The sequence below is a fragment of the Roseburia porci genome (assembly GCF_009695765.1).
Taxonomy (GTDB): Bacteria; Bacillota; Clostridia; order Lachnospirales; family Lachnospiraceae; genus Roseburia; species Roseburia porci.
On the sequence record NZ_VUNI01000001.1, the window covers coordinates 1 to 56,432 of the forward strand.

Consider the following 56,432-nt stretch of genomic DNA (forward strand, 5'->3'; position numbering starts at 1 on the left):
AAAGAAAATAATAGCCAAGCTGGGATATACATCCATGCTTGACTATTATCTAATAGTTAGTGAAAACTAAAGAACCGCCCTGGTACGGAACCGTATGCCGGGTGGTGTGGGAGGACGGTAAATAAAATAATTATTTACCTCCTACCCGATTTTTTTCTGTTTTTTTGACTTCGTACAATATGGCATCGGCCTTTGCAAGAAAATCCCAAAGACGGTTTCCACTTTGTGGAACACGGTTGAAACATCCCTGGGAAATGGTCAGATGAGGCTGATTACTCGGTGGTGTTTCGGGGAGAAGGAGCGTATGGACGGCTTCTCGAAGATCATTCATAATATCCCGGATCTCATCATTGGTTTTGTTAAAATAAATGATTACAAATTCGTCTCCGCCATAACGGGCTGCAAAAACATCCTGAAATTCAAAAACGGTGCGTTGCAGCAGCTCGGAGAGCGCGCTCAGATAGCGGTCTCCTTCTAAATGACCATAAGTATCATTGATTGTTTTGAAATTATCAATATCCAGAATCTCAACGCCGATGGTCTGGCTGTTTTTGAAGGCTTTTGAGAAGGTTTCTTCCGCGTAGTCATTTAAGTAAGCACGATTTGGAAGTCCCGTCAGGGTATCATGCTGGGATTTAGACAGAAGCTTTTGATTGATATGAAGCAGCTCGTAATGCTGTTTCTGGATCAACTGATTTTCATGATGAATCTGTTCCGCACGGAGAGTTTCTTTACACATCTGGGCATTCTGGTTTTTATAAAGCTGGAAAAGCTGAAGCGAATACTGGGTTAAAGAAGATTCATCATTGCTGTTACGTGCACATTCGATTCGTTCTTCCAATAAAAAACGGAACAAATAGAAGGTGGCCTGTACTGCTTCCGCCTGTGCAATGAAAGCATCCAGAAGAAACATGAGGTCATCGGGCGTGTCCAGTTTTTTGGCAAGCTGGATGTACGCAAGGATATCATCGGAGTAGGCGGTGTAGTTACTGATCTTCTGCAAGGCGGATGTTGCGATGGCCATCTGACGTCTGCTTTCATCTGTATGACCCATTTCAAATTCAAGTGTAGCAAAATAAGTATGGATGACAAAAGTGTCATAAGGAAAATGTTGTTCGTTTAACTGCATCAGATAAGAACGAATAGTGTCAGCGCAATCCATGGCATCCTGTATTTTACCGGATGATAGCAGACAGTATCCTTTATTACACATTGTACATGTAAGTACTTCAATTACATCACTGGCAGGGGTATCGTTGTCTCGAAGCGTGAACTTAATTGCCTCATCGTAATAGAACAGAGCACGTTCATTATTGTTTGTTCTGTGGAAAATGTCTGCCAGATTCGCAGCAGCAATTCCATGTACATAATCCAGTTGATACTGATTACAGATATCGATACTGGATAAAAGATAGTCTACAGCTTTGGAGGAATCTCCCATAGCTTCTGTATATACACCAAGGATATTGTAGGAGCGTGCCACAAACATGTACTCATGCGCTTTCTGCTGATATTTGATTCCATCCAGTGCACAGCGTACTGCCTCAATATGATTATCATCTGCTGCATAATAATGCATCAGGGAATAGTAAGAGAGTGCAAAAAGATAATCGGACTGCTCTTCCGATGCATAAGTCATGAGCTGTTCACAATAGGGCTTGTATTTATGTATTTTTGGTGTGTCAATCAGATAAAATTTATCCTGAATATTTTGAATGCATGCCTGCATTTCCAGCGAAAAATTATCCGGTGTTGTGTAACCGATGACTGGATTGATCATATGTTGCCTCTTTCCAAATGTTATCTCTCGAAAAATATAATATGCTCTATTATACACGAAAACCGAAAATACGCACGTTTTTTTAGCTAAAAAACCGGGAATTTATGGAAGTTTAAGAAATTTCGGCTTTCTATTTGTGAAAACAGTGTAATATTGAAAGCCGGAAGCCTTTAATATATCAGGAACTTTTGCAAAATCATAGGCGACATGTTCCGGTTTATGGGCATCTGCACCGATCGTAATGATTTCTCCACCGAGTTCGCGATACCGTTTTATGATTTCCTCGGTTGGGTTTGGATGTCCTAATCCATATTTAAAACCGGCTGTGTTAATCTCAATGCCTTTTCCTCTGGCAATCAGCTGGCGGAGGATTTCGTCAATGACATCAGCAAACTTTTTATAGCTGTAGTTTTTATTTTTGTTTGGACCGTAGCGTACAACATAGTCAATATGGCCGTATACATCAAAATCCTGATAACATGCGATATTTTCAAGTATGGATTCGAAATATTCAAGATAGCCGTCTTCCTCACGGCGTCCTTCATAAAAACGCGGATAGTAAGGATCTGTGCCATGAACGACATGGGAGGAACCGATAACAAAATCGAAGGGATAGCTTTTGGCAACCTGTGCATTCATGGATGCAACGTGTGGCTGCAGCCCCATTTCGATTCCCCAGTTGATATGGAAACGTCCGGCATATTTATCGCGGAGCGCATATATGGTGTCGTGGTATGCTGGATAGTCCAGTAAAAAAGCATCCGGTTCGTCCGGATAATCCAGATCAAGATGATCCGTAAAACAGATGCCGTCAAGCCCTCTGGAAATTGAGGCAAGAATCATATCTTCCGGCTCGGCATCGCTGTCTCCGGAGAAACGGCAGTGCATATGTGTATCCCAAAGCATAAAAAATCCTCCTGTACTTTCTTTTTACCTATATCATAATGCATATCAAATGGATATGGAAACGGGAAATGCATTTTTGTATAATTCGTACACAAATGTACGTCTGAAAAAACATATAGTGAAAAAATTAACAAAGCCAAAATAAAACACTTGAACTTTCGGAAAGAATTGGGTAAAATAGAGAAAGCTTGGGAATGCTAATTCTCAAAAGATAATTTTTATAATTCTAGGAGGAATTAAAACATGGCAGTAAGAGTAGCAATCAATGGATTCGGCCGTATCGGTCGTCTTGCTTTCAGACAGATGTTCGGAGCAGAAGGATATGAGGTAGTAGCAATCAACGATTTAACAAGCCCTAAAATGTTAGCACACTTGTTAAAATATGATTCTTCTCAGGGTAAATATGAGCACGCTGACGAAGTATCTGCAAGCGATGATTCTATCACAGTATGCGGTAAAGAAATCAAAATTTACGCTTTCCCAGATGCAAACAATTGCCCATGGGGTGAATTAAAAGTTGACGTTGTATTAGAGTGTTCTGGATTCTATACAAGCAAAGAGAAAGCTCAGGCTCACATCAATGCTGGAGCTCGTAAAGTTGTTATCTCTGCACCAGCAGGAAATGACTTACCTACAATCGTTTACAATACAAACCATGAGACATTAAAAGCTTCTGATACAATCATTTCAGCAGCTTCTTGTACAACAAACTGCTTAGCACCAATGGCTGATGCATTAAACAAATATGCACCAATCCAGTCTGGTATCATGTCTACAATCCATGCTTACACAGGAGATCAGATGACTCTTGATGGACCACAGAGAAAAGGTGATTTAAGAAGATCTCGTGCAGCAGCAGTTAACATCGTTCCAAACAGCACTGGAGCAGCTAAAGCAATCGGTTTAGTTATCCCAGAGTTAAACGGAAAATTAATCGGATCTGCACAGCGTGTACCAGTTCCAACAGGTTCTACAACAATCTTAACAGCAGTTGTTAAGAAAGCTGATTTAACAGCAGACGGAATCAACGCAGCTATGAAAGCAGCAGCTAACGAGTCATTCGGATACAATGAGGACTTAATCGTTTCTTCTGATATCGTTGGAATGAGATTCGGTTCTTTATTCGATTCTACTCAGACAATGGTTTCACATATCGCTGATGATCTGTACGAAGTTCAGGTTGTTTCTTGGTATGATAACGAGAACAGCTACACATCTCAGATGGTTCGTACAATCAAATACTTCTCTGAATTAGCATAGTCATTTCAGACTCAACAAGGGTCCGGTCTATCAATGGACCGGGCCTTTTTTTCACATAGGATTACCTATGTGCTTCTAAAAACAATAAGGGAGGACATATCTATGTCATTAAACAAGAAATCTGTTGATGATATCAACGTAAAAGGCCTTCGCGTACTTTGCAGATGCGATTTTAACGTACCTTTAAAAGATGGTAAAATTACAGACGAGAACCGTCTCGTTGCAGCTTTACCTACAATCAAAAAATTAATTGCAGACGGTGGTAAAGTAATCCTTTGCTCACATCTTGGTAAACCAAAGGGAGAGCCAAAGCCAGAATTATCTTTAGCTCCAGTAGCAAAAAGATTATCTGAGTTATTAGGACAGGAAGTTAAATTCGCAGCTGATCCTGAAGTGGTTGGACCAAACGCAAAAGCAGCAGTTGCAGCTATGAAAGACGGAGACGTAATCTTACTTGAGAATACACGTTACAGAGCTGAGGAGACAAAGAATGGTGAAGCATTCTCCAAAGAATTAGCTTCTCTTTGCGATGTATTTGTAAACGATGCATTCGGTACAGCTCACAGAGCTCACTGCTCAAACGTAGGTGTTGCACAGTTAGTTGACACAGCAGTTGTTGGATACTTAATGCAGAAAGAGATTGACTTCCTTGGTAATGCAGTTGAGAATCCAGTAAGACCTTTCGTAGCAATTCTTGGTGGTGCTAAAGTTGCTGACAAATTAAACGTTATCAACAACCTGATCGAGAAATGTGATACCCTGATCATCGGTGGTGGTATGGCATTTACATTCGTAAAAGCACAGGGATACGAAATCGGTAAATCATTAGTTGATGATGAGAAACTTGATTACTGCAAAGAAATGATCGCAAAAGCAGAGAAACTTGGAAAGAAACTGTTACTGCCAGTTGATGCTGTTTGTGTTAAGGAGTTCCCAAACCCAATCGACGCTAAAGTTGATACAATCGTTTGTGACATTGATGCAATTCCAGCTGATACAATGGGATGTGATATCGGACCAAAATCTGCAGCACTTTTTGCTGATGCAGTAAAAGCTGCTAAGACAGTTGTTTGGAACGGACCTATGGGTGTATTTGAGAACCCAACTCTTGCTGAGGGTACATTAAAAGTTGCTCAGGCTTTAGCTGATACAGATGCTACAACAATCATCGGTGGTGGTGATTCCGCAGCAGCTGTTAACCAGATGGGATTCGGCGATAAGATGAGCCATATCTCTACAGGTGGTGGAGCTTCCCTTGAGTTCCTTGAAGGTAAAGAATTACCAGGCGTAGCAGCAGCTAACGATAAATAAAATTTATAAGATTAAGAGGAAAAAATCATGGCAAGAAGAAAAATTGTAGCCGGAAACTGGAAAATGAACATGACTCCAAGTCAGGCTGTTAAATTAGTAGAAGAGTTAAAACCATTAGTTGCATCTGACAGTGTAGATGTTGTTTACTGTGTACCAGCAATCGACATCGTTCCTGTTGTAGAAGCATGCAAGGGCACAAACGTACAGGTTGGTGCAGAGAACATGTACTTCGAAGAGAAAGGTGCTTACACAGGTGAGATTTCTGCAGAGATGTTAGTTGACGCAGGAGTTAAATATGTTGTAATCGGACATTCTGAGAGACGTGATTACTTCAAAGAAGATGACGAGTTATTAAACAAGAAAGTTAAGAAAGCTTTTGAAGCTGGTCTTACACCAATTCTTTGCTGTGGAGAATCATTAGAGCAGAGAGAAATGGGCATTACTCTTGATTGGATCCGTATGCAGATCAAATCTGATCTTGCTGGTGTTACAGCTGAGCAGGTTGCTTCCATGGTTATCGCTTATGAGCCAATCTGGGCTATCGGAACTGGTAAAACAGCTACATCTGATCAGGCAGAGGAAGTTTGCGGCGCAATCCGTGCATGCATCAAAGAAGTATACGATGAAGCTACAGCAGAAGCAGTTCGTATCCAGTACGGCGGATCTGTAAATGCAGGAAATGCAGCTGAGTTATTTGCAAAACCTGACATCGACGGAGGATTAGTTGGTGGAGCTTCTCTGAAAGCTGATTTCGGAAAGATCGTAAACTACTAATAGTTCCATCTGATTTTTATAAGCAGAATACGAAAAGGAGGGGTGTGCGCAACGCATACTTCTCCTTTTTTCATCAAAAGGATATATTGCCATTTTGCAGTAAATAATGTATGATTAGGAAGGCAAAATGGAATGATAGATTCCGGATAGCAAAAGAATATAAGAATAGAAGAGAGGAATTTGGAATGAGCAAAAAACCTGTAGTATTAATGGTTCTTGATGGTTATGGATTAAGCGATAAGACAGAGGGTAATGCAATCGCTTTAGCCAATACCCCGGTTATGGATAAATTAATGAAAGAATGTCCATTTGTTCAGGGCGCTGCATCTGGTCTTGCAGTTGGTCTTCCGGACGGACAGATGGGTAACTCTGAGGTAGGACATATGAATATCGGTGCAGGCCGTATTATTTATCAGGATCTTACCAGAATTACAAAAGCAATCAACGATGGAGATTTCTTTAAGAATGAGGTGCTTCTTCAGGCAATGGACAATTGCAAGAAGAATGATTCAGCTCTTCATTTATGGGGACTTCTTTCGGATGGTGGTGTACACAGCCATATTGAGCATCTCTATGGACTTCTTGAGATGGCAAAGAAGAATGGTCTTCAGAAAGTATATGTACATGCTTTCTTAGATGGTCGTGATACTCCTCCGGCTTCTGGAAAGAGTTATATCGAGCAGTTACAGAATAAGATGGATGAGATTGGTGTAGGTAAGATCGCTTCTTTATCCGGACGTTATTATGCAATGGATCGTGATAACAACTGGGATCGTGTTGAGAAAGCTTACGATGCATTGACAGCAGGAGAAGGCGTACAGGCTGAGAATGCTGTGAAAGCAATGGAAGATTCTTATGCGAAGGATGTTACAGACGAGTTTGTTCTTCCAACAGTAATCACAGAGAATGGTGCTCCGGTTGCTACCGTAAAAGCGAATGATTCCGTCATCTTCTTTAACTTCCGCCCAGACCGTGCACGTGAGATGACGAGAGCATTCTGTGACGATAAATTTACAGGATTCGAGAGAAAAACAGGATTTCTTCCACTTACTTTTGTATGTTTCAAAGATTATGACGAGACAATTCCAAATAAGCTTGTTGCATTCCAGAAAGAGGATATCAAGAATACATTTGGTGAGTATATTGCAAAATGTGGCAAAAAACAGCTTCGTCTTGCTGAGACAGAGAAATATGCACATGTTACATTTTTCTTTAATGGTGGAGTTGAGGAGCCAAATGTGGATGAGGCCCGCTTGCTTGTAAACTCTCCAAAAGATGTTGCAACTTATGATCTGAAGCCGGAAATGAGTGCTCCTGAAGTTGGAATGGATTTAGTAGAGGCAATCAAATCTGATAAATATGATGTGATCGTAATCAACTTTGCCAACCCGGATATGGTTGGTCATACTGGGGTAATCCCTGCAGCTGTAAAAGCAGTTGAGCGTGTGGACAGCCTTGTAGGTGATGCAGTGAATGCTGTAAAAGAAGTTGGTGGTGTACTGTTCATTTGTGCAGATCATGGTAATGCAGAGAAGATGATCGATTACGAAACAGGTAAACCTCATACTGCTCATACAACAAATCCGGTTCCATTTATCCTTGTAAATGCGGATCCTTCCATGAAGCTTCGCGAGGGTGGATGTCTTGCAGATATTGCGCCTACACTGCTTGAGCTTATGGGATTAGAGCAGCCTGCTGAAATGACAGGTAAGTCTCTGATCGTAAAATAAGATACGATATCAGATTGTGAAAATAAACAAAACAGACTTTGAAGTTTTAAACAAAAACAGAGGCTTCAAAGTCTGTTTTTTGTTTAGATTAAGATTTTATGGTGTTGTGATTAGCAGTGATAAAGCGGATTATAAGAATAACTAATAAAAGAGAAAAAGTATACAAAAATACTTATAAAACACTCTGGATTTTCTAACATGCACAGAGGCTCCAAATCCCCCAAACGCATTGACTTTGCAAAACGCGCTGTATTATAATTTGCTTGGATAATTAAACTATGCCAAACAAAGAAAGCATAAGATGGAGGACAAAGATGAGTATTCAGGAATTTAAACCATTTAAAGAGGGTAAAGTCAGAGAAGTATATGAGAATGGAGACAGTTTGATCATTGTTGCAACAGATCGTATTTCTGCATTCGACAACATCTTAAAGAACAAGATTACTGACAAGGGTGCAATTCTTACACAGATGTCTAGATTCTGGTTTGATTTTACAAAGGATGTAGTGCCAAACCACATGCTTTCTGTTGATGTAAAAGATATGCCTGAATTTTTCCAGCAGGAAAGATTCGACGGAAACAGTATGATGTGCAAGAAGCTTGAGATGCTTCCAATCGAGTGCATCGTGCGTGGATATATTACCGGAAGCGGCTGGGCAAGTTATAAAGAGAACGGAACAGTATGCGGAATCAAACTTCCAGAAGGACTGGTTGAGTCAGATAAGCTTCCTGAGCCGATTTATACACCAAGTACAAAAGCTGATCTTGGAGATCATGATGAGAATATTTCATTTGAGCAGAGTGTTGAGGTACTTGAGAAAATCTATCCTGGAAAAGGAAAAGATTATGCAACACAGATCAAGGATTGTACGATTGCTCTTTACAAGAAATGTGCAGAATATGCATTAAGCAAAGGAATTATCATTGCAGATACCAAATTTGAGTTCGGTCTGGATGAGTATGGCAAGGTTGTTCTGGGCGATGAGATGCTTACACCGGACAGCTCAAGATTCTGGCCATTAGAAGGATACAAACCAGGTCAGGGACAGCCTTCTTTCGATAAACAGTATGTAAGAGACTGGCTGAAAGCAAATCCGGACAATGATTTCTTACTTCCAGATGAAATCGTAGAGAAAACAGTTGATAAATATAAAGAAGCATATCAGCTTTTAACAGGTACTCCTTTTACCAGATAAAAAAGACAGGGAGCAGACAAGGGATGAACGATATGAATTTAGAAAAGTCCTCCCCATGGGATGGACTTCATGAGGAATGCGGCGTATTCGGAATGTATGATTTCGATGGAAATGACGTAGCATCTACCATATATTATGGTTTATTTGCATTACAGCACAGAGGACAGGAAAGCTGTGGTATTGCAGTCAGTGAAACAAGCGGACCAAAAGGAAAGATCACAACCTATAAAGGAATGGGGCTTGTAAATGAGGTCTTTACACCGGATACTTTAGAGACATTAAAAGGAAATCTCGGAGTTGGTCATGTGCGTTATTCGACAGCTGGAGCATCTACCAGAGAAAATGCTCAGCCACTTGTACTGAATTATGTAAAGGGAACACTTGCCCTTGCGCATAACGGTAATCTGATTAATGCAAACGAATTAAGAAGAGACTTAGAGTATACAGGTGCAATCTTCCAGACAACAATTGATTCAGAGGTCATTGCATATCACATTGCAAGAGAACGTCTGAATTCCCATTCAGCAGAAGAGGCAGTAAGACGTGCATGTCAGAAGCTGAAAGGTGCCTATGCACTGGTCGTAGCAAGCCCGAGAAAACTGATCGGAGCCAGAGATCCGTTTGGATTTAAGCCTCTTTGCATTGGAAAACGTGATAATTCTTACATTATCACATCAGAAACATGCGCACTGGATACGATTGGTGCAGAGTTTGTACGTGATGTCAGACCAGGTGAAGTTGTTACGATCACAAAAGACGGAGGGATCGAATCCGATACTTCCATGTGCCTTCCGGAAGAAAAAGAAGCAAGATGTGTTTTTGAATACATTTATTTTGCAAGACCGGACAGCCATATTGACGGACTGAGCGTATATGCAAGCCGAATCAAGGCAGGAAGATTCCTGGCACAGGACAGCCCGGTGGAAGCAGATCTGGTTACCGGTGTACCGGAATCCGGTAATGCAGCAGCACTTGGATATTCCATGGAATCCGGAATCCCTTATGGAACCGCTTTTGTTAAGAATGGTTATGTGGGAAGAACCTTTATCAAACCAAAACAAAGCAGCCGTGAATCCAGTGTTCAGGTAAAATTGAACGTGTTGAAAGAGGCAGTTGCTGGCAAACGTGTGATCATGATCGATGATTCAATCGTGCGTGGTACAACATCAGACCGTATCGTCCGGATGTTAAGAGAGGCAGGGGCAACAGAAGTTCATGTACGTATCAGCTCTCCACCATTTTTATGGCCATGCTATTTCGGAACCGATATTCCAGAAAGAGAGCAGTTGATCGCATATAACAGATCGATCGATGAGATCTGCGAGATTATTGGAGCAGATTCACTTGGATATCTGGATATTGACCGTCTGTCCCAGATGGTTGACGGACGCCCGATCTGCAAAGGATGCTTTAACGGTGTATATCCGATGGAGCCGCCAAAAGAGGACATCCGTGGAGACTATTTTGACAAAGAGATTAATCTTTCCAGAAAATTAGAGCGTATGTAAAAGAGGATTAAGAGGAGAATATTTTATGAGTACAGATAGATATACAAGTCCGTTATCTGAGCGTTATGCAAGCAAAGAGATGCAGTATATTTTTTCACAGGATATGAAGTTTACAACCTGGAGAAAATTATGGATCGCACTTGCTGAGACAGAGATGGAGCTTGGATTAAGTGAAGATGGCAAACCGGTTATTACACAGGAACAGATTGACGAGTTGAAAGCACATGTGAATGACATTAATTATGATGTTGCAAAAGAGCGTGAAAAGCTGGTACGTCATGATGTTATGAGTCATGTATATGCATATGGAAAACAGTGTCCGAAAGCAGCCGGAATCATCCATCTTGGAGCAACTTCCTGCTACGTAGGAGATAACACCGATATTATCATTATGAATGAGGCATTAAAACTTGTTCATAAGAAGCTGATCAGCGTAATTAACGAACTTGCCAACTTCGCTGAGAAATACAAAGATCTTCCAACTCTTGCATTTACACATTTCCAGCCAGCACAGCCGACAACCGTTGGTAAACGTGCCACTCTCTGGACACAGGAATTTATGATGGATCTTGAAGATCTTGAATATGTTCAGAAATCCCTGAAATTACTTGGTTCAAAAGGAACAACCGGAACACAGGCAAGCTTTTTGGAACTTTTTGATGGTGACAATGAAGTAATCGACAAAATTGATCCAATGATCGCAAAGAAAATGGGATTTGATTCCTGCTATCCGGTTTCCGGACAGACTTATTCCAGAAAAGTAGATACACGTGTGGCAAACATTCTTGCCGGAATTGCGGCTTCTGCACATAAGATGTCAAACGATATTCGTTTATTACAGCATCTGAAAGAAGTGGAAGAACCATTTGAGAAGAATCAGATCGGATCTTCTGCAATGGCTTACAAGAGAAATCCAATGAGAAGTGAGCGTATCGCATCTCTGTCCAGATATGTTATGGTAGATGCATTAAATCCAGCAATCACTTCTGCAACACAGTGGTTTGAAAGAACGCTGGATGATTCTGCAAATAAACGTCTTTCTATCCCGGAAGGATTCCTTGCAATCGATGGAATTCTGGATCTGTGCCTGAATGTTGTTGATGGACTTGTTGTATATCCAAAAGTAATTGAGAAACATTTCATGAGCGAGATCCCATTTATGGCAACTGAGAACATTATGATGGATGCTGTAAAACGTGGTGGCAACAGACAGGAACTTCATGAGAAGATTCGTCAGCTTTCTATGGAAGCAGGAAAAAATGTCAAGGTAGAAGGAAAAGAGAACAATCTGATCGATCTGATCGCAGCAGATCCTTCTTTTGGACTTACCAAAGAAGAACTCCAGGCAACTTTAGAGCCATCCAGATACGTGGGACGTGCTCCACGTCAGGTTGAGGTATTCTTAAGAGATGTTGTAAAACCTGTTCTGGATGCACATAAAGATGAGATGGGTGTGAAAGCCGAGATTAATGTATAAAAAAGAACTGATTACAGAAATCGTTTCGTGTGAATAAAAAAAGCCTCTCTGGTTACAATGAAACTGAGTGCTTTGTGTAATACAAAGCAAAGATTCATGGAACAGGGAGGCTTTTTTATGTCATTGATGATTCAGATTGTTGACATTCACGGAAGAGAAATACTTGATTCGAGGGGAAATCCGACAATCGAGGTGGAAGTAACGGCACAGACAGAGACGACAGGAAAGAAAATAACAGCAATAGAATCAGTTCCATCTGGGGCCAGCACAGGAAAGTTTGAGGCCGTGGAGCTTAGGGATGGTAATCCGAGATATTTTGGACTTGGAGTATTAAATGTGGTGGATCATATTAATAATCGGATCCGTAAGGAACTTCTTGGGATGAATGTTCTGGATCAGGTAAAGATTGACCGCAGAATTATCGAACTGGATGGTACGGATAATAAAGAGAATCTTGGAGCAAATGCGACACTCGGGGTTTCACTTGCCTGCGCATCCTGTGCGGCAAAGGCTCTGGATATGCCGTTATTCCGTTATTTGGGAGGAACCAATGCAAAGCGTCTGCCAAGACCGATGATGAATGTGATAAACGGAGGCGTACACGCGGCAAATCTGCTTGATTTTCAGGAGTTTATGATTGTCCCGGTCAGTGCTTCCACATTTTCTGAGGCTCTGCGAATGGGAGCGGAAGTGTACCATTATCTGAAACTGCTTTTGCATGAGGATGGAATGCTTACAGCGGTTGGAGATGAAGGCGGTTTTGCACCGGATCTTCACACGGCGGATGAAGTATTCCGATATTTAACAAAAGCAGTGGAAAAGGCAGGGTATAAGCCGGGAGAAGATATTGCATTTGCGATGGATGCTGCAGCAAGCGAGCTGTATGATGAAGAACGGGATGTTTATATTTTCCCGGGAGAAGAAGTGATACGAAGTGCGGATGAGATGATCAGTCTGTATGAACATTTAATTGATGAGTATCCGCTTATCTCAATCGAAGATGGATTAAACGAGGAAGCGTGGGAAGGATGGCAGAAACTGAAGCAACGGATTGGAGACAGGGTAATGCTTGTTGGCGATGATCTGTTTGTGACAAACAGTAAACGGATCCGCTGCGGAATAGAACTGGATGCAGCGAATGCGGTGCTGGTAAAGGTCAATCAGATCGGAACCCTGACGGAGGCAATGGATGCGATTGAGCTCTGCCACAGAGCCGGTTATCAGTCGATCATATCGCACAGATCAGGAGAGACAGAAGGCAGTTTTATCTCAGATCTTGCAGTGGCAGTAAATTCGGGATATATAAAGAGCGGAGCGCCATGCAGAGGCGAACGAACTGCAAAATATAATGAACTTCTTCGGATTGAAGAGCAGCTTACACTTGCAAAATTTGAAAAACGATAGTTTGATGCAGGCAGTGCTGAGTGTGAAGTATAAAAAATAGTTGAAATACACCTTCTGGTATGATATACTTTGATAAGTTACGAGTATTGGAAAGCAGGAGGTGTAGATCGTGAGTATCTTACATACGATTTTAACTATAGTTTTTATTATAATCAGTATTGCAATTACAGTTGTTATCTTAATGCAGGAAGGTAAGTCAGCAGGACTTGGAGCAATCAGTGGTGCCGCTGACACATACTGGGGCAAGAACAAAGGACGTTCCATGGAAGGTGTTCTTGTAAAGGTTACAAGAGTTGGCGTAATCCTTTTCCTCGTACTTGCTGCGGTGTTAGATTTAGGAATCTGGTAGAATACTTAAGAGGCTGTCGTTGATATACGATGGCTTCTTTTTTTGAGGAAAACACATGAGAAAAGAAGAAAAAGATTTATTTGAACAGAGAAAACGAATGGTATATGAATTCATCTGTGACGACATGTACGTACCGATGAAGATTAAAGAAATCGCAATTGTACTTGGCGTATCCAGGGCTGAACGGGAAGAACTTGTCAAAGTACTGGATGCACTTATCGCAGATGGCAAGATCGCAATCTCCAAGCGCGGTAAGTATGCAAAAGCAGAAGCAAAGATTATAACCGGTGTGTTTACTGCGCATCCCAAAGGGTTTGGCTTTGTAACGGTTGATGGAGAAGAGGAAGATATCTTTATTCCAGCGGATCAGGTACATGGTGCAATGCATATGGACACTGTACAGATCACGATTGCACCAAAGACCAGTGGAAAACGAAAAGAAGGCTCCGTGGTAAAAATCCTTGAAAGAGGAATGAACCATGTTGTCTGCACATATGAAGCAAGTAAGAATTTTGGATTTGCAGTTCCGGATAATCCGAAATTCGGTAAGGATATTTTTATTCCGATTGAACGCTCCAAGGGTGCTGTTGCAGGACATAAAGTTGTAGTGGAAATCACAAATTACGGTGGAAAAGATAAGAAACCAGAGGGAAAAGTGGTGGAGATCCTGGGTCATATCAATGATCCGGGAACAGATATTCTTTCCATCGTCCGGGCTTATGATATGCCTGTGGAATTCTCTGAAAAGATCATGAACCAGGTGGAACGGGTGTCAAACGAAGTATCAGATGCGGATATGGCAGGCAGAATGGACATCCGTGACTGGCAGATGGTGACGATTGACGGAGAGGATGCGAAAGATCTTGATGATGCGGTTTCCCTGACGATGGATGGAGAGAATTATAAGCTTGGTGTTCATATTGCGGATGTATCCAACTACGTACAGGAACACAGTGCACTGGATGTAGAAGCCTTAAAACGTGGAACCTCTGTATATCTGGTGGATCGTGTAATCCCAATGCTGCCACATAAGCTTTCCAATGGAATCTGCTCTCTGAATCAGGGAGAAAACCGTCTTGCGCTCAGCTGCATTATGACGATTAATCCAAAAGGAGAAGTGATTGACCACAAGATTGCGGAAACAGTAATCCGGGTAGACCGCAGAATGAGCTATACTGTGGTGAAAAAGATCCTCGAAGAACAGGATCCGGAACTGAGAAAAGAATATGAGCCACTTGTTCCAATGTTTGAAAGGATGCGTGATCTCGCGGCAATTTTGCGGAAAAAACGCATGAAACGGGGCTCTATCGATTTTGATTTCCCAGAGACAAAGGTGATACTGGATGACAAAGGAAAGCCCGTTGAAATCAAACCGTATGACCGCAATGTGGCAACCAAGATCATTGAAGATTTTATGCTGATCGCGAATGAGACGGTTGCACAGGACTTTTTCTGGCAGGAGATTCCTTTCGTATATCGTACACATGATAATCCGGATAGTGAGAAAATCCATAAACTTGGAACCTTCATTAATAACTTTGGGTATTCCATTCATATTGGACAGGATGAAATCCATCCGAAAGAACTTCAGAAATTACTGCTGAAGATCGAAGGAACACCGGAAGAGGCGTTAATCAGCCGACTGACATTGCGTTCAATGAAACAGGCAAAATATACAACGACCAATACCGGACATTTTGGACTGGCTACAAATTATTACTGCCATTTTACTTCGCCAATCCGAAGATATCCGGATCTTCAGATCCACAGGATCATCAAAGAGACACTGCGAGGACGGATGAACGGAAAACGGATCGACCATTATGAAAAACTGCTTCCGGAGGTTGCAAAACATTCCAGTGAAATGGAGCGCCGGGCAGACGAGGCAGAACGGGAAACAATCAAACTGAAAAAGGTTGAATTTATGGAAGATCATATTGGAGAACAGTTTGAAGGTGTGATTTCCGGTGTGACAGAGTGGGGATTTTTCGTGGAACTTCCAAATACGGTAGAAGGACTGGTGCGCGTCACGGAACTGCACGATGATTTTTATCAGTATTATGAAGATACTTATGAACTGGTTGGTGAAGTGACAAACCGACGTTATAAACTCGGTCAGAAAGTAAAAGTGGAACTTGTGGCAACCGATAAGATCATGAGGACGATCGATTTTATCCTTGCATAATTTATAAACTTTTCACGGTTGGTTTATTGATTTTTTTACGAAAATCATATATTCTATAATTCGGACACGGAAACAGAACGAGACGTTCCGTAAGGGAAAGGAGGATGCCAGTCATGGCAAAGGAAGCAAGAAAGCTGATTGCAAACAACAAAAAAGCGCGTCATGATTATTTTCTCGAAGAGACCTTCGAAGCCGGCATCAGCCTTCACGGAACCGAAGTGAAATCTCTTCGTATGGGAAAATGCAGTATCAAAGAAGCATTTATTCATATAGAGGATGGAGAGGTTATTCTGTATGGAATGCATATCAGTCCGTATGAGAAAGGCAATATATTTAATAAGGATCCTCTCAGACCTAAGAAGCTTTTACTTCATAAGAAAGAGATCCAGAAGCTGGTTGGAAGAATCGCACAAAAGGGATACACACTTGTTCCAGTAGAGGTGTATTTCAAAGGAAGCCTGGTGAAAGTCCAGATCGCTCTTGCAAAAGGTAAGAAGCTATATGACAAGCGTCAGGACATTGCGAAAAAGGATCAGCGCCGCGAAGCAGAGAGGGACTTCAAAGTCCGTAATCTGGGTTAGCGGATGATATCAGACATCTATGGCGGCATTGCCGTCTGGATCATATATATTTGGGCTAGTAAAGGTTTCGACGGGGGAACTGAAGCTGGAGAAGCGAGTCGCATGCAATGCGTGAAATGGCAAAACTAAAATTAAACGCTGAAGATAATTTAGCATACGCTGCCTAATGGCAGCAGTCCACTCTAGAGCACTCACACTTTAGAATCTGGGCTTCGACCATGTGAGAAACGACATGAGCAAAGCTTTGAACTCATGGGCGTATCATGAAGCTACTGAAACCGCAAGGATGTTTGTTTTCGTGTGGCAGAGGGAATGTGAAATAACAAACTACGCTCGTAGAAGGACAGGGGATTTTCTTTCGGACACGGGTTCGATTCCCGTCTAGTCCACGCAAAAAACACCGTATTTACGGTGTTTTTTTATTATCGTGTTGCATTTCGTGTTGCATAAATGCTTCAAATTCTTTTACAGAATCTGGAGTATCCTTCTTATCGAACAAGGTTAGCCAACTTTGATACTTTTTATTTTGCTCTGGATTTTTATTTAGCAAAGATGCATTAAAGTAGTCATCAATTTTTTTATCTACTTCTGATCGTGCTGTTTTAAATTGCTGTACATAGTTACTTTTCATGGTTTTGTCGGTTTTCCATCCGCCACGATCCTGAGCATAATTGTCTGGCACATTCAGCATGGCCATTACAGACGCACTCACGTGCCTTAAATCGTGAAAAGACATATGAGGCAGACCATTCTTCTTAAGAAGGTACGAAAAGCGGTTAGAGATTGCTTTACCGCTTAATGTGACAAGCCTGTCAGTTTCTACATTGTCGATTAGTTCTTTTATATAGTCTGGAATAGTGAGCATTCTGTTTCGCTTTTGATTCTTGGCTATGCTTTTATCGATGTCTTTCCCATTAACATGCACCGTAACTTTGTCTATATATATACAGTTTCCTTTTATGGAACCGGATTTGGTTAATCCTTTTATTTCAGACATCGTAAAACTTAACCACATTGCAAGCAGCACTGGAAGTTCAATCTCTGTACCTTTAACCACATTAAATATGGTTTCCGGCATGGATATGTTATTTACCTTGGTGGATGCCTGCGGAAGTTTTACATTAATTTCAAATGGGTAGAACTCATGTATTACTGTAGATATTAAGCCAAATTCGTTTTTTACTGTTTTCGCTCCAATTGGTTTTCCTTTGCTTTTAGTTGATCTGGAAGGGCGCGAACATTCTTCGTTTATGGCATTTTGCAATACATCATTATTCAAAGAGGATAGTTTTTTGTCCATCAATGATTGAAAACCATATTTCTGAATTGTCCGGTATCCGTCTATGGTGGTTTCTGAAAGCTGCGGATATTTTTTAATATATCTGTCTATAGCTTCGGTCACGGTGATGGTAGCAGTAGACCGGTTTCGCTGTTCTTTTGTTGCTGCATATTCAGCAGCGGCCATTTCGCATCTACGTCGCCCGGATGGAGACGGATCATCATCTGTAAAAGACTTATATTTTCTTTTCCCGTTTGCATCCGTATAATCATAGACCAAGCATCGCCATGATCCAGAAGGCAATTTTTTTGCTTTTGCCATAATGTATCATCCTTTCTACATGTATAAGATCAAAATTGGGTACAAAAATAACAGCCAGCCGGAACGAGTGTTCCGCTTGCGTTTGGCTGCTACGAATGATACAATATGCTTGCTTAGGGCTTTCGTATCATTCGGAAGCATTACCGTCCTGCTTTGGTAGAGTGGGGCGGTTTTTTTCATTCATTTAAATCTGAAATTACTGTATCGTATAAATCTCCTACATATTTTATATTTGCGTCATCCATCTGATCGTAATATTCTTCCAATGTGGATATAAAAGAGTGGAATCTGTTTCTGCGTCCTTTTATGGTTTTAAGGACAGAAGCTTTAACGGATACATCAGTATAATATCGGTCAATCATATCATGGATAGCTGCTTGTTTTTTGGATACTACTTGCGCCTTTAACTTGGCAGGAGATTGACCGGTGTACTTTGGACCTTGAATTGCAACAAGCTCATCTATTTTCTTTTCCATAAGTTCATACCGTTCAAAAAAAGTATCTGGATTTTTTGTGTTATTTACAATATTGACGCAATCTTGAATTATTCGTAAATTCTGCTCTGGATATACCATAGTTCCCTCTTCGACAGCTGATGGAATCTCCGGTTGTTGTTCTTTTGCAAAGGTATCGTAATTGCTATATACTTTCTTCCATTTGTTAAATAGATAAAAGAATAATATACCGAACAAAATAAAAAATATTCCTCCAAATGCTAATGTTGGAATCCCGATTATTAAACATATTATTCCAGCGATAAGAGCGAGGATATAAGAAAATTTATAACTTCCTTTAGAAGATACTTTTTTCTTTTCTACAATATAGCCTTTTTCTGCTGATGATCCAGAAGCATTTCTGCCAGAAGAATCTCCAACTTTTGAAGAATAGGACAATCCGGTTCCGGGAAGTGATGCGCGTACCCTTGTTCCGGTTTGGGAATTCACGGAGAAGCCACCATATTTACTTCCAACGCTTACACCAACACTTTTTTCCCCAATATTTAGTTTTACACCAGGTGCGATTTTAACGCTTTTTCTAAATCTCATTCCCATAGGTATTTCCTCCTTCTATTGTCTTGAAAGTCATTATTTTCTCAGAATATCCAGCCAATCTTGCGATCTGCTTAGAAGTCATGCCCGGATGATCGTATACTAATTCATCGGGGATCAAAAGTTCGGCTGCGAAAGTATTGGCTTCATTTTCGAATTTGTTCGTGTTAAATAAGGTGTGACTATCCATATATAGTGCATTCGCTTTTTTATGTAAAAACAAATGCCCCAATTCATGAGCACACACGAAAGTCTTTTCAGATTTCGGTAGGTTTTCATCAATATATATAATATGGTTTCTTTGAAAATATTGGTAAAACCCGCGAACACCTTCAAGTGGAGCATATACCAATATTGCATTTTTCTGTTCAAGAATTTCGAACGGATTCCGTGTGCCATATTTTTTCACTATGGATTTTACTTGATCGCGAATATTCATTAAATATCACTTATCCTTTTTATACTTTTTAGGTGTGTAAAGCTCTTTGTTCCTTTTCTTGCCCATTTCCATCCCGACCTGCATAGCAGAGATAATTGATTCTACAGCTTCCGGCGTTGCCGGTACGCCATCAAACATTAACCCTTCCTGCCTTAGCAATGCTTCTGTATTTGAGAGTATAGCGCCTATTTCTTTTTCATCACGTTTAGTAAGTGGTTCGGAGTTTTTCCCAGTCATAAGGTATTCGACGCTTACCCCAAAGAAATCAGCAAGTTTTTTCATGTTTTCTGTTTTTGGAGTACTGCGTCCTCTTTTCCAATCACTTAATGTTGACTGAGTTACCCCTGTTTCTTTTGCCACTTTGTAAGCGGACAACCCATGCTTTTGTAATAATTGTTCAAAAATCTCATACATAATTTGTTCACCTTTCACAAATAACAAAAATACATCGAAAAACCGATAAAAATACGTTGACATTATCGGAAATGCGTAGTATAGTATGAGCATGCAAAGGAAAACCGATAAAATCCGATGCATACTACGGAAATGTTGTTTACTTCGTTTGACAAGCAGAGTATATCACATTTCCGTAGTATTAACAATATGGAAGGTGGTGTAATTTTGTACAAAAAATTTGCAGAATTGTTGGATAATACCAACAAAACGGTATATTCGGTGTCGAAAGACACAGGCATTCCGCAATCGACATTAAGTGATTGGAAAAGAGGACGAAGTACCCCGAAAGTGGACAAGCTTAAGATCCTTGCTGATTATTTTGGAGTATCAGTTGAATATTTCTTGGATGACAACAAGCAGCAAAGGAGAAAATGAAGGGAGATGAGAAGAGTATGCCGAAATTAAAAATTCCAGAGTATGAAATGCAGAATCGCCGGACAAAGGCTGTGATCGCTGAAATAACAGAACTTGAAGCCGTAGATACAAAGGCTCTTGCAAAGATCCTTGGATTATCTGCAAGTTCTGTAAATCGGAAGAAAAGGCATCCTGAGCAGTTTACGTTGGCAGAAATTCGAGCACTGGTAAAACGCTTTAAACTGACAGCTGAACAGCAAGCAAAGTTAATAGGAGTGAGCGAATTATGAAGAAATGGAAAGAGCGAACCAGTAAGGTGATGAACCTTTTAACCGGTATTGAAGCCGGAGTGCTGTTGGTAAGTGGACTTGCCGCCTGTGGTAACTGGATCTACTTAATCCCATTTGTGACAGCGGTAGTGGCAATACTGTACACAAGGCTCTGGATGCGGAGGTGGAAACTTGAGTGATCTGATGACACACATGACCGTATCTGAGTACCTGCATTACCGTAAGCAGGCAAAAGGCAAGGACAAGCCAAAAGAAAAAGGCGATGGATTCGCTGAGATTTTAGAAAAGGAAATAAAAAAGGAATCGCCTTCCGACCAAAGATGAACGATTCCTTACAAAGCAAATAGATAACTCTATTTGTATGCATTTTACCATGATTTTAAAGAAATGAAAAGGTGAAATTATGAACCATTGCAGAAAATGCGGATGCACTCTGGACCCCGGAGAGGGCAAACTTTGTGATGAGTGCAGAGAAACTATTGAAAAGATGCGAAGCACAGCCGGGCGATTACAGATGATTATCGAGGCAAAAAGCTATACGCAGATAAGTATGGAGGATTATTTGAATGAATATAACAAAAATTGAGATTAAAAACTTGTTCGGAATTAAGGAGTACCGGCAGGGCGGAAATTCCGTGGAACTGACCGGAACAAATGGAGAGGGTAAAACTTCTGTTCTGGATGCTATTAAGTATGCTCTCACAAATAAGAGTACCAGGGATTATATCGTACATAAAGGAGAAACCGAGGGTGAGATCATTGTAGAAACAGATACCGGTCTTTCGATTGATCGTAAGGCACGAATCAATAAGGCTGATTACAAATCCGTAAAGATGAACGGAGTTGAGGTAAACGGTCCAGAAGCGTTTCTACGAGATCTGTTTACACCATTGCAGTTAAACCCTATTGAATTTATGAGCATGGATAAGAAACAGCAGAATGCCATTATCCTCGATATGATTGAATATCCGTGGGATATGAATAAGATACGGGAATGGTTCGGGGAGATTCCGGCATGGGTAAATTATGAACAGAATATTTTATCAGTTCTGAATGATATCCAGTCCGAAAATGGAGAATATTATCAGAACCGCCGGAACATTGACCGGGACATCCGTAATAAAAAGGCATTTGTTGAGGATATTGCAGCATCCTTGCCAAGCGGATATGAGGCTGATAAGTGGAGAAATGCCAACGTTGGAGATATTTACAGAGAAATCGAGCGGATCACACATGAAAACTCTGTTATTGAAAAAGCAAAGCAGATGCTGGACAACCGTAACAATAAAATGCGGAAGTTCCAGGCAGATCTTGAGATTGAGAAAGCTGCCATTGAATCCGAGCTTGGTCAGAGATCTGCACAGATTATTGAAGAAATAACGAGACTTGAGGGGCAGATCGCAACGCTCAGACAGGAGCAGAGCGGACTTGAATCTAAAAAAGCGGACAAGATCCAGATTGCAGAATCGAATTATAAAGCATCGGTTGTAGCTTTTGAAAGTGAATGTGCGGAGTATGAGCCTTACGCTGATAAAGAGTTGCAGGATGTCACAGAATTACAGCAGAAAGCCAAGAGCATTGAAGATATGAAAGCTCACCTAAATGAGTATGATCGTATGGTTAAACTTCAGAATGATATTTCAGATCTGCAGGTGCAGTCACAGGATATGACCGACAAGATCGAGAAAGCACGTGTTCTTCCGGGAGAGATTCTTGCAAACTGCACAATTCCGATTGATGGATTGTCTGTAGAGAATGGCATCCCTCTGATTAACGGATTGCCGGTATCCAATCTTTCCGAGGGCGAAAAACTGGATCTGTGCATTGATGTAGCGGTACAGAAACCGAACGCTTTAAACATCATTTTAATTGATGGTGCTGAGAAACTTGCAACGGATCTGAGGGAAAAGCTGTATGCAAAATGCAAGGAAAAAGGCTTACAGTTCATTGCAACTAGAACCACAGATGAGAATAAATTTACAATCGTTGAATTTTAGGAGGTAGATCATCATGGATAATACAGAACTTATGGCAGTTGAACACAATCAGCTTTCGACAAATGTTTTTTCTGATCCAGAATCATTTCAGAAAATTTTCGATATTGGAAAAATGTTTGCATCATCTTCTCTTGTGCCACAGGCATATCAGGGAAAACCGATGGATTGCACAATCGCCGTTGATATGGCAAATCGTATGGGGGTAAGCCCGATGATGGTTATGCAGAATCTTTATGTTGTACAGGGAAAACCACAGTGGAGTGGACAGGCTTGCACATCAATGATTATGGCGAGCGGAAAATATAAAAATGTTCATCATGTTTATACTGGTGAGCGTGGTACAGATTCCTGGGGATGCTATCTGGAAGCAGACAAGGTAGATACTGGAGAAACGGTAAAAGGAGCGGAAGTTACCATTAAAATGGCGAAAGACGAAGGATGGTATGGAAAGAACGGAAGTAAGTGGAAAACTATGCCTGAACTGATGCTTGCCTATCGTGCATCTGCATTTTTTGCAAGGGTGCATATTCCAAATTCGCTGATGGGGTGTGCAGTTGAGGGTGAAATCGAGGATATTAAAGCACCGTTACAGGCTCCGCCAGATCCATTTGCAGACGCAAAAGTAGCACAGGAAGCAAAGGAGGTGTTCCCTGATGTTGTTAACGAGTGAGAACTATTACAGCCAGGAGGCAAACAGGGATTACCTGTCCGTGAGCCAATATAAAGATTTTATGGGTACATATGGAAAGCCGGGATGTGAGGAATATGCCCTTGCAAAGTTAAATGGCACATGGGCGGAGAATATGGAAGATTCCGATGCACTTATGGTTGGTTCTTATGTCGATGCACACTTTGAGGGCACTCTGGATGTGTTTAAAGCACAGCATCCGTGTATGTTCAAGAAAGATGGTACGCTTATGGCTAAATATCTTCGTGCAAATGAAATGATCCAGCGGTGCGAACGGGATGAGCTTTTTTCACAGTTCATGAGCGGGCAGAAGCAGGTTATCATGACCGCTGATCTGTTTGGTGCAAAGTGGAAAATAAAAATTGACAGCTATCATCCGGACAAATGCATCGTCGATCTGAAAACGTGCCAGTCTGTAAGCAAGGTATTTTATCACCCGGATACCGGTCATCTTAACTTCTTGGATGAGTGGGGGTACTACATTCAAGGTGCAGTATATCAGAAAGTTGTGGAGATCAATACTGGAAAGAAGCTCCCATTTTTTATAGCAGCGGTATCCAAGGAAAAAGAGCCGGAGATCCAGCTTATTGCAGTTGAGCAATCAAAGCTGGATGAGGCATTGGTAAATGTGGAACGGAACACGCCTAAGATTGTTGCTTTAAAAGCGGGCAGATATACACCGATGCGCTGTGAGCAGTGTGACTACTGTAAGCATACAAGAGTATTAAAAAGTCCTATCTGGTCCAGTGCGCTGATCGGGGAGGTATAGGATGAAAGACTCTATCGTTATTGATATGCAGTATGCGGATTATGACCTGATTGATGGTACGCCAAACGTACATAGGCATCATATTTTTGAGGGAGTGGCAAACAGACCTTTATCGGATGCAGATGGTTTGTGGGTGCCATTATCTCAGGAGCACCATGAGGGCAAGTTGAGTGTCCATAACAACAAAGAAATGTGTACGTTGATGCACATTATCGGTCAGCTTGCATACGAAAAGAAATATTATAAGGATCTCTGCGGAATTAAAGATGATCCTGCAAGAGAGCAGTTTAGAAGCAGATATATGAGAAGTTATTTATAGGTTGCAACACCTTCCAGATGGAAAAAGAAGCTATTCATCGAATATACCACAATATATTTTCTTCCTGGTGCTGCAATGCACCGGGGGAAAGGAGTTTTATGAATAACATTGAAATGAAAACATTAACCTCTGTTGAGGTAGCAGATATGGTTGGTAAGGATCATAACAAATTATTGAGAGATATAAGAGAGTATATAGCTCAGTTTGATGCGTCCAAAATTGGACACACCGAATTTTTTACAGAATCTGAATATACAGATAAAGCAAATAGAAAGAAACCATGCTATCTGGTTACAAAGAAAGGCTGTGAATTTATCGCTCATAAGCTTACTGGGGTAAAGGGTACGGAATTCACAGCAAAATATATCAATCGTTTCCACGAACTTGAGGAAACAGTGCAGAAACCACGTACAGCATTGGAGCAGATCGCTTTACTTGCACAGGGAACCATCGAACTGGAGCAGAAAGTTGATACCGTAGAACAGAAAGTATATGCGATTGAGAATGATATGCCATTATTCGGTGCGGAATCAGATGAGCTTTCCGCCCATGTTAAGCGTAAGGGTGTGGAAATGCTTGGTGGTAAACGTTCCGAGGCATATAAGGACAACACAGTGCGTCAGAGAGTGTACCGGGATATCTACAATCAGCTCAGACGTGAGTTTGGCATTTATGACGATGAGGGCAAAATGAAGAGCTACAAGGCCTTGAAACGTAAAGATCTTGCAGATGCACATGAATTTATTGATTGTTATACGCTTCCTGCATATCTTGCGGAGCAGATCGCATGTAGCAACGCCCAGATCGGAATGGAGGATCTGCAGCATGGAGCATAAATTTGTGATCTTAGGACGGTTGGACGGTCTGAATACATATACGGCCGCCAACCGGACGAACTACCGCAAAGGCGGGGCGATGAAGCGGAATAATGAGGAGACTATCATCTGGTCCATACGTCAGCAACTTCGAGGAGTTCACATTGATAAGCCAGTCTTGATCTACTACAGATTTTTCGAGCCAAATCGCAGACGGGATAACGACAATATCCTGTCTTGTGCTTCCAAATTTGTTCAGGACAGCCTTGTTAAAACACATGTGCTTGACGATGACAGCCAGAAGTACATACCGCACTTTTACTTTGACACAGACATTGATCAAAGCAATCCGAGGATAGAGGTTACATTAACCGAGCTGACCGAAGAACAGGCAAAAATGCCGCTCGCAACCTTGCTGAACGACCTCGGGAAGAGGTGATTGTTTGGCAGAGAAAAACAGTTTTGTGCTGTATACCGAATATCTTAAACATGTCCAAAAAATGAGCATGGAACAGCGTGGAGAGTTGTTCACGGCGATATTATGTTATGCCGCCGGTGATCCGCTTCCGGAATTGGATGCGGCGCCAGATATGGCATTTAGCTTTATAAAAGAGCGGATGGATCGGGATACAGAAAAATATGAAGAAACAATAGACCGTAGGAAAGAGGCTGGACGTAAAGGCGGTTTAGCAAAAGCTAGCAATGCTAAGCAAAATTTAGCAAAGGTAAGCAATGCTAAGCAAGAGATAGCAAATTTAGCTGTATATGATACTGATACTGTTAATGTAAATGATATTAATAAAAATACTTTGGCGGATGCCAAAGCGTTGTTTGAACGTTTGTGGAAACTGTATCCGAACAAAAAAGGAAAAGGTCAGGTATCGGATACCCAAAAGAAACGGCTACTCGCAATCGGGGAAGATAAGCTTGTTAAAGCGATTGATCGCTACAGCTTGGAATTGCAGAAGGACGCCGACTGGAGGAAAGCGCAGTACGGTAGCACATTTTTTAACAGTGGCTATGTCGACTATCTAGATGAAAATTATACACCAAGTAAAAAGCCAGCCGTAAAAGCAAAAAAGAATGGGTTCAATAATGTCAATCAGCGTGATTACGATTTTGACGAATTGGAAAAAGTGCTGCTGACTACGAATCCGGAAGGGAGCGAAACACATGAGTAATGCTTTAGCACGAAAAAAGCGGGCATCAATTGGGTTTACGAAAAAAGAGACCGAAGAGATTCGGGAGTTTGATGCAGAGCGGAAACGCTTAAATGATCTGTCCAGATGCGCATATGAGAGCCTTGTGGCAACGAGCTTTTACATACTCCGGATCAGATTTGGATTTGGCAAAACAAGACTGCAGAGATTTAAGACGGACGTTGCGGTAGTGTACCAGGAATACCGTAAGGACCAGATCGATATGCATAAGTTTATCGTACAGGTAGACAGAGACTGTAAGACCGATGCAAACGACAGCGTAAACGGCGTTCCGGTAGCACACAAACTGTATTTAACCGGCACTGGAGGCAAGCAGATCACGAATATGCAGAGGATTGTGGCATTTAAAAAAGCATATGCCCTCTGGTACACAACCCATTTGTATGTGCTGCATACCATTTTTAAGTTTAGCAACAAGCAGATCTCGGAATACCTCGAAGCTGTAACGGATATGCTCGATACGCTGTGCCGGTACAAGCAGTTTTCGGTCACGGTGCCGATGCTGATCGAGACGGTCCTGGAAGAGACAGGAGTGGAGGTGTGCAGATGCATGTAAGATACTACAACCTTACCAATCTGGAGACAGGCGAAGTCCGGCAGCATGTGGAGAGCCGGGAAGTTAAAAAGATCCTGTGCACAGATCTCACCATAAGCCGGTGCGCTGAGTGTGGAATGGTGGTTAATGGCTGGAAAATCGAGTACGAGGACGGAGTTGGAGGACGACGGTTACATCCATTTACGAAAAAAACATACGCAGAGTGGGAGCACTGGTGTGGAGTCCTGAGGAGGCGGGGCAGATGAATAAAGCAAACAGCAAGGCACAGAACGATCACATCCGGAACAGCGCCATTGACAGGATGCGAGGGGCAATATCCAACGGTAAGGGCAGACCGAGTATAGATGCAATCCGGAGATTCCGAACTACACCGGATTACTACTACGGTGGTAAGGTATGCAAGCACAAAGAGGATAAGCCTTGTAACCCAGGATGCCTGCTCTGGGCGGACTGCCAGTACGGAAAGGAGTACAAGTATGGATAAATGGAATACAACCGCACCGGCAGAAGATGGAGCATATCTTTGCACGGTCGAGGGGCAGACGATGCACGGTAAATTTAGATATTTGAACATTTGCAACTATGAAAACGGAGCATGGGACGAAAAGCGTGTGATTGCTTGGATGCCTATGCCGGATATATACACGGAGGGATAGCATGGGAGATATAGTTAAGCATATACCGAAAGAGGATTTGTGCCCGTTTTGCAAAAAACGAAAGGCAACGTTACTGTGCGATATGCCGCACAGCACCATTGTTACACATGCAAGAGGGAACGGATTTAAAAGCTATACCGTGACATGTGACAAGAAAATCTGTACAGAATGCACAACAAGAGTGAATGGGTTTGATTTCTGTCCAGAGTGTGTAAGAACAATTAAGACAACCCCAAAAGGAGTGAAAGAAAGTGAGGAATAGACATGTACGTGGATGTGATTAAAAGTCTTTGCTCTTTGCCGGCAACAGATTTGAATTTTACAGCAGATCTGAAACGCGCTACACCACGTCAGATTGCTCTTGCGATCGAGACCATGAAGAACAATGGCGGTAAGAATAAAAGCCGGATTAAGGCTTGCGAAAGAGAGTTGAAAAGGAGAGACAGAGAACATGGAGAATAGATGATTGACGGAATTAGTCTGCAAAAACACATTCCATATTATATATGTGCACAGCGATAAATAATTTTTGTGAAAGAGAGGCGTACATATATGCAGAATGTGGTGCAGTTTTTACTCGCCATTTTGGCAAGTATCATTGCAAATATGATCTATGACAGATCAAAAAAATAGTAGAAAGGAGTGAGAGGTTTGCTGGCCAGCGGAAAAGAGCTCTTTACTCCAAAAAGAAATGGAATCAGTACAAGAACGAATGAAGCGGATCGGAGCTTATGAGAAGATTGCTTCATTCATGCAAAAGGAAAAACAGGATTATAGCTTTAAAAGAAAGTACGCCCAAATCAGAGCGGAAGAATTTAGATCAGAATGTGATAAGCGCGGATTAAACTGTCATGTATCTGTAGGCGGTCTGGACAGCATCATATTGTATATGTTTCTCCATGAGGTATGTGGAATTGATGTTCCCGGAGTATCTGCATCGACCTTGGAAGATCGGAGTATCCAAAGGGTACATAAGGCGATCGGGATTATAAATGTTCCTCCGCTGATGCGAGAGGACGGTACCAGATGGACAAAGCCAAAAGTTATACAGGAGTTTGGTTTCCCAGTAATATCCAAGGAGATCGCCGGAAAAATCGAACTGTTACAAAATCCAACAGAGAAGAATAAGACGGTACGCCATGCGATCATAACCGGAGAGACTGGGGAATATGGAGGATGGCAGAAAAATTCAAAGATGCAGCTCAATCAACGATGGCTGAAGCTATTCGGCGGATACGAAAATGAAACCGAAGGGTGCGACTTCCAGAAACCGGACTTCCTGGTATCTGCAAAGTGTTGTTATTACCTTAAGGAAAAGAATTGCGATGACTGGGGTAAGGAGCATAACAGTGTACCTTATTTGGGATTGATGGCATCTGAGGGTGGCAGACGTGCCAAGAGCCTGCGGATGAATGGATGTAACTATTTCGGAGCATCCACGATCAGATCAGCTCCTTTTGCTATATTCCACAGGCAGGATATTTTATCACTTGCCTTGGAAATGGACGATCTCTGGAAGAATGGATTAAAAGAAAAGTACCAGGATGCAGGAATTAAGGAGGGAAGAATATCAGAATGCTTCCAGATGCCGGATTCCTTGATCCCAGAAATTTATGGAACAATCGAGAAAAAGCCAGATGGTACATTGTATACAACAAAGGCGCAGCGTACTGGATGCAGCATGTGTGGCTTTGGAATCCACATGGAGAAACGACCACATAGATTCGATCTGCTGTATGAGAGCAACCCGAAAGAGTGGGACTATCTTATGTTCCACATGTGCAAGGACAAGGACGGGAACGATTATGGTTGGGCGAAAGTCTTAGACTACATCGGAGTTGGTTGGGACCCGACCACCATCGGCGGGAACTGTAAGGGACAGATGAGCCTAGAAGACTTTATGTGAGGTGCGATATGAGCAATTTGGATAAATTTAACTATGAATGCGAAGGGCAGATTGACATTACTGAATATCTACAGTCCCAGGTAAAATGCGGAGCAGTAAAAGATTTGACTGCTTGGATTGGAAGCCAGGGAAAGGCACAGTATACGCAAATAAAAGAAGTTGTTAAGGACGCTTATGAAAGGTGTAAGGATTCGGAAGAACTGGTAGACAGAATTACAAATGCAGTTTCCGTATACGTTCTCGAACAGTCGATTGGGTATATGAAATATCTAAAAAGTGAAAGTGGGGTGGATGCTGATGATTAATGGAGAACTGATTATTGACAACTTCGCTGGTGGCGGCGGAGCATCCACTGGGATAGAACTTGCGACAGGATATAGCGTAGATATAGCCATTAACCATGATCCGGAAGCTATTAAGATGCACAAGGCGAATCATCCGAACACCAAGCATTATTGTGAAAACGTGTGGGCTGTTGATCCTGTAAAAGCATGTAAAGGGCATCCGGTTGGCCTTGCCTGGTTCTCACCGGATTGCAAGCATTTTAGTAAGGCAAAGGGCGGAAAGCCAAAAGACAAGAACATTCGTGGACTTGCCTGGGTAGCCTGTCGGTGGGCGGGATTGGTGCGACCGAGAGTAATCATGTTGGAGAACGTTGAAGAATTTAAAACATGGGGACCATTAAACAGAGGACATCATCCAATTAAGAGCAAGCAGGGGAAAACATTTGAAAAGTTTGTGCAGCAGCTAAATGATTTAGGGTATGAGGTACAGTTTAAGGAATTGATTGCGGCTGATTATGGGGCGCCTACTATGCGAAAGAGATTTTTCATGATTGCACGGTGCGATGGTAAGCCGATTGTATGGCCAAAGCCAACACATGCACCAGCAGACAGTGAAGAGGTAAAAGCCGGACTGTTAAAACCTTACGTTGGAGCTTATACGCAGATTGATTTTAGCAGACCTTGTCCGAGTATTTTTGATACATCCGAGGAAATAAAAGAAAAATACGGTATCCGGGCGGTTCGTCCACTGGCAAAGAAAACAATGGATCGGATTGCAAGGGGATTAAAAAAGTTCGTACTCGATAATCCGGAACCTTTTATAGTCCCGATTGGATATGGGGAGAGAAAAGGACAAGCCCCTAGGGTACACGATGTAAAGCAGCCATTACCGACCATAGTAGGAAGCGGAAAACATTATCTGTGCGAGCCTTACATGGTGCAGATCGGGCAGACCGGATTTACAAAAGACCGGAGTAAGGACGTAAGAGAGCCGCTTACAACGATTGTGAGCAAAAATGAACATTGCCTTATCAGCACTACACTGATTCAGTATCATTCCGAGACAGCGCAGGGAGAAGTCCGAGGGCAGACCATAAAAGACCCAATCATGACTGTGGATGGTTCGAACCGATACGGACTGGTCACATCATTCTTGAGTAAATTTTATAAAAGTGGCACAGGACAGGATTTGAGAGAACCATTACATACCATAACTACATCACCGGGGCATTTCGGGGAAGTCAGAGCGTTTCTGATTAAGTATTATGGAGATGCCACAGGACAGGATATAGAGAAACCGCTTGATACGGTTACGACCAAGGATAGATTTGGACTGGTAACGATAGAGGGTGTGGATTACCAGATTGTAGATATTGGACTTCGTATGCTGGAACCAAGGGAGTTATACGGATGCCAGGGATTCCCGGACGATTACATAATCGATCACGACTATACTGGAAAGACATATCCAAGAAGTGAGCAGGTGCGCAGATGCGGGAACGCTGTATGTCCGCCAATACCGGCTGCATTGGTCAGAGCCAATCTTCCGGAACTGTGTATTGCGGAGCGTACACCGAATATGAATATAAAAACAGAACAGACCGGGCAACTCCGGTTTGCTTAAGCATTTTTAAATTAGAATTTAGGAGAGGAAGTGATTGAATGTTAGTACCTGCAATTTTATATAAAGAGCAGATAGTTAAAGAATTTCAAAAGTACTTTTATACAACAGATATGTTGTATGAAACAGGTAATAATGGGAACTGGATACCTGAAATCGCGAATTGTCCTGAAGAGTGGCAATTCCAGTATGCGATAGTAGACAAAAATCAAAAGCTCATTGGCTATTTAGGATATGTAATAGATTGGTACGTATCTAAAGCATACAACTTCGGGTTGTTTTCATTTGAACGAGGAAATTTGCAAGTGCCTAATGATGTATTTGAAAAACTGGAAGAACTTGTAAGTACATTACATAGGGTTGAATGGAGAGCTGTTGGCGGCAATCCTGCTTGTCGAGGATATGATAACTTTATCAAGAAACATGATGGTAACAAGCATATTTTAAAGGATGCAATCAAAGACAAAGACGGTAACTATCATGACGATATTATTTACGAGATTGTGAACTAAACTGATCTTTAAGAGAAAGAGAGATGATAATAGATGCAGATTAATGTAACAGACATACATACCAGCAACAGCGTAGGCACATACGGTTACTGTACATGCGGTCGAGAGGTACGGTATGGCTCAGACAAGGAATGCCCGGTCTGCAAGGCAGAGCTGATCTGGGAACTGCCATGTGGGTTCGACAGGGAGATTGTGTGCGACCAGGAGTGCCGGTACTATCGGACTTGCGCGAGAAATCCGCATAGAAGATAGAAATTGTTATAAGCCTCTTGACATATGGTACACCATATAGTATTATATATACATAAGGAGGTGAAAAACAGGTGAGCAAGAAACGAAAGAAAAAAGAGAGCCAAATGAAGCTTATCATTGAACTGTTAATTGCATTGGGAACGTTCTTAACAGGATTGGCAAGCGTCATACAAGCTCTCAAATGAGGTAAGGGGCGAAAGCCCCGAACCCTTAAAAAGATTATAGCTCATCTGAGACGATATGAAAAGAATAAGATTTAGCGAACTGTTTTTACTTGCTGCAATCGTAATATTCTATGGAACTGGAAAAAATCTATACGCATCAATTTTATTGGTATTATCATCTGTATATATGATCATTGATGTTGTATCACTGCTTTGGAGGGGGAGACATGCCAAAAGGTAATCCGTCAGCGCAGACGATCGCATCAGAAAAGTATCAGAAGAAAGCCGGATATATTGCAAAGACCTATAAACTCAAACGTGATGTGGTAGAAGAATTCGACCAGGCATGTGAGAAAGCAGGAATAAGTAAATCGGCACAGATCACAAAAATGATGCAGGACTTTATTGAGAGCATGAAGACAGATAAATAGCCTGAAATCATTATGATTAAAATTGACGTATATATAATGTTTGAAGTATAATAAGTGTAAGTAATAGAGCCAAAGAGCCAAATACTGATCGTTAATTCGATTGGTGCTTGGCTCTTTTTGTTTTGTTAAAAGAAAGGGAGTGAACAGTTGGCAGCAAAGAAGAATCCATTAGCAGATAAAGCATATGAAATGTATAAAAGCGGTATGAAGTTGGTAGACATTGCTGACCAACTGGGGAAGCCAGAGGGAACGATACGTAGATGGAAAAGCACATATGGTTGGGATGGCGAACGTTCGGAAAGGGAAAGCGAACGTTCGGTTACGAAGCGAACAGAGAAAAAGATTCCGATTGATGATGGTACGAAAGAGACTCTGCAGAACGATGACCTCACACCGGAACAGCAAATGTTTTGTATATATTATAGCCGGACATTTAATGCGGCGCAGAGCTATCAGAAAGCATATGGATGTAAGTATGAGACAGCAATGGTTAATGGTTGCATGCTGCTAAGAAATACTAAGGTGCGAGCAGAAATCGGAAGACTAAAAGAAATTAAGCGCCAGCAGATCATAGCAGGAGCAGACGATATTGTAGAATTGCAGATGCGAATTGCTTTTGCAGACGCAGGCAATTATGCGACATTCGGGAATGACGGTATAAATTGGGTTCACATGGTAGATTCGAATACTGTGGATACGCAGATCATTCAGGAGATAAAAGAAGGACAGACGGGCGTATCTATTAAGTTGGCAGATAAGCAGAAAGCCATAGATTGGCTGACAAAGTATTTCCTCATGCATCCAGACGATAAGTACAAGGCAGAATTTGATAAAAAGCGTGCTGAGGTCAAGGACGATTCGGCAGAGAAGATTCTTGCGAATATGCAGACCATAGCGGACATTTTAAAAGCACCTGCTGTGAATCGAAATATAACCGATTTTGAGGAGGGCACGAAGCGTGAATAAGCCAGCACCATTCAGCCAGAGACAATATGAGTACTTCCTCCGGAGCTTTGACAGCTGGTTTAATGTGGCGGAGGGTGGAAAACGAGGCGGGAAGAACGTCCTTGCAACGCTCATATTCTGTACCATGCTCGAGACACATAAAAATAAGATCCATTTGGTTGCCGGAGTGTCCAGTGCCACGGCAAAATTAAACATTCTGGATTGTGATGGATATGGTCTGCTCAATTACTTTGAGGGCAGATGCAGAGAGGGAAAATACAAGGACAGGGACTGCGTATATGTCCAGACAAAGACAGGAGAGAAGATTGTACTGGTGTCCGGTGGTGGTAAGGACGGAGATGAAAAGCTGATTAAAGGTAATACCTACGGTATGGCATATGTTACCGAAGCGAACGAGTGTCATCCGAAATTCCTGAAAGAAGTGTTTGACCGTACATTATCCAGTACGGATCGTAAGATCTTTCATGACCTGAATCCAAAAGAGGAAGAACACTGGTATTACACGGATATTCTTAAATTTCACGAAGAACAGCAGGAAAAGAATCCACACTACGGATATAATTACGGACATTTTACACTGGTAGACAATATGAGCCTATCGGACGATAAAATTCGTACAATCCTTGGAACGTACCAAAAGGACAGCGTATGGTACAAGCGAGATATCCGAGGAGACCGTGCAGTTGCGGAGGGAATTATCTTCCGGAAGTTTGCAGAGAATAACGAACCATATTTGTGCGACGATGCAGACGTACTAAATTACGATTCGAATAATCGATTGAATCCACGGCCAAGTAAGGTTGTAATCGGTATGGACTTTGGCGGCAATGGATCCATGACAACAATGGTATGTGCTTTGTATTTCCGGAATTACCATTTGATTTTTGCAGTTGAGGAAGATTATCTGGAATTGTCGGCAGATATTGACGCAGATCAGATCTGCAAGATATTTATACAGTTTTACCGGATGTGCATTGATAAGTATGAGCGTGTAGATTGGGTTTTCCCTGATTCCGCCAGCACGACAATGATAAACTCTATCCGGAGCGCTGCAAGAAAAGCCGGACTACCATATACCAACATAGCCGGATGCCGGAAGAATGAGATATCCGAGAGACCACGGACTGTAGATCTGCTTTTTAATACAGGCAGATTGAAGATACACAGACGATGCGTAAAACTAAGAAAGGCTATAGGATCGTTGAAATGGGATGAGAAGAAACCAAACATCCCGGAAGATAAAAATATAGGCAACTGTAACGACTGGTGGGACGCATTATGCTACACCATGTTGGATTTTATAGAGTATATAGATTTGGATAGATAGGGAGGAATACAATGGAAAGCTGCGTAGAAAGTAAGTTACAGAAACTTGGATATTTTATAAACACCGTACCATATGGATATATCGAGGCCTGCAATGCATGGTATAAAAACGAATTGATCGAGAAATTCCATAGACGGACATCCATACAGGGCGAAGAATACGAAATCGAGCGCATGAATTTTGCAAAAAGAGGATGTGCAGATGATGCAAACCTGTGTGAGATCATCCAGATCAATGTAGGGAATGATACACAGACGGATGAGATTAATAAAATCTTGAGCGATAACAGATTTGACGTAATGTATCGGAAACAGTTGGAACGGATGTCGGCAGCTGGAACTGTGGCATCCTATGTGCGCTTAAAAAATGCCACATATCTGGACAATGGAAGAGTAACTGGCGGGGATATCCGAGTGGAATATTGCTACGCAGAGAACTATACGCCACTTTTGGTTGAGAACGAGGAAGTGCTGGATGCGTGCTTTTCCGGTGTGGATTATGTCAACGGTAAGAAGCGTACAACAATGGTCCTTTTTACAAGACCAGATGGAACAAATTATAAAGCAGAGACTTATACATTCGATGAAAATGGGGCAGAGCTTGAGAATTACTGGATTAATCTTGGAGACGTGAAGCCTTTTGCAGTTATGATGGTTGCGGAAGTAAACAATCTGGATGATATGCAGGGGTTTGGTCTGCCAAAGATCTGGGGAGCAATCCCAACGCTTAAAAAGATTGATCTCTGCAACATGATTTTAAATGGTGATCTGGAAAAGGGCGAAAAACTGATTCTCACAAATGAGGCATTGGTGGAGTTGGATGAAGAAACCGGGGAGCCAAAACAGAAGACTCCGCTCATGAAGCGCTTGTTTGTATTCCTTGGAGAAAAGCTTCCGGAACAGAAAAACGTGATCCAGGAATACAACCCGCAGATCAGAGTAGATGAGATCACAAAGGCATTTGAACTGTGTTTATCATTATTCTCTATGACGTTTGGCTTTGGCAGTAAAAAATACACCTTTGAGCAAGGGCAGATCCAGACAGCCACACAGTATATCGGAGAGAGACAGGATGCCATGCAGGAGCTTAACAAGCAGCGTAAAGAGGCAACCGACTACATAACAGGCATTGTCCGCGCTATTATGTGGTTTTCCAATACATTTAACGGCACATCCTACAACTTGGAAGATGAGGTATGCATCGACTTTGATGACTCCTACATAGAGGACAAGACTACAAAACTCTCCAACATGAGAGCAGATGCGTTGTCTTTCTCTGATATTCCTGAGTTTATGATCCGGTACATTATGATGTCCCTTAATGTGGATCGCAAAGAGGCTGAAAAAATATTGAATACCCAAACAGAGGAAGAAGATCCAGAAGTAGATGATTAGGAGGGAGATAAATGCTGCCAGAAGAGGTATTAGAACAGCTTGGAGACAGAGGTGCGGCACTCTTCCAGGCATTTGAGCAGGATTTAATAGCGGACATTGCCAGAAGAATAAAAAAGACCGGACGATATACAGAAACTGCCGAGTTACAAGCACAAGCTATGATGGCAGAGGGCGTAAGTCCTGCAGAAATCCTTAAAGAAGTAATGCGGATATTACAGGCAGACGATGAGTACCAGAAAGAAGTTGCGCAGAATACTCTTGAATGGAAAAAATATGTAAAAGCAGAAATACAAGCAATGCGGGAGAAAGCAAAAGAAGAGGGGGACGACATAATCGCAAATGCTGGGGATATGTCCTTTAACTACGACCTGTCTATGTGGGAGCAGAACGGAGAGAAAATAACAAAAGACAGTGCAATAAACCGTATGATATCTGAGATGAGTAAGGACACAGCCGGAACATTCAAAAATCTTACAAAGAGTATGGGATTTAAAGGAGCGTATAGTTTCGTCACGCTCCAGAATGCATACATCCGGTATCTGGATAAGGCAGTTGTGAAAATGGCATCAGGAACATTCTCTTATGACCGTGCTGTAGAGGATGCAGTGCGTGAAATGGCTCACAGTGGGTTACGGTCTGTTGACTATGCCAGCGGCCGTACTTATCAACTTGATACTGCCGCAAGAATGTGTGTCCGCACATCATGTCATCAGCTATCAGCCAAAATGTCTATGCACAACTGTGAAAAAATGGGAACGGACTTGGTAGAGGTAACTGCTCATTGGGGAGCAAGACCGGAACATGCCGTATGGCAAGGAAAAATATACTCACGATCCGGCAAAAATAAGAAGTATCCACCATTTTCAGAGTGCCATTATGGAGCAGTGGACGGTCTGTGCGGAGTAAACTGCAGACATACATTTTATCCGTTCTTTGAGGGTATCAGTGAGCCTACAAAGTGGGATGAAGAGCCAGAGCCGAAAGAATACAATGGCAAAACATATACATATTATGATATGACACAGAAACAAAGACAGATGGAAAGAAAAGTGCGAGAGACAAAGCGTGAGATAGAAGCGAAGAGAGCCATAGGCGGGGATACGGATGATTTGGAATCAGCAAAGCGAAAACAAATTGCTGAATATCACAAATTTTCGGATGAAATGGGAATCCGGCCAAAAGATAACAGGCTGAGGGTAGTTAAGGGAAGCAGTGATCTGACAAAGACAAAATCATACAAGGCGGCAAAAAGAGGACAAGAGCTAAAAAGTGGTGCGCTTAATATAAAAAACGACCCACTTGGTCGTAAACGTGAGGCACATGCAAAAAGATATTATGAAGAGATTACTAATAGAAAACCATATACAGTTATCAATAGAATAGCAAAAAATGGAAATATTTCTAAAAAGAGTGCGAAAAATATCTATAATCATGTATTCGTGGAAAGCCATAGATTTGCTGACGGAAGCACGCGTATGTTTGATCCGGATTATGATATGGCAGAGTCGTTTAGAAGAATTTTGGATGGGAAAGATATAAAATCTCACGATATAGTGTTGATCAAACATGAAAATCTTGAATTAAACCTTATGAAGAAGTATAATTTAGCATATGAGGATGCACATAATCTGGCAGTAAGGAAGTACGATTATGAAAAGGCATTGGATGAATTTCTAAAGGAGGTAGAAAAATAATTATGCTTACATTAAAACTGAAAGACGAGAACGAAAATAGCATGGTATTTAACTATTATCCGGAAAACAAAAAGCTGTTCGGGACATTGAATCTGGATAAAAAAACTGGTGATATTCAAATTATAAGCGTGCCAGAAAATGATTCACATCATAGATATTTACAACATGCAGTATCAAAGATTGATGAATATTTCAGCTCTGGTAAATATGAAAATACTGCAACTGTAGCATGGTATTAGAATATCTGCAAGAGAATTCAATTATGAGAAAGATATACAATGAAACAAAGGGGATTAAAGAGATAGTCCTTGTATTATAAATAAAAGCCACTGTGGAGATGCAGTGGTTTTTATTTATAAAACGACATAAGCATACATTATATCATTGCAAAAGACATAATTATGAATTATAATATACGGGAGGACAGATATATGTTAGAACAAGAAAAACATTATTGGTATCGATGCCCGGTCTGCGGAAAGAAGATGCTGTATCTTAGGGAAGATACAGTCATTAAAAGCTTCCCTGGATATTGTAAATTATGTAAAAGTAAATTTTTATTGAATATTGAGCCATCAAAAGAGCCTGAGTGCCAGACGGTTAAATCGTAAAAGATTTAGCTGTTTGGCATTTTTTATTACGGTGGAGGTACAAGAAAGGGTACACAAAGTTTTTGCCATGTTTTCTTTGCCGGTTCAATTCCGGCTCCACTGACTATCTGTGGCTGATTCCGCCACGTGAAAAAAATAATCGTAAAAGGAGATAAGAGAATGAAGAGAGAAGAACTGGAAGCATTAGGACTGTCAAAGGAGCAGATCGACGGTACGCTGGACATGTATCACAAAGAACATGATCCGGTACAGAAAGAGCTTGATACTGTAAAAGCCGATCTTACGGCAGAACAGGAGAAAGTAAAAACCCATGAGGGAACTATCGAAGGTCTGAAAAAGGATCTGGAAGAATTTAAGGATGCTGACGTATCCGGAATGAAACAGAAGATCGAGGATCTGGAAAAAGATATTAAGGCAAAGGAAGCCGATTATCAGCAGCAGATTGCCGACAGGGATTTTGACGACGTTCTCAAAGACAGCATTAACGCCGCTCACGGAAAGAACGCGAAAGCTATTAAGGCACTTTTGGACGTAGAAACATTAAAGGCATCTAAGAACCAGAAAGAGGACGTTGCTGCAGCAATTAAGGCACTTTCTGAGGCAGAGGATAGCAAGATGCTTTTCGGAGAGGCAGAGCCTAACCCGACCGGAAAAGGTGATCCAATCGGCGGAGTAGGCGGAACAGGAACAAAGCCACAGGCAGACAGTTTAATGAGTGCCTTGGAAGAAAAATATAAAAGCAAGTAAAGGAGAGAAGATATGGCTTTAACATTAGCAGAAGCAAAAGTCGGATATGCCGACAAAGTAGATCAGCAGGTTATCGATGAGTTTAGAAGAGATTCTATTTTGCTCGATAAACTGACATTTGATGATACCATTTCGCCAACCGGCGGAAGCAACCTGGTGTATGGATACCAGAGATTAGAGACCCCATCGACAGCTGGTGTACGTCAGATCAACCAGGAGTATACGGCAAACGAAGCAAAGAGAACAAAACAGACCGCAAGTCCTGTAATTCTCGGTGGAGCATTCGAGATTGACCGTGTAATCGCACAGACATCCGGTGCTATTAACGAGATGGACTTCCAGATTAAACAGAAAACAAAGGCGGGAGCGAACTACTTCCACAACCTTGTTATTAATGGCACAAAGGCAGCAAGCGGGGAAGGATTTGTCCCGAACACATTCGACGGACTAAAAAAGATTCTCTCCGGAAAATCTACAGAAATGACAACAGACATCGATGTGTCTACGTCTGCAATGCTTGACAGCAACTACAACGCATTCCTGGACGAGCTTGACACATTTCTTGCACTTTTAGCAGCAAAACCGGATGTGCTTATGATGAATAACAAGATGCTTACAAAGATCAGATCCGCAGCACGCAGAGCCGGATATTATGATCGCTCCAAGGACGATTTTGGAAGAACCGTGGAGACCTATAATGGAATCCTGCTTATGGATGCCGGAGAATATTACAACGGATCTACAACAGAGGATGTTGTAGCAACTTCTACCCCAAGTTCTGAAAATTATGGAACATCCGATATCTACGCTGTAAAACTCGGTCTTGATGCTTTCCACGGAATTTCTGTAAACGGATCGAAGATGCTTAAGACCTATCTTCCGGATATGTCTGCACCGGGAGCCGTTAAGAAAGGCGAGGTTGAGCTGATCGCAGGAGCTGTCCTGAAAAACAGTAAAATGGCTGGCGTATTAAAAGGCATCAAATTACTTGGAAAGACATCATAAGAAGGAGGGAGCTGTAAATGGCAATTATAGATTGGGAGTATTACAGCTCCCATTTTCCAAATATTGTGCCAGAAAAGCAATTTGAAGCAGTCGAGGCACAGGCAGAAACAGAGTACAAGAAAGTCGTTAAGCCGTACATGAATATTTCGGAAGAACGACAGAAAGATACAATATTCCAGTTATGTAACTTCTTGTGGTCGAATCAGGCCACACTTGCCGGGCATATCGTAACGTCCGTGAATAACAATGGTTATTCAGAATCCTATGCGCTGCAGAGTACAGCACAGGCACAGGAGGCGATGGAAGAGTTAATCTACAAGGGCATCGGGACCAGATTGGCGGGTGCATTTTGATGAACGACAAGACCATAACCGTATACAATGCGCACAAAAACGCAGATAAAACAGAGACTTGGAACCGGACTGTAATCCGTGGATGCGAATATAAGTATTCTGCGGATAAAACGGTATCTGGTTCTGGATCCATCGTATTTACACAGCTCTTGACCACTGTTATTCCGGTCGAGGCAGATACCGAGGGAAAACAGTATATCGATGCGGTAAGTTACGAAAAGCTTCCGGATGATGAAGTAGAAAAATACTTTACATTCAACCCTCGGAATAATCATGACATGATCGTGGCTGGGGAATGCGAAAAGGAAATCACAAAAGATTACAAAATAACGGATTTGAAAAATGATACCCAGAAATCTGGCACTATAGCATCCTTGGCGGATAATACAGAGGGCGCACTGCTTAAGCATTGGAAGGTGGTATGCAAATGAGCACAACAAAGTTTTCGATTGATGCGATGGTCATATACGACCACAATGCAGCCATGAAACGTTTGAATATGGAAGAACGCGGGAAGGTACAGCAGGTGATCGACAGTGAAGTGCTTAGATTATGTGATCCTCTTGTACCATTTGATACCGGAGCTTTGAAGGACAGTGGTAACGCAAATACCGTGATCGGTTCCGGCGAAGTGGTATACCGTACTCCATACGCACGAAAACAATATTACATCCCGATGGAACATGAAGGAAAAAGAACTGAATATTGGTTTGAGCACATGAAGCAAGAAGGTGGAGTCGAAGCTATTTTGAAAAAAGCGAAGGGAGCGATCGGAAAATGACGATAGGAGAATGCCTGAAAGTCTGGCTGAGTGAATACGGCGGCTTGAATTTTAGCGAACTGCTTACAGATTTTATAGATGCCCCAGAGGGGTGCATGGCACTCTTTAGAAGTCCGCAGAAACAAGAAAATACATATCTGGACGGAAGTAAGGAAGTAACAGAATATTATAATTTCTTTGCCCGAAAATCGACGCAGCTTGACGAGGACAGGGTAGAGAATCAACAGCTTTTAGATGATCTGACAGAGTGGATCGAGAACAAAGCGTTTGAGGAAGATTATCCGGATTTGTCACAGGTCGGGAATCTTGCTTGCGAGGATATAACAGTAAATGGTGCATCCGCGATTAACTCGCAGGAAGATGATAATGCCATTTATCAGGTAACTATAGCAATACAGTATTTGAAAGAGAGGTAGAAGATGGGAGATACCGAAACATTAGCTGCACAGGCAGCACAGCAGACTCTATCGTTAGTAAAGAAACATAAAATTGCTCTGTTTCTCGACACGGGAACAGGTTACAAGAGAATTAAAAAATCAGAGTCGTTGACCATTTCGATGAATCCTGATGAGCAGGACTATGATTACATTGCAGATGAATCCCCAACAACAGAGGTTGATTCTTACAAACCGTCCATTGACCAGGACCTTGTAATGTACAAAGGTTCCGACGACTATGAAATGATTTTTCCATATTTTTATGAGCGCAGAGTTGGGTCAGAGGCACATGCGAAATGCATGATCGTATTTATGCAGGAACCAGCAGTTACAGAAGGCTATAAGGCGTGGGAATCTGACAGTGTTATTTCTGTGCAGGATCTGACAGCCGTTGATAAAAAACTTGATTTTAAAATCTTGTTTGGCGGAAACATCACGAACGGTACTGCAACGGTATCAGAAGGAGCACCTACATTTACAGCCACGAAATAATTTTTAGGAGGATAAAAACATGGCAGAATATGCATTAAAAATCCACAACCGGGAGTATGAACTCCCAAAGAAAACAATCTCTGTACAGGAGAGAATTGACAAAATCGACGATGATAACGAGAAGAAACTGCTCCCAAAAAGAAAAAAATATGAGAACATGTTTGCTTTTGTAAAAGATATGGTCGGGGAAGATGCTGCAAAAGAAATTTTTGAAACAGATGATCTGAGCCGGATTGATGACATTGACCTCTGCACGATTACAATCAGCTATCTTGGTATCGTCGATGCTTATTCTAAGGCTATTAGAGATTACCAGATGGATGGCTCTGAAAGCGCAATCAATAATGAGGTACTTGGTAAGGTTATCAGCCTTGCAAAATCTGTAGAGACAATCCAGAATGTAACATCACAGGTGCAAAAGTAATGTTAGACCTTACACAAAAATCCTTGCCCGATGCCATCACGGTTGGTGGCAGGGATTTTTTAATAAATACAGACTTTCGAATTTGGATGAAATTTGCGATTGAATACAAAAGCTGGGTTACAAGCGGAATGAAAGGTGTGTTTGACATCAGATACCTTTTCAAGACATCCGTTCCGGTATTCGAAAAGGTTGAGGATTACAACAGCATTTTCCTCTTTGCGTTTCCAAGAAATGTAGTACCGCATTCTTCTAAAGACAGTGGAAACGATGTACTATTCTACGAATACGACGGAGATTACATTTATTCCGCATTTTTGCAGGCATATGGTATTGACCTAATCGATACAGATATGCATTGGCATAAGTTTTTAGCACTTATGAACGGCCTGCCGGACTGCACAAGAATGTCTGCAATCATGGGGCACCGGGCATATACCGGGGAGAAAATAAAAGATGAAGCGGCAATATACCGCAGATTAAAAGAGGCTTGGATGCCTCCATATGAAGAAACAGAGGAAGAAAAGCAAGCCGAAGATGAGTTTAATGCCTACTTCGGATAAGACATAGAGCCGGAGCCATGAGCCAGTGCCAAGAAAGGAGCTGAGCACGTGGCGGACGGAAGTCTTATATTTGATACAAAAACGGATACGTCCGGTCTGGACAACATTGGTAAATCCCTAAAGAACGTAATAGGCGGATTAGGCCTTGCTGCCGTAGCAAAACAGGTAGAAGAACTTGGAAGCACATTCGAAACGTCTTTTGCGAAAGCAAGTACCTTGTTTGGGGATGTATCGGTAGATACTGGAAACTTAAACCAAAAAATAAAAGAAATGTCGAACAGCTCCGGTACAGCAGCAAGTGAGCTGAACGAATCTTTATACCAGGCTATGTCTGCCGGTATTCCGGTTACGGAGGATATGGCGGAATGCCTTGGAGCTGTAGACGTAGCGAATAAGCTCTCGATTGGCGGTTATACGGATGCATCCACAGCAATGGGCGCATTAACAACGGCTATTAATGCCTACAAAATGAATGCCAGTGATGCCGAAAGCGTTTCCGATAAGTTACTTGTTGTCCAGAACAAAGGCGTAACTACTGTAGATGAGCTTGCCTCTAGCATGGGCAAAGCTATTGCGACAGGATCTAACTACGGTGTTAATCTGGATAACCTGTGCGCAGCGTACATATCGCTTACAAAAAACGGTATCAGTACAGCAGAGGGCACGACATACCTTAACTCGTTAATTAAAGAGTTGGGCGATTCTGGATCTACAGCAGCCGGAATCTTACAAGATAAGACCGGAAAATCGTTTGGACAGCTGATGAACGACGGATACAGCCTTGGTGATGTGCTCCAGATCATATCCGATTCTTGCGACGGAGACACAGAAGCGTTTGCAAACTTGTGGAGCAGTGCAGAGGGTGGAATGGCTGCAAGTGCTATCGTATCGCAAGGCACGGACACATTTAACGACAGCCTTACATCCTTGGCAGACTCTGCAGGCACTACTGAGAGCGCCTATAACACTATGTCCGATACGTTCGAAAAGAGGACAGAACGATTAAAGCAGAGCGCATCCAACCTGGCTATAGAGCTGTTCCAAGACGTGGAACCGGCGCTTGAGTTGATTGTCCAGGGATTACAGTGGTGTGCAGACAACATGACTATAGTACTGGGCGTGCTGACACCATTGATCGCAGGATTTATAGCGTGGAAAGTAGCCACGGGATTCTCGACAGCTTTGAATGCTTTGACCATTGCTATGAATGGACTGAATGCCGCTATATTGGCGAACCCGATAGGCGCATTGATAGCACTTATAGTCGCATTAGTAGCCGGGTTTATATATCTCTGGAACAATTGCGATAGCTTCCGTGAATTTTGGATAAATCTCTGGGGAACCATCAAAGAAGCGGCTTCAGCGGCTTTAGATGCAATCGTATCATTTTTTACAGAAACGATACCAAATTTTATACAGTCTATTATAGATTGGTTTGCACAGCTTCCAGACCGACTTGCAGAATGGGGGCAAAACGTATATACCACTGTAACCACAGCTATATCGAACATGGTAGACAGTGCGATTACGTTTATCTCGGAGTTGCCAGAAAAAATAGCATATTGGCTTGGGTTTGCGGCCGGAAAAGTTGTAGAATTTGGACTAAATTTAATAGCATGGGCGACAACAGCTATTCCAGAATTTATAAACTCTGTTGTTACATTTATCTCGGAATTACCCGGAAAATTTGCAGATTGGCTTGCAAAAACAATAAAAGAAGTCGAGGCATGGGCGGTTGAGACCGTTGCAAAGGCAAAAACTGCCGGTCAAAACTTTATAGATAATGTAATTACATTTATCTCGGAGTTGCCTGGTAATATAGCGAATTGGCTCGCACAGACCCTGGCAAAAATAGCAACATGGAAAGACAACCTTGTGGCAAAGGGAACAGCTGCCGCTAAAGGGCTATTCGATTCTATTGTTAATGGCATCACAAATCTTCCAGAAACGATAAAAAATATCGGAAAAAATATAGTAGATGGATTGTGGAAAGGTATCAAAAACTCTTGGTCAAATCTGCAGGATAAGGTTAAGAAGTTGGCGGACAATCTATTAAAAGGATTTAAGGACGCTCTTGGAATCCATTCCCCATCTCGTAAGTTTAAGTGGGTTGGAGAAATGTGTATCGCCGGTATGGATGAGCCTATCGCAGATTATAATCCGTACGACACGCTTAATAAATCTATTAAAGCAAATGTCGGCACCATGAAAGCAAACTTTGTCGGCAGCGGATCGTATGCAGAGAACATGAACCTTGGAATTGATTATGACACGTTGGGTAACAGAGTAGCAAATGCCCTGACCGGAATGGCTGTAAACATGGATGGTAAGAGAGTTGGAACACTTGTAGCACCACATGTAGACTACGCATTGGCAAATTTAGCCGCAGTAAGAACGTAAGGAGGATGTATGGGAGAGTTTGGAATAACTATAAACGGAGTACACACTTACCGGGATTTAGGGCTTAAAATGACAACCTTTAGCATTCCTTTTCCGAATCCAAAAACCAATTATATATCTGTACCAGGTGCTTCCGGCAATATTGATTTGTCGGAGGTATTTGGACGAATTTTATATGAGGATCGGAACGGCGTAACATTTGAGTTTGCACTTCGTGGGAATTTTGATTTATGGGATGTGGCAACATCCAAGATTGCCGCAATGATCCACGGAAAAAAATGTAATGTGATCGTGGATAATGATCTGAGCCACTACTATGTATGCCGGCTGTCTGTTGATCGGAGCAAGACAAAGAGAAGTGTTGGAACTATAACCTTAAGCGGAACCGCAGAACCGTTTAAATATGATATCTGCAGTACAGCAGAGGATTGGCTCTGGGATACTTTCGACTTCGAAGAGGGAACACTACGGGAATACAAAGAGGTTGCCGTTAATGTATATAACAAAGACATGGTTTTAACTGGCGGAATTATGCCACAGGTGCCGGAGTTTACAGTAAAAAATGCAAATGCGCTCAAGTTGACATACGCAGGACGAACCTATGATATGTCTAAGGACGGAACATATCGTTTCCCTGCCATTGTTGTAGAGAATGACGTAACACTTAATTTCACAGGATCTGGAACCGTGACTGTGAATTATAGAGGAGCATACTTATGATATACGAAGTTTTACTCGATGGGAAAACATTATATTACCAGAATGATAAACAGGCTGTAATATGTGATGCCAAGTTGACACAGGCGTTGAATGACGCAGGGACGTTTGAATTTACGGTGCCTTGTACGAATCCACTGTATGGGGATATCGAAAACCGTGTGAGCATGGTACAAGTTTTAAAAGACGGAAATGAAATCTTTTGTGGGCAGGTAAGGGAATGCAGTGAGGGACTGGATGGCGAAAAGGATGTGAAGTGCGTTGGAGAACTTGCTTTTTTATACGACTCTATCCAGCCACAGGCAAAGTACCAAGACCAAACACCGCTACAGTTTTTTTCTAAGTTGCTTACTATCCACAATAGCCAAGTCGAGAAAGAAAAACGATTTGAGGTCGGAGCAGTTACAGTAAAAGATTCGAACGATAGCATATACCGATTTACAAACCGAGAAGATACGCTTACAGATTTGAGAGATAAATTATGCGACCGATTAAGCGGATATTTGAGAATCCGCAAGGTAGACGGTACAAGGTATCTGGATCTCGTTACTTTGGAAGATTATGGGAAAGTATGTGCACAGCCTATTCAGTTTGGCTACAACTTACTGGATTTTACATGTGGCACATCAGGTACAGATATAGCAACTGCAGTTATACCATTAGGTGCAAGACTGGACCAGAGCGTAATAGAGGGATTGGATGCATATACAACGATAGAGTCTGTAAATAGTGGCAAGGACTATGTGTTTATCCAGAGCGCAGTAGATCATTTTGGATGGATCCGAAAGGTTGTAAATTGGGAGGATGTAACCGAACCGGTTAATTTAAAGAAAAAGGCGGAGGAATGGCTAAAGAGTAACCAGTACGAAACCATGACCTTGGAGCTGACGGCAGTTGATATGTCGATGCTAAATGCAGACTTAGATACCTATGAGGTTGGGGATATGGTGCGTACACTTGCAGATCCGTTTGGAATGGATACAAGATTCCCATTACAAAAAAAGACCACGTATTTGCAAAGTCCGGAAAAGAATACCGTGGTTTTAAGCAACACTTTGAAAAAGACATACACACAGCAGGTTGCAAGCTCTGTAAAAACATTGGAGCAGAGCCTACCGCAGGAAAAGTCTATGTTGCAGGCGGCAAAGGATAACGCAACAGCACTTATTACAAGTGCTATGGGCGGATATGTATATAAGACCACGAGCGAGCTTTTTATCATGGACACGAATGACCCGAAAACTGCAAAGAAGGTATGGCGCTGGAACCTAAACGGACTTGGATATTCTTCCAGTGGTATCGACGGACCATATGGATTGGCTATGACTATGGATGGATCTATAGTTGCAGATTTTATTACGACAGGAGTATTGTCCGCAGAACTGATAAAAACCGGAATGCTTAAGGACGTTCTGAATAAATCGTTCTGGAACATGAAAACAGGCGAGATACATGTAACCGGAACATTTTCGCAAACAACGGCATCTGGCGTTAAATCGCTGGATATAGAAAACAACCAAGTTAAATTTTACGCCTGGAATGATGATGGAAATTATGTTGGTAGTATCGGAGCAGTAAAAGATACATCCTCAGATCGTGTTGGAGTGAACATGTGGTGTGACCAAGGCGACACATTAGCACTTGGGTGCAAGGAATCAGACGGAAAAATACATTATGTTTTTAAAACGGATTCAAATACCTATAAAGACGAAACCCCGTATATAAGAAATGGAGCAAACGGAACCATGTTTCAGGGATGTGGCGATGGAGTAACAATCGAGAATGGATTTATAAAGAAGTGGAATCTGCCAACTGTAAGCGGATCCCCATCGTTTATATCTGGATTATCGTGGACAGATGGAAAGATAACAAGCGTAACAAGGACAACACTTAGCGTAAGCAATGGACTTATAACAGGGTGGTCCAGCGAAAAAACCGATTATTAATAAGGAGGCGGGAAAATGGAATATAGCAGTATGCCCAAAAATGACGAATTGGAAGCAAAACCGGTTACAGACACACAAGACAGTATCACAGGACAGGAAGAGGGGGAATAGGTATGGCAGCAGATATTACTACTTATTTAAAGTCCATCCGACAGGCACGGTATGGAAAGGATGTCCGAGAGGCTATAGCATCCGGAATCGAAACTTGCTACAACGATGGTAAAACCGGAGCAACAGATCTGCAGGCGCGAGAAGATATTATAGAGCTTCGAGACAACTTTATGACGCAGGAGCAATTTGACACATTTTGGGATGATATTACGAAAGGAGATGACTGAACATGGAAAAACTGAGAATTAAAAAGAAAGAATATGATATAGAAGGTATCGAAAAAGATGGAAATCTTTTAAAAATCATGTTTTCGTCAGAGACCGACAATATCAAGTTCGCTGGAACTATGGACTTACTTACAGCTGGTGGCGAACTGGAAGCGACTATTTGTGGTTACACTACAGTCTATAAAGTCGATGGATCCACGGTGGTCTTAAGCAACGACGGATCTGTTTACACAGAGCCAGTATCGGAACCAGATCCAGTTACTCCGGAATTGACGGAAGAACAGAAACAGGAACAGGAGCGACTTGCGAAGGTGACAGAGACGGAGAGCAGGATTGCTGCCATAGATGCAGAATTTAAAACCCTGGATTATATCGGTATCAAAATTGCAACAGGGCGTGCTTCAATATCCGACTACGAGCCAGAGATCGCACGCATGAGTGAACTTGCCGACGAGAAAAACGAACTTGAAACACAGCTTACAGATCTACAGAGCACAAAGGAGGTAGAATAGTATGTCTTTAAAAGAGGTTTTAAAACAACTTGGAATTAAATTAATAGGCTGGGTAAAATCCAACTGTGTAAATAATCTGTTGTCCGACAGAGCCGACTTGCCACTTGCGGCGGCACAGGGTAAGGTTATCGATGAGAAGATCACGGCGCTAAACAGCAATATTGCAACCAAAGCCGATATCCAAAAACAGGGTTACGACAAAACCAGCATTATTTATTTGCAGAAAAACAGATCAGCACTGGTTATATTTGGCAAACAAACTTATAGTCAAACATCCCTGCTGTTTTACGACACTAAGACTAAAGCAGTACAGGCGTTAGTTAATCCAAGCTCAGATACCTTTACGGTAGATATTTTAGATAATGGAACTGTACGCATAACATCCAAAAATGCGACATACTCGACTAAAGCAGCCATATATTTGGATTAATTTAGAACTATACACCTTTCCATGCACTAAAAGCATTATTGCCAAATTTAATTCGGTAAGCGCAGGTTGTAGAAGCAATCTTAAATTGTAAACAGATCCACGTCACATTAAATGTTATATATCCCTCGTTTGTACCCACCATCCAGCCAACACTGTAGCCATTTTGTCTCGTATCATCTGTCGATGTCATGGTATATGTGCTTAATTTGGTTACAATATTGCTGTTTAGCGACAAGAAACTGTATTGAATGGATTGGGAAAAATTGAAGCCATATCAGAGGCCGACAAGAATGTTTGCGTGTTGCGCCGGCGCAAAATTCGCGGTATAATAAAGAAAAATAAAAACAGCGCCTAAGAGCCGATATTGTATTAATTTACAGTATCGGTTCTTTTTTATTTGCCCGGCAAATCTGTGAGTGAATGAGGCATCTGCGAGGAGGTGGATGCCAGTAGCTCTGCCGGAATAATCGAGGAAGGAGGTAAAACATTGGGAGAATTTTTAATGCAGACATACACAGTGGCACTCCCTGTTGCATTGGGATATATTGTATGGCTTCTCAAAAATCAGAAATGTGATAGAGATGCAAACAGCCGCGGAACAATGCTCCTTCTGAGAGTGCAGCTGATCGAGTATCACGATAAGTATATGCGACTTGGGGAGATCCCGTCATACGCATACCAGAACTTTTGCGAAATGTACGATGCGTATCACGCTCTGGGCGGCAACGGTATGGTAACAAAAATGAAAAATGAAATTGAAGAGCTTCATCTGAAGCAGAAAGAGAGGTAATTATGTTAGATTTAGGATTTTTAACAGATTATATAGTGCCGGTGATCGTGGGAGTTTGCCTTTGCGTTGGCGCACTTATTAAAGGCTACATTAAGGACGTGGATAACAAATACATCCCGACCATTTGTGCAGTACTTGGCGTGTTCCTTGCTGTGTGGTCAGCAGGATGGCAGATCAGTCCACAGATCCTGTTGACTGGGCTTGTAAGTGGTTGGGCATCAACCGGATTACACCAGACGTTTAAACAGTATATCCAGAACAAAAATACAGAAAGTGAGGATAAATAATATGGCAAAGACAGTACAGGGATTAATTGATTTTGCAAAATCTAAAATTGGTACTCCGTACGTGTACGGTGCAAAGGGACAGGTAATGTCCCTTGAAGCAATCCAAAATTTAAGACGTATTTACGGAAGTAATGCCGTCTGGCCGTCAGATGATTCCAAAGCCGGACAAGCGTGTGTAGACTGTTCAGGACTGATCAGCTGGTACACCGGTATCGTCCGTGGTTCCGGACAGTATAAGGCTACAGCGAAAGAAGTTAAACCAATCGAATTAAGATCAAACGATTACATCGGTTGGGCGGTATGGATGCCTGGACACATCGGTATTTATCTCGGAAATGATCATTATATCGCCGCAGATGGTTCTCGATATGGCGTTAGAATTGCACACATAAATCAGAATAAGTTTACGCATTTGTTAAAACTTTGTGATGTTGATTATGGCGGACGCAAAGAAAATGTAGAAACGAGCACAAAAGAAAGTGCGCAGCCATCCGGCGGTTACTACAATGCAGCTGTTGAATTTCATTACGCTGTCCGTGCCGGAGGAAAGGAATATCCAGAAGTATGCAATCTGGCTGACTATGCTGGAGTTCGTGGCTTACCGATCACAGACGTTAAAATTCGTTGTGACGTAGGCTCAGTTGAGTATGGCGTGCACATTCTTGGTGGCGGTTGGTTACCGATGGTTACCGGATGCAGCTGGAACGACAACAACAATGGCTATGCCGGAAACCATAAGCCGATTGATGCAGTTCGTGTAATCTATCATGCGCCGGATGGTAGCACGCAGAAAGCACAGTATCGTGTCAGCCCTGTTAATGGTAACTATTACAGTTGGCAGTACAATAATGAGACAGGAAACGGACAGGACGGTTATGCCGGAGCAGTCGGACATCACATCGACAGATTCCAGTTGTTTTAATATGTGAGCCGAGGAACATTTACCTCGTCTCATTACTGAAAATTAGCAATTAACCTAAAATATAGTTAATAAAATTAACAAATATATGGTTGACAGACTTTCCAATATGAGATAAAATAACAATTGTAAATGAAAGAAGTTGTGCAAAAGTGGAGGACAAGGTATGCTGAACAGATTTGGTAAAATAAGTCGTAAATTACGAATAGACCATAATGAGCTTCTGTTAGAAATGGCGGAATGTTTAGGTGTTTCACCGGCTTTCTTGTCAAAAACTGAAAACGGAAAAGCTAAGCCGCCGGTTGATTGGAAGTATAAAATCAAAGCTCATTACAATCTTGACGAAGAATCATATGCTGAATTATGCGAAAGTATAGATGAAGCAAGGCGAGTAAATACACTTAGAATACATGATATAAATGAGAGTGATACAGATCTTATGCTTGCGTTTGCCAGAAAAATTAACGATATGTCAGATCATGAAAAAGAAAATCTGAGAAAGAAATTCAATATATAATAGAGGAGGGCGTAAATGGAGAACGTTTCGGTTGAACCTATGTCAAGGAAAAGTATTCGAAATATTGTGATGGAATTTCGAAAACTTTTTGGACTGGAAAATACATTATTTTTCCCGATTGTTGAATTTATAGAATGGTGTTTGCCTGAACTGGGATTAGATTTTGAAATATTGGATGTATGCGAAATGCGCGATACATATGGTCTTACAAATATGGATAAAAACACACTATATATTCGAGAAGATGTTTATATAGGCGCAAAAAATGGAGTGCCAAGAGACAGATTTACGCTCTGCCATGAATTGGGGCATGCTTTATTACATACGCCAGATAGAGTAAGCTTTGCACGTGGTGAAATCCCAGCTTATAGAGATCCTGAATGGCAAGCAAATACTTTTGCTGGTGAACTTATGGCCCCGTACAGTCTCACCCGAAACATGTCACCTCAAGAAATTTCTGATAAATGCGGCATGTCGTTACAAGCAGCAAAAATTCAGTATGACTCATTCAGAAAATGATGTTAAGAGGATTTTTCTCATAACATAGAAAAAACCAAGCACACAAGATGCTTGGCTGGTTGTTGAAAGCTTTTAAGCAGTCAACTAACGCTATATGTATTTGACGATATTATTATAGCACTGCAAGAAAACTTTCGCAACTAGAAATTGCGAAAGGGGGATGGGCTTTATGTATATTTTTAGAGCCTCCAAGAGGAATAAAGATGGTAGAGTTATTTATGCCAGAGATTATGGAAAAAGAGCCTTTAAAATCTGGGTCGATAATAAATAGACCTGGCGTTTATTGGTAAAATAAAAAAGATCGTATAAGTTAGTTGATGCGGTTCTTCATATGTCTCCTTTTAGCGAATTGATGTTTTGTCATGAACTAAAAGGAGATATTTTTTTGAGCAAAAGTACATATTGTACATCCGATTCTCGTAAATACAGAAAACATTGTAAACATACCTCCTATGTGCTAATGTCGCATGTAGGAGGTATTTTTATGTATAAAGAAGAATTAGTAGATAAAATGAGGGGAATAAAAGCATTGTTGTACATGGCCAGTACAACAACAGACCTGATCGAGGATCAAGAGTATGCATTTGCTCTGCTTGGAGATCAAGTGCAAGAATGTATAGAAGAATTGGAAACTCTGGATAAGCCGGAAGAGAGTTGACTTGTGTTGCATTTCGTGTTGCATGTGTTGTATAAATTATGATTTTCTAGCATTAAATATGATTTTACAATTGATATATGAATAGGAAGAAATGCTGTAAAATCAAGGATTACGAATAAAACGCAAGATTTATGGAAAGCGGTGTAAATTATATTTGATGGGTTCGATTCCCGTCTAGTCCACTAGGAAAGCTCGGAAGCAATTTGCTTTCGGGCTTTTTGTTTTACGCTAATTTTCTTTCCAATTATAGATATATTTTCCGACAATTCCGAGCAGAGTGACTGTAAAACTCAGTATGACGGCACAGATCATACGTGCAATACCGAGTTTGTGGAATAATTCAAAAGCTACAAAAATCACGGAAAGAGTAAGGCTGGTGAGTAAATAGCCCTTTAAAGAAAAACCCTCCGGTTTCTCTTTGATCATCCAGATCAGATGTGTAATATAAGTGGAAAAAAGAAGCATGAGGGAAATTGCAAATAAGATAAAGACAATCGGAAATGCGATATCTGCAATTTTGCTTCCGGAATTACCGATGCAGGAAAGCAATAATACGAACAATAAGAGTGTAATACCCGAAATATAGCGGGCAATCTGATTTATAATTTTTTTCATGAGACATCCTCCTGTAATAAAGATTGGTATCAGTTTAGCACAAGAGCAGGACGCGGACAAGAATATTGTCAATCAAGAGGATACATCATGTATTTGATTGCGGACATTCTTGGCAAGAACGCCAAAAAGTGTTAAGCTAAATGAAAATAAAAAGAAGATATTCGATATAGGGGTAAGAATATTGATATTGGAGGTATGGGGATTTGGAAAGAGAAACATTACGCTATCTGGAGCAGCTGTCGGAGATGTATCCGACGATAGGAAAGGCTTCCACAGAGATTATTAACCTGCAGTCGATATTGAATTTGCCAAAAGGAACGGAACATTTTATGTCGGATATTCATGGAGAATATGAGGCTTTTTCGCATGTACTGAAGAACGGTTCCGGAGCAGTGCAAAAGAAGATTGATGATGTGTTTGGACATACGCTCAGCAATGCAGACAAGTCGGCGCTTGCAACATTGATTTATTATCCTCGTGAGAAAATGGAACTTGTAAAGAAACAGGAAGCAGATATGGACAACTGGTTTAAGATCACACTTTACCGGCTGATCGAGGTTTGCAAGACGGTTTCTTCGAAATATACAAGGTCAAAAGTAAGAAAAGCACTTCCGGCAGATTATGCATATGTGATCGAAGAACTGATCACAGAAAAGCCGGAGGTATTGAATAAAGAGGCTTATTATGAGTCTATCGTGGATACCATTGTGGAGCTGGGAAACACCGAGGACTTTATCGTAGCTCTTGCAGAACTGATACAGAGGCTGGTTATTGATCATCTGCATATTATTGGTGATATTTATGACAGAGGATCCGGTGCACATCTGATCATGGATCGTCTTTGCGAATATCATTCGTTAGACATTCAATGGGGAAATCATGATATTTTATGGATGGGAGCTGCAAGAGGACAGCTCGCATGCATTGCCAGCGTGATACGTAACAGTCTTCGCTATGGCAATCTGGATCTTCTTGAGGAGGGCTATGGAATTAATATGCTTCCACTTGCAACATTTGCAATGGAGGTCTATAAAGATGACCCGTGTGAGTGCTATGTGACAAAGGACTGCCATGCCAGCACAGAGACAGAAACTGAGATTGCCAAGAAGATGCACAAGGCAATTATGGTCATTAAATTTAAACTGGAAGGTCAGCTTATTTTAAAATATCCGGAGTTTGGAATGCAGGATCGGGCTCTTCTCGATAAGATCGATTATGAAAAGGGAACCGTTCGGATCGATGGCAAAGAATATGCCATGAAAGATACGGATTTTCCAACTGTTGACAGAGAACATCCGTATGAACTTACAGATGCGGAAAAGGATGTTATGAACCGGCTTCGCACTTCCTTCCGGCATTGTGAGAAACTGCAGAAACATATGGATCTGATGCTGAAAAAGGGCAGCCTTTATAAGGTGTATAATGGAAATCTGCTGTTTCATGGCTGTGTTCCGATGAATGAGGACGGAACATTTACCAAGGTGCGTATTTTTGATGGAGAATACAGTGGAAAAGCGCTTTATGATGAACTCGAATCCTGTGTCAGACAGGCATATTTTGCAGTGGATAAGGAGGAACGTGAGCGCTGCAAGGACATTCTGTGGTATCTGTGGACTGCACCGGATTCACCACTTTATGGCAGGCATAAAATGGCTACATTTGAGCGGTATTATATCGATGATGAAGAGATGAAAAAGGAATATAAGAATCCATATTATCGTTATATTGAACAGCCGGAAGTCGCAGATCGTGTACTTGTAGAGTTTGGACTTTCCGGTGATCATGTACATATTATTAATGGACATGTGCCGGTACATCGTATGGCTGGGGAAAAACCGGTAAAATGTGGTGGAAAAGTAATTGTGATCGATGGTGGTTTTTCAAAAACATATCGCAGGGAGACAGGAATTGCGGGATATACACTGATTTTCAATTCTTACGGACTGACACTTACCGCACATGAACCGTTTGTTTCCAAGGAAATTGCGGTCAGCCAGGAAATTGATATCGTATCAAGACGTGAAGCTGTGGAACTCACGGACAGAAGAACGCTTGTGGGAGATACGGATATCGGTAAAAAGATGCGCGAAAGAATTGCGGAACTGAAAGAACTGATTACCTGTTATCGCACAGGTGTTATTGTAGAAAAGGACA

General features: G+C 41.6%; 69 protein-coding genes and 1 other RNA gene (1 of these 70 running past the window's edge). 63 read left to right on the plus strand and 7 right to left on the minus strand.

Annotation, left to right across the window (positions count from 1 at the left end; genetic code table 11):
• Positions 1-130: 130 nt before the first annotated feature.
• Together FYJ75_RS00005 and FYJ75_RS00010 are read right to left on the minus strand one after the other, a co-directional pair.
• On the minus strand, positions 131-1,780 hold the full coding sequence (locus FYJ75_RS00005) for a tetratricopeptide repeat-containing diguanylate cyclase (RefSeq protein WP_154427555.1): 1,650 nt from the start codon (positions 1,778-1,780) through the stop codon (positions 131-133).
• A 102-nt stretch (positions 1,781-1,882) separates the two neighbouring features.
• Positions 1,883-2,686 (minus strand): histidinol-phosphatase HisJ family protein, encoded by an 804-nt coding sequence (locus FYJ75_RS00010; RefSeq protein WP_154427557.1) that lies wholly within the window; start codon positions 2,684-2,686, stop codon positions 1,883-1,885.
• Between the two features lie 243 nt (positions 2,687-2,929).
• Here FYJ75_RS00010 and gap point away from each other — a divergent pair, with 243 nt between their 5' ends.
• The 12 genes from gap (at position 2,930) to ssrA (ending at position 16,853) form a co-directional block, all read left to right on the plus strand.
• Complete coding sequence (gap, locus tag FYJ75_RS00015) at positions 2,930-3,946, plus strand: type I glyceraldehyde-3-phosphate dehydrogenase (RefSeq protein WP_154427568.1); 1,017 nt, start codon at positions 2,930-2,932, stop codon at positions 3,944-3,946.
• Positions 3,947-4,048: 102 nt separating this feature from the next.
• A complete protein-coding gene (locus tag FYJ75_RS00020) occupies positions 4,049-5,257 on the plus strand; it encodes a phosphoglycerate kinase (RefSeq protein WP_154427570.1) in 1,209 nt (402 codons plus the stop codon).
• A 27-nt stretch (positions 5,258-5,284) separates the two neighbouring features.
• Positions 5,285-6,031 (plus strand): triose-phosphate isomerase, encoded by a 747-nt coding sequence (tpiA, locus tag FYJ75_RS00025; RefSeq protein ID WP_154427572.1) that lies wholly within the window; start codon positions 5,285-5,287, stop codon positions 6,029-6,031.
• A gap of 185 nt (positions 6,032-6,216) precedes the next feature.
• The gene (gpmI, locus tag FYJ75_RS00030; RefSeq protein ID WP_154427574.1) at positions 6,217-7,761 is read left to right on the plus strand and encodes a 2,3-bisphosphoglycerate-independent phosphoglycerate mutase; all 1,545 of its coding nucleotides are present in this window, start codon (positions 6,217-6,219) and stop codon (positions 7,759-7,761) included.
• A 314-nt stretch (positions 7,762-8,075) separates the two neighbouring features.
• Positions 8,076-8,957 carry a phosphoribosylaminoimidazolesuccinocarboxamide synthase gene (locus tag FYJ75_RS00035; protein WP_154427576.1) on the plus strand — a complete coding sequence of 294 codons (882 nt, stop codon included), beginning with the start codon at positions 8,076-8,078 and terminating at the stop codon, positions 8,955-8,957.
• 32 nt (positions 8,958-8,989) lie between these two features.
• The gene (gene purF / locus FYJ75_RS00040; RefSeq protein WP_154427578.1) at positions 8,990-10,465 is read left to right on the plus strand and encodes an amidophosphoribosyltransferase; all 1,476 of its coding nucleotides are present in this window, start codon (positions 8,990-8,992) and stop codon (positions 10,463-10,465) included.
• 25 nt (positions 10,466-10,490) lie between these two features.
• Positions 10,491-11,942, plus strand: coding sequence for an adenylosuccinate lyase (gene purB / locus FYJ75_RS00045; protein ID WP_154427580.1), 1,452 nt, complete (start codon positions 10,491-10,493; stop codon positions 11,940-11,942).
• A 117-nt stretch (positions 11,943-12,059) separates the two neighbouring features.
• Positions 12,060-13,346, plus strand: a complete 1,287-nt coding sequence (eno, locus tag FYJ75_RS00050) for a phosphopyruvate hydratase (protein WP_154427582.1) — start codon at positions 12,060-12,062, stop codon at positions 13,344-13,346.
• 109 nt (positions 13,347-13,455) lie between these two features.
• A complete protein-coding gene (gene secG, locus FYJ75_RS00055) occupies positions 13,456-13,695 on the plus strand; it encodes a preprotein translocase subunit SecG (RefSeq protein WP_328596798.1) in 240 nt (79 codons plus the stop codon).
• A 55-nt stretch (positions 13,696-13,750) separates the two neighbouring features.
• Positions 13,751-15,880, plus strand: a complete 2,130-nt coding sequence (gene rnr, locus FYJ75_RS00060; RefSeq protein ID WP_154427584.1) for a ribonuclease R — start codon at positions 13,751-13,753, stop codon at positions 15,878-15,880.
• 113 nt (positions 15,881-15,993) lie between these two features.
• Positions 15,994-16,461 (plus strand): SsrA-binding protein SmpB, encoded by a 468-nt coding sequence (gene smpB, locus FYJ75_RS00065; RefSeq protein WP_154427586.1) that lies wholly within the window; start codon positions 15,994-15,996, stop codon positions 16,459-16,461.
• Between the two features lie 52 nt (positions 16,462-16,513).
• Positions 16,514-16,853, plus strand: a transfer-messenger RNA (tmRNA) gene (ssrA, locus tag FYJ75_RS00070).
• A gap of 14 nt (positions 16,854-16,867) precedes the next feature.
• Here the strand turns inward: ssrA and FYJ75_RS00075 are convergent.
• From FYJ75_RS00075 to FYJ75_RS00090, 4 genes are all read right to left on the minus strand, one after another.
• Positions 16,868-18,061: a tyrosine-type recombinase/integrase gene (locus FYJ75_RS00075; protein WP_154427588.1), complete on the minus strand. Its 1,194-nt coding sequence runs from the start codon at positions 18,059-18,061 to the stop codon at positions 16,868-16,870.
• Between the two features lie 176 nt (positions 18,062-18,237).
• Entirely contained in the window at positions 18,238-19,113 is an 876-nt protein-coding gene (locus FYJ75_RS00080) for a DUF4236 domain-containing protein (protein ID WP_154427590.1), read from the minus strand.
• Complete coding sequence (locus FYJ75_RS00085) at positions 19,097-19,549, minus strand: ImmA/IrrE family metallo-endopeptidase (protein ID WP_154427592.1); 453 nt, start codon at positions 19,547-19,549, stop codon at positions 19,097-19,099. The genes FYJ75_RS00080 and FYJ75_RS00085 overlap by 17 nt, the downstream gene beginning before the upstream one ends.
• A 6-nt stretch (positions 19,550-19,555) precedes the next feature.
• Entirely contained in the window at positions 19,556-19,963 is a 408-nt protein-coding gene (locus FYJ75_RS00090; RefSeq protein ID WP_154427594.1) for a helix-turn-helix domain-containing protein, read from the minus strand.
• Positions 19,964-20,170: 207 nt separating this feature from the next.
• Between FYJ75_RS00090 and FYJ75_RS00095 the strand changes: the two genes are divergently transcribed.
• The 50 genes from FYJ75_RS00095 (at position 20,171) to FYJ75_RS00340 (ending at position 53,663) form a co-directional block, all read left to right on the plus strand.
• Positions 20,171-20,380 carry a helix-turn-helix domain-containing protein gene (locus FYJ75_RS00095; protein ID WP_154427596.1) on the plus strand — a complete coding sequence of 70 codons (210 nt, stop codon included), beginning with the start codon at positions 20,171-20,173 and terminating at the stop codon, positions 20,378-20,380.
• A gap of 17 nt (positions 20,381-20,397) precedes the next feature.
• On the plus strand, positions 20,398-20,649 hold the full coding sequence (locus FYJ75_RS00100; protein WP_195838914.1) for a helix-turn-helix domain-containing protein: 252 nt from the start codon (positions 20,398-20,400) through the stop codon (positions 20,647-20,649).
• On the plus strand, positions 20,646-20,828 hold the full coding sequence (locus FYJ75_RS00105; protein WP_154427600.1) for a hypothetical protein: 183 nt from the start codon (positions 20,646-20,648) through the stop codon (positions 20,826-20,828). Before FYJ75_RS00100 ends, FYJ75_RS00105 begins: the two co-directional genes overlap by 4 nt.
• Positions 20,821-20,973 (plus strand): hypothetical protein, encoded by a 153-nt coding sequence (locus FYJ75_RS00110; RefSeq protein WP_154427602.1) that lies wholly within the window; start codon positions 20,821-20,823, stop codon positions 20,971-20,973. Before FYJ75_RS00105 ends, FYJ75_RS00110 begins: the two co-directional genes overlap by 8 nt.
• Positions 20,974-21,052: 79 nt before the next feature.
• Complete coding sequence (locus FYJ75_RS00115; RefSeq protein WP_154427604.1) at positions 21,053-21,235, plus strand: hypothetical protein; 183 nt, start codon at positions 21,053-21,055, stop codon at positions 21,233-21,235.
• A complete protein-coding gene (locus FYJ75_RS00120) occupies positions 21,216-22,646 on the plus strand; it encodes an AAA family ATPase (protein WP_154427606.1) in 1,431 nt (476 codons plus the stop codon). Before FYJ75_RS00115 ends, FYJ75_RS00120 begins: the two co-directional genes overlap by 20 nt.
• A gap of 13 nt (positions 22,647-22,659) precedes the next feature.
• Positions 22,660-23,316: a hypothetical protein gene (locus tag FYJ75_RS00125; RefSeq protein WP_235906965.1), complete on the plus strand. Its 657-nt coding sequence runs from the start codon at positions 22,660-22,662 to the stop codon at positions 23,314-23,316.
• Complete coding sequence (locus tag FYJ75_RS00130; protein ID WP_154427608.1) at positions 23,300-24,103, plus strand: PD-(D/E)XK nuclease-like domain-containing protein; 804 nt, start codon at positions 23,300-23,302, stop codon at positions 24,101-24,103. Before FYJ75_RS00125 ends, FYJ75_RS00130 begins: the two co-directional genes overlap by 17 nt.
• A gap of 1 nt (position 24,104) precedes the next feature.
• Entirely contained in the window at positions 24,105-24,422 is a 318-nt protein-coding gene (locus FYJ75_RS00135; RefSeq protein WP_154427610.1) for a hypothetical protein, read from the plus strand.
• 98 nt (positions 24,423-24,520) lie between these two features.
• On the plus strand, positions 24,521-25,258 hold the full coding sequence (locus FYJ75_RS14270) for a Rha family transcriptional regulator (protein WP_195838915.1): 738 nt from the start codon (positions 24,521-24,523) through the stop codon (positions 25,256-25,258).
• Positions 25,248-25,676 (plus strand): RusA family crossover junction endodeoxyribonuclease, encoded by a 429-nt coding sequence (locus tag FYJ75_RS00145; protein WP_154427612.1) that lies wholly within the window; start codon positions 25,248-25,250, stop codon positions 25,674-25,676. The genes FYJ75_RS14270 and FYJ75_RS00145 overlap by 11 nt, the downstream gene beginning before the upstream one ends.
• A gap of 4 nt (positions 25,677-25,680) precedes the next feature.
• Positions 25,681-26,418 (plus strand): DUF6291 domain-containing protein, encoded by a 738-nt coding sequence (locus FYJ75_RS14395; RefSeq protein ID WP_235906966.1) that lies wholly within the window; start codon positions 25,681-25,683, stop codon positions 26,416-26,418.
• The gene (locus FYJ75_RS00155) at positions 26,411-27,013 is read left to right on the plus strand and encodes a hypothetical protein (RefSeq protein ID WP_154427614.1); all 603 of its coding nucleotides are present in this window, start codon (positions 26,411-26,413) and stop codon (positions 27,011-27,013) included. Before FYJ75_RS14395 ends, FYJ75_RS00155 begins: the two co-directional genes overlap by 8 nt.
• 241 nt (positions 27,014-27,254) lie before the next feature.
• A complete protein-coding gene (locus tag FYJ75_RS00160) occupies positions 27,255-27,497 on the plus strand; it encodes a hypothetical protein (protein ID WP_154427616.1) in 243 nt (80 codons plus the stop codon).
• Complete coding sequence (locus FYJ75_RS00165) at positions 27,490-27,669, plus strand: hypothetical protein (protein WP_154427618.1); 180 nt, start codon at positions 27,490-27,492, stop codon at positions 27,667-27,669. The genes FYJ75_RS00160 and FYJ75_RS00165 overlap by 8 nt, the downstream gene beginning before the upstream one ends.
• Position 27,670: 1 nt before the next feature.
• The gene (locus FYJ75_RS00170) at positions 27,671-27,931 is read left to right on the plus strand and encodes a hypothetical protein (protein ID WP_154427620.1); all 261 of its coding nucleotides are present in this window, start codon (positions 27,671-27,673) and stop codon (positions 27,929-27,931) included.
• A 2-nt stretch (positions 27,932-27,933) separates the two neighbouring features.
• Positions 27,934-28,131 (plus strand): hypothetical protein, encoded by a 198-nt coding sequence (locus FYJ75_RS00175; RefSeq protein WP_154427622.1) that lies wholly within the window; start codon positions 27,934-27,936, stop codon positions 28,129-28,131.
• 229 nt (positions 28,132-28,360) lie between these two features.
• Positions 28,361-29,575: a hypothetical protein gene (locus FYJ75_RS00180; RefSeq protein WP_154427624.1), complete on the plus strand. Its 1,215-nt coding sequence runs from the start codon at positions 28,361-28,363 to the stop codon at positions 29,573-29,575.
• Between the two features lie 8 nt (positions 29,576-29,583).
• Positions 29,584-29,880: a hypothetical protein gene (locus FYJ75_RS00185; RefSeq protein WP_154427626.1), complete on the plus strand. Its 297-nt coding sequence runs from the start codon at positions 29,584-29,586 to the stop codon at positions 29,878-29,880.
• Positions 29,873-31,483 (plus strand): DNA cytosine methyltransferase, encoded by a 1,611-nt coding sequence (locus tag FYJ75_RS00190; protein ID WP_154427628.1) that lies wholly within the window; start codon positions 29,873-29,875, stop codon positions 31,481-31,483. Before FYJ75_RS00185 ends, FYJ75_RS00190 begins: the two co-directional genes overlap by 8 nt.
• Before the next feature lie 38 nt (positions 31,484-31,521).
• Complete coding sequence (locus FYJ75_RS00195; RefSeq protein ID WP_154427630.1) at positions 31,522-31,992, plus strand: hypothetical protein; 471 nt, start codon at positions 31,522-31,524, stop codon at positions 31,990-31,992.
• A gap of 643 nt (positions 31,993-32,635) precedes the next feature.
• Positions 32,636-32,839 carry a chemotaxis protein gene (locus FYJ75_RS00200; RefSeq protein WP_154427632.1) on the plus strand — a complete coding sequence of 68 codons (204 nt, stop codon included), beginning with the start codon at positions 32,636-32,638 and terminating at the stop codon, positions 32,837-32,839.
• Between the two features lie 147 nt (positions 32,840-32,986).
• Positions 32,987-33,805, plus strand: a complete 819-nt coding sequence (locus FYJ75_RS00205) for a terminase small subunit (RefSeq protein WP_154427634.1) — start codon at positions 32,987-32,989, stop codon at positions 33,803-33,805.
• On the plus strand, positions 33,798-35,132 hold the full coding sequence (locus tag FYJ75_RS00210) for a phage terminase large subunit (RefSeq protein ID WP_154427636.1): 1,335 nt from the start codon (positions 33,798-33,800) through the stop codon (positions 35,130-35,132). The genes FYJ75_RS00205 and FYJ75_RS00210 overlap by 8 nt, the downstream gene beginning before the upstream one ends.
• 11 nt (positions 35,133-35,143) lie before the next feature.
• Positions 35,144-36,526, plus strand: a complete 1,383-nt coding sequence (locus FYJ75_RS00215; RefSeq protein ID WP_154427638.1) for a phage portal protein — start codon at positions 35,144-35,146, stop codon at positions 36,524-36,526.
• Between the two features lie 11 nt (positions 36,527-36,537).
• Positions 36,538-38,220 (plus strand): phage minor capsid protein, encoded by a 1,683-nt coding sequence (locus FYJ75_RS00220; protein ID WP_154427640.1) that lies wholly within the window; start codon positions 36,538-36,540, stop codon positions 38,218-38,220.
• 2 nt (positions 38,221-38,222) lie between these two features.
• A complete protein-coding gene (locus FYJ75_RS00225) occupies positions 38,223-38,459 on the plus strand; it encodes a hypothetical protein (protein ID WP_154427642.1) in 237 nt (78 codons plus the stop codon).
• A gap of 23 nt (positions 38,460-38,482) precedes the next feature.
• Positions 38,483-38,539, plus strand: a complete 57-nt coding sequence (locus tag FYJ75_RS14925) for a hypothetical protein (protein ID WP_408638897.1) — start codon at positions 38,483-38,485, stop codon at positions 38,537-38,539.
• Positions 38,540-38,651: 112 nt separating this feature from the next.
• A complete protein-coding gene (locus tag FYJ75_RS00235; protein ID WP_154427646.1) occupies positions 38,652-38,831 on the plus strand; it encodes a cysteine-rich KTR domain-containing protein in 180 nt (59 codons plus the stop codon).
• Between the two features lie 159 nt (positions 38,832-38,990).
• Complete coding sequence (locus tag FYJ75_RS00240) at positions 38,991-39,578, plus strand: phage scaffolding protein (protein WP_154427648.1); 588 nt, start codon at positions 38,991-38,993, stop codon at positions 39,576-39,578.
• A gap of 12 nt (positions 39,579-39,590) precedes the next feature.
• Complete coding sequence (locus tag FYJ75_RS00245; RefSeq protein ID WP_154427650.1) at positions 39,591-40,583, plus strand: major capsid protein; 993 nt, start codon at positions 39,591-39,593, stop codon at positions 40,581-40,583.
• A 17-nt stretch (positions 40,584-40,600) separates the two neighbouring features.
• Complete coding sequence (locus FYJ75_RS00250; RefSeq protein WP_154427652.1) at positions 40,601-40,936, plus strand: hypothetical protein; 336 nt, start codon at positions 40,601-40,603, stop codon at positions 40,934-40,936.
• Positions 40,936-41,367 carry a hypothetical protein gene (locus FYJ75_RS00255; protein ID WP_154427654.1) on the plus strand — a complete coding sequence of 144 codons (432 nt, stop codon included), beginning with the start codon at positions 40,936-40,938 and terminating at the stop codon, positions 41,365-41,367. Before FYJ75_RS00250 ends, FYJ75_RS00255 begins: the two co-directional genes overlap by 1 nt.
• The gene (locus FYJ75_RS00260; protein ID WP_154427656.1) at positions 41,364-41,717 is read left to right on the plus strand and encodes a minor capsid protein; all 354 of its coding nucleotides are present in this window, start codon (positions 41,364-41,366) and stop codon (positions 41,715-41,717) included. Before FYJ75_RS00255 ends, FYJ75_RS00260 begins: the two co-directional genes overlap by 4 nt.
• The gene (locus FYJ75_RS00265; RefSeq protein WP_154427658.1) at positions 41,714-42,133 is read left to right on the plus strand and encodes a hypothetical protein; all 420 of its coding nucleotides are present in this window, start codon (positions 41,714-41,716) and stop codon (positions 42,131-42,133) included. The genes FYJ75_RS00260 and FYJ75_RS00265 overlap by 4 nt, the downstream gene beginning before the upstream one ends.
• Before the next feature lie 3 nt (positions 42,134-42,136).
• Positions 42,137-42,646, plus strand: a complete 510-nt coding sequence (locus tag FYJ75_RS00270; RefSeq protein WP_154427660.1) for a hypothetical protein — start codon at positions 42,137-42,139, stop codon at positions 42,644-42,646.
• Positions 42,647-42,665: 19 nt separating this feature from the next.
• A complete protein-coding gene (locus FYJ75_RS00275) occupies positions 42,666-43,070 on the plus strand; it encodes a hypothetical protein (RefSeq protein WP_154427662.1) in 405 nt (134 codons plus the stop codon).
• The gene (locus FYJ75_RS00280) at positions 43,070-43,630 is read left to right on the plus strand and encodes a Gp15 family bacteriophage protein (protein ID WP_154427664.1); all 561 of its coding nucleotides are present in this window, start codon (positions 43,070-43,072) and stop codon (positions 43,628-43,630) included. Before FYJ75_RS00275 ends, FYJ75_RS00280 begins: the two co-directional genes overlap by 1 nt.
• Positions 43,631-43,678: 48 nt before the next feature.
• Entirely contained in the window at positions 43,679-46,030 is a 2,352-nt protein-coding gene (locus FYJ75_RS00285) for a phage tail tape measure protein (RefSeq protein WP_154427666.1), read from the plus strand.
• Between the two features lie 9 nt (positions 46,031-46,039).
• A complete protein-coding gene (locus FYJ75_RS00290; RefSeq protein WP_154427668.1) occupies positions 46,040-46,750 on the plus strand; it encodes a hypothetical protein in 711 nt (236 codons plus the stop codon).
• A complete protein-coding gene (locus FYJ75_RS00295) occupies positions 46,747-48,693 on the plus strand; it encodes a phage tail protein (RefSeq protein WP_154427670.1) in 1,947 nt (648 codons plus the stop codon). The genes FYJ75_RS00290 and FYJ75_RS00295 overlap by 4 nt, the downstream gene beginning before the upstream one ends.
• 113 nt (positions 48,694-48,806) lie before the next feature.
• Positions 48,807-49,031: a hypothetical protein gene (locus FYJ75_RS00300; protein WP_154427672.1), complete on the plus strand. Its 225-nt coding sequence runs from the start codon at positions 48,807-48,809 to the stop codon at positions 49,029-49,031.
• Positions 49,032-49,033: 2 nt separating this feature from the next.
• Complete coding sequence (locus tag FYJ75_RS00305; protein ID WP_154427674.1) at positions 49,034-49,543, plus strand: hypothetical protein; 510 nt, start codon at positions 49,034-49,036, stop codon at positions 49,541-49,543.
• 1 nt (position 49,544) lies between these two features.
• The gene (locus FYJ75_RS00310) at positions 49,545-49,973 is read left to right on the plus strand and encodes a hypothetical protein (protein ID WP_154427676.1); all 429 of its coding nucleotides are present in this window, start codon (positions 49,545-49,547) and stop codon (positions 49,971-49,973) included.
• Positions 49,974-50,460: 487 nt separating this feature from the next.
• Complete coding sequence (locus FYJ75_RS00315; protein ID WP_235906967.1) at positions 50,461-50,763, plus strand: hypothetical protein; 303 nt, start codon at positions 50,461-50,463, stop codon at positions 50,761-50,763.
• Positions 50,764-50,765: 2 nt separating this feature from the next.
• Positions 50,766-51,050: a phage holin family protein gene (locus FYJ75_RS00320; RefSeq protein ID WP_154427678.1), complete on the plus strand. Its 285-nt coding sequence runs from the start codon at positions 50,766-50,768 to the stop codon at positions 51,048-51,050.
• Between the two features lies 1 nt (position 51,051).
• Positions 51,052-51,972: a C40 family peptidase gene (locus FYJ75_RS00325; RefSeq protein ID WP_154427680.1), complete on the plus strand. Its 921-nt coding sequence runs from the start codon at positions 51,052-51,054 to the stop codon at positions 51,970-51,972.
• Between the two features lie 163 nt (positions 51,973-52,135).
• A complete protein-coding gene (locus tag FYJ75_RS00330) occupies positions 52,136-52,486 on the plus strand; it encodes a helix-turn-helix domain-containing protein (RefSeq protein WP_154427682.1) in 351 nt (116 codons plus the stop codon).
• A gap of 15 nt (positions 52,487-52,501) precedes the next feature.
• Positions 52,502-53,005, plus strand: coding sequence for an ImmA/IrrE family metallo-endopeptidase (locus tag FYJ75_RS00335; protein ID WP_154427684.1), 504 nt, complete (start codon positions 52,502-52,504; stop codon positions 53,003-53,005).
• Positions 53,006-53,489: 484 nt separating this feature from the next.
• The gene (locus FYJ75_RS00340; RefSeq protein ID WP_154427686.1) at positions 53,490-53,663 is read left to right on the plus strand and encodes an isochorismatase; all 174 of its coding nucleotides are present in this window, start codon (positions 53,490-53,492) and stop codon (positions 53,661-53,663) included.
• A 228-nt stretch (positions 53,664-53,891) separates the two neighbouring features.
• Here FYJ75_RS00340 and FYJ75_RS00345 read toward each other — a convergent pair whose 3' ends face one another.
• The gene (locus FYJ75_RS00345) at positions 53,892-54,278 is read right to left on the minus strand and encodes a hypothetical protein (protein ID WP_154427688.1); all 387 of its coding nucleotides are present in this window, start codon (positions 54,276-54,278) and stop codon (positions 53,892-53,894) included.
• Positions 54,279-54,481: 203 nt separating this feature from the next.
• On the opposite strand from FYJ75_RS00345, the gene FYJ75_RS00350 reads away from it, so the two are divergent.
• A protein-coding gene (locus tag FYJ75_RS00350; RefSeq protein WP_154427690.1) for a fructose-1,6-bisphosphatase crosses the window boundary here: on the plus strand, positions 54,482-56,432 show its 5' portion. It continues 5 nt past the right edge of the window; the window shows 1,951 of its 1,956 coding nt (coding positions 1-1,951); the start codon lies at positions 54,482-54,484; the stop codon falls past the right edge of the window.

Coding starts and splice junctions, on each gene's coding strand:
- FYJ75_RS00255 (WP_154427654.1), top strand. CDS start 40,936: ATGAACGACAAGACCATAACCGTATACAATGCGCACAAAAACGCAGAT.
- FYJ75_RS00090 (WP_154427594.1), bottom strand. CDS start 19,963: ATGTATGAGATTTTTGAACAATTATTACAAAAGCATGGGTTGTCCGCT.
- FYJ75_RS00165 (WP_154427618.1), top strand. CDS start 27,490: ATGGATAAATGGAATACAACCGCACCGGCAGAAGATGGAGCATATCTT.
- FYJ75_RS00235 (WP_154427646.1), top strand. CDS start 38,652: ATGTTAGAACAAGAAAAACATTATTGGTATCGATGCCCGGTCTGCGGA.
- FYJ75_RS00185 (WP_154427626.1), top strand. CDS start 29,584: ATGAGCAATTTGGATAAATTTAACTATGAATGCGAAGGGCAGATTGAC.
- FYJ75_RS00190 (WP_154427628.1), top strand. CDS start 29,873: ATGATTAATGGAGAACTGATTATTGACAACTTCGCTGGTGGCGGCGGA.
- FYJ75_RS00225 (WP_154427642.1), top strand. CDS start 38,223: ATGCTTACATTAAAACTGAAAGACGAGAACGAAAATAGCATGGTATTT.
- FYJ75_RS00320 (WP_154427678.1), top strand. CDS start 50,766: ATGTTAGATTTAGGATTTTTAACAGATTATATAGTGCCGGTGATCGTG.
- FYJ75_RS00270 (WP_154427660.1), top strand. CDS start 42,137: ATGGGAGATACCGAAACATTAGCTGCACAGGCAGCACAGCAGACTCTA.
- FYJ75_RS00345 (WP_154427688.1), bottom strand. CDS start 54,278: ATGAAAAAAATTATAAATCAGATTGCCCGCTATATTTCGGGTATTACA.
- purB (WP_154427580.1), top strand. CDS start 10,491: ATGAGTACAGATAGATATACAAGTCCGTTATCTGAGCGTTATGCAAGC.
- FYJ75_RS00305 (WP_154427674.1), top strand. CDS start 49,034: ATGGAAAAACTGAGAATTAAAAAGAAAGAATATGATATAGAAGGTATC.
- FYJ75_RS00155 (WP_154427614.1), top strand. CDS start 26,411: ATGAGTAATGCTTTAGCACGAAAAAAGCGGGCATCAATTGGGTTTACG.
- tpiA (WP_154427572.1), top strand. CDS start 5,285: ATGGCAAGAAGAAAAATTGTAGCCGGAAACTGGAAAATGAACATGACT.
- FYJ75_RS00010 (WP_154427557.1), bottom strand. CDS start 2,686: ATGCTTTGGGATACACATATGCACTGCCGTTTCTCCGGAGACAGCGAT.
- FYJ75_RS00020 (WP_154427570.1), top strand. CDS start 4,049: ATGTCATTAAACAAGAAATCTGTTGATGATATCAACGTAAAAGGCCTT.
- gap (WP_154427568.1), top strand. CDS start 2,930: ATGGCAGTAAGAGTAGCAATCAATGGATTCGGCCGTATCGGTCGTCTT.
- FYJ75_RS00085 (WP_154427592.1), bottom strand. CDS start 19,549: ATGAATATTCGCGATCAAGTAAAATCCATAGTGAAAAAATATGGCACA.
- FYJ75_RS00240 (WP_154427648.1), top strand. CDS start 38,991: ATGAAGAGAGAAGAACTGGAAGCATTAGGACTGTCAAAGGAGCAGATC.
- smpB (WP_154427586.1), top strand. CDS start 15,994: ATGGCAAAGGAAGCAAGAAAGCTGATTGCAAACAACAAAAAAGCGCGT.
- rnr (WP_154427584.1), top strand. CDS start 13,751: ATGAGAAAAGAAGAAAAAGATTTATTTGAACAGAGAAAACGAATGGTA.
- FYJ75_RS00280 (WP_154427664.1), top strand. CDS start 43,070: ATGTTAGACCTTACACAAAAATCCTTGCCCGATGCCATCACGGTTGGT.
- FYJ75_RS00100 (WP_195838914.1), top strand. CDS start 20,398: ATGCCGAAATTAAAAATTCCAGAGTATGAAATGCAGAATCGCCGGACA.
- FYJ75_RS00130 (WP_154427608.1), top strand. CDS start 23,300: ATGTTGTTAACGAGTGAGAACTATTACAGCCAGGAGGCAAACAGGGAT.
- FYJ75_RS00170 (WP_154427620.1), top strand. CDS start 27,671: ATGGGAGATATAGTTAAGCATATACCGAAAGAGGATTTGTGCCCGTTT.
- FYJ75_RS00005 (WP_154427555.1), bottom strand. CDS start 1,780: ATGATCAATCCAGTCATCGGTTACACAACACCGGATAATTTTTCGCTG.
- FYJ75_RS00135 (WP_154427610.1), top strand. CDS start 24,105: ATGAAAGACTCTATCGTTATTGATATGCAGTATGCGGATTATGACCTG.
- FYJ75_RS00115 (WP_154427604.1), top strand. CDS start 21,053: ATGAACCATTGCAGAAAATGCGGATGCACTCTGGACCCCGGAGAGGGC.
- gpmI (WP_154427574.1), top strand. CDS start 6,217: ATGAGCAAAAAACCTGTAGTATTAATGGTTCTTGATGGTTATGGATTA.
- FYJ75_RS00215 (WP_154427638.1), top strand. CDS start 35,144: ATGGAAAGCTGCGTAGAAAGTAAGTTACAGAAACTTGGATATTTTATA.
- FYJ75_RS00310 (WP_154427676.1), top strand. CDS start 49,545: ATGTCTTTAAAAGAGGTTTTAAAACAACTTGGAATTAAATTAATAGGC.
- FYJ75_RS00105 (WP_154427600.1), top strand. CDS start 20,646: ATGAAGAAATGGAAAGAGCGAACCAGTAAGGTGATGAACCTTTTAACC.
- FYJ75_RS00250 (WP_154427652.1), top strand. CDS start 40,601: ATGGCAATTATAGATTGGGAGTATTACAGCTCCCATTTTCCAAATATT.
- FYJ75_RS00325 (WP_154427680.1), top strand. CDS start 51,052: ATGGCAAAGACAGTACAGGGATTAATTGATTTTGCAAAATCTAAAATT.
- FYJ75_RS00145 (WP_154427612.1), top strand. CDS start 25,248: ATGGAGCATAAATTTGTGATCTTAGGACGGTTGGACGGTCTGAATACA.
- FYJ75_RS00120 (WP_154427606.1), top strand. CDS start 21,216: ATGAATATAACAAAAATTGAGATTAAAAACTTGTTCGGAATTAAGGAG.
- FYJ75_RS00200 (WP_154427632.1), top strand. CDS start 32,636: ATGCCAAAAGGTAATCCGTCAGCGCAGACGATCGCATCAGAAAAGTAT.
- FYJ75_RS00160 (WP_154427616.1), top strand. CDS start 27,255: ATGAATAAAGCAAACAGCAAGGCACAGAACGATCACATCCGGAACAGC.
- FYJ75_RS00195 (WP_154427630.1), top strand. CDS start 31,522: ATGTTAGTACCTGCAATTTTATATAAAGAGCAGATAGTTAAAGAATTT.
- FYJ75_RS00075 (WP_154427588.1), bottom strand. CDS start 18,061: ATGGCAAAAGCAAAAAAATTGCCTTCTGGATCATGGCGATGCTTGGTC.
- FYJ75_RS00245 (WP_154427650.1), top strand. CDS start 39,591: ATGGCTTTAACATTAGCAGAAGCAAAAGTCGGATATGCCGACAAAGTA.
- FYJ75_RS00080 (WP_154427590.1), bottom strand. CDS start 19,113: ATGGGAATGAGATTTAGAAAAAGCGTTAAAATCGCACCTGGTGTAAAA.
- FYJ75_RS00035 (WP_154427576.1), top strand. CDS start 8,076: ATGAGTATTCAGGAATTTAAACCATTTAAAGAGGGTAAAGTCAGAGAA.
- FYJ75_RS00220 (WP_154427640.1), top strand. CDS start 36,538: ATGCTGCCAGAAGAGGTATTAGAACAGCTTGGAGACAGAGGTGCGGCA.
- FYJ75_RS00340 (WP_154427686.1), top strand. CDS start 53,490: ATGTATAAAGAAGAATTAGTAGATAAAATGAGGGGAATAAAAGCATTG.
- FYJ75_RS00125 (WP_235906965.1), top strand. CDS start 22,660: ATGGATAATACAGAACTTATGGCAGTTGAACACAATCAGCTTTCGACA.
- FYJ75_RS00275 (WP_154427662.1), top strand. CDS start 42,666: ATGGCAGAATATGCATTAAAAATCCACAACCGGGAGTATGAACTCCCA.
- FYJ75_RS00335 (WP_154427684.1), top strand. CDS start 52,502: ATGGAGAACGTTTCGGTTGAACCTATGTCAAGGAAAAGTATTCGAAAT.
- FYJ75_RS14270 (WP_195838915.1), top strand. CDS start 24,521: ATGAATAACATTGAAATGAAAACATTAACCTCTGTTGAGGTAGCAGAT.
- FYJ75_RS00180 (WP_154427624.1), top strand. CDS start 28,361: ATGGAATCAGTACAAGAACGAATGAAGCGGATCGGAGCTTATGAGAAG.
- FYJ75_RS00290 (WP_154427668.1), top strand. CDS start 46,040: ATGGGAGAGTTTGGAATAACTATAAACGGAGTACACACTTACCGGGAT.
- FYJ75_RS00330 (WP_154427682.1), top strand. CDS start 52,136: ATGCTGAACAGATTTGGTAAAATAAGTCGTAAATTACGAATAGACCAT.
- FYJ75_RS00260 (WP_154427656.1), top strand. CDS start 41,364: ATGAGCACAACAAAGTTTTCGATTGATGCGATGGTCATATACGACCAC.
- purF (WP_154427578.1), top strand. CDS start 8,990: ATGAATTTAGAAAAGTCCTCCCCATGGGATGGACTTCATGAGGAATGC.
- FYJ75_RS00265 (WP_154427658.1), top strand. CDS start 41,714: ATGACGATAGGAGAATGCCTGAAAGTCTGGCTGAGTGAATACGGCGGC.
- FYJ75_RS00300 (WP_154427672.1), top strand. CDS start 48,807: ATGGCAGCAGATATTACTACTTATTTAAAGTCCATCCGACAGGCACGG.
- FYJ75_RS00175 (WP_154427622.1), top strand. CDS start 27,934: ATGTACGTGGATGTGATTAAAAGTCTTTGCTCTTTGCCGGCAACAGAT.
- eno (WP_154427582.1), top strand. CDS start 12,060: ATGTCATTGATGATTCAGATTGTTGACATTCACGGAAGAGAAATACTT.
- FYJ75_RS00295 (WP_154427670.1), top strand. CDS start 46,747: ATGATATACGAAGTTTTACTCGATGGGAAAACATTATATTACCAGAAT.